The sequence below is a fragment of the Alloscardovia theropitheci genome (assembly GCF_004332295.1).
In the GTDB taxonomy this organism is placed as follows: domain Bacteria; phylum Actinomycetota; class Actinomycetes; order Actinomycetales; family Bifidobacteriaceae; genus Alloscardovia; species Alloscardovia theropitheci.
Genome location: NZ_RXLP01000002.1, coordinates 57,672 through 115,342, shown reverse-complemented (window position 1 = coordinate 115,342; position 57,671 = coordinate 57,672). Strand labels below are relative to the sequence as shown.

The window sequence follows — 57,671 nt, the reverse complement described above, 5'->3', positions numbered from 1 at the left end:
GATACTTTTCCAAATCAGTGTAGGACTTCATATCACCAACAGAATTGCCCATTGCGTGCATGTACTCGCATGAGATATATGGTTTAAGAGGTTCGCCGAGCTCGGAAGTACCAAGGAGATATTTCTCGATATCATCAGCGTGAGCGTACATACGGGACTCTATATCCGTGACAAAATCATTTTCACGAAGCCATGTTGTTCCTTCATAGTGAACCGGGCGAGTGTCGACTTCATGGAAATATTCGGACATTTTAGTGAAGACGTCTCCGCCATACGATTCGTTACCTAACGACCAGATGAGCACACTCGCATGATTGCGATCTCTCATAAACATGGACTGAGCGCGGTCGATGACAGGGTTGAGCCACTCCATTTTTGAGCCCGGAACTGCGCGTTCGGCAGTGACCTTTCCAAATGCGTCAGTCCATGATCCATGTGTTTCGAGATTGGTTTCATCAATGAGATAAATTCCGTACTCATCGCACAACTCATACCAACGAGTCTGGTTTGGATAGTGGCTTGTACGTACTGCATTAATATTGTGTTGCTTGAGGAATTTAATATCCCACAGCATGTGCTCTTCACGTAGCGCTCGGCCACAATCGGATGCGAATTCATGACGGTTAACGCCTTTGAAAACAATGCGCTTACCGTTTAGTTTCATCACATGATCGTGTGGGTCAATTTCGAAATGGCGGAATCCAATTTTTTGTTCAGCGATTTCGACGATATTATGCGAAGAATCTAATAAAGTAACTCGCATAATATAAAGATAAGGGTCTTCTGCGCTCCATGGATGTGCAGAGTTGATATCGTGATGTATCTTTACTGTATCGCTCTCACTTACACTGTATGAATGTGAAACAACGAGATTTTCCGCATTATCAAAGACGTCTAAGCGGGCTGAAATTGCATCCTCACAGTGACGAATGATATGAATATTTCCATCAAGGATGCCAATTTCAGTGAGTGAATCAAAATCAGCGTGTATGTTTATATGCTCTACGTGTGCTGCTGTAATGATATCCATATGCACACTACGGAACAAGCCATGCAAGCGCCAATAATCTTGATCTTCTAACCAATGAGCAGTAGTAAATTCATAGCATGCTACAACGAGGGTATTTGTGCCATCTTCAAGGGCGTTTGTAATATCAAATTCACTCGGAGTAAAAGAATCCTCAGCATAACCAATAAACTGCCCATTAAGCCATACGTAAATTGCTATCGCAGCACCATCAAATGTAAGATGAATACGCTCACTTGAGTTCTCAAGTGCTTGCAATTCTCTACTTGTGAGTTCAAAATCACGTGCATAAATTCCGACGTGATTATTCTGTGGGATTTCGGGAGCGGTAATTCCTTCGTGACCGTCCCAAGGATACTGTTGATTGACATACTGTGGCTTGAGTAATCCATCTAATTGAAGATGTCCTGGAACTCGAACTTTGTGAATGTCTCCGCCTAATTCTTCTAGTGCTTCTTGTGCGCGTTTAGCAGATGCATGGTCGATTCGCTTAAGAAATTCATCATTATGAATTGTCAGGCTTGCCTTCCACGCTCCGTGTGAATCATCGAGACTATGTCGTAAAGGTAGTCCAGAAGGATCATAAATATGATGATCGCTATGAGCTTCTATGCGGTTTACTGCGCACACTGATGGGTCTGTAATCCATGTTGGGTCTGGGGTTTTAGATGCAAGAATATGCGGGGTAGTGAGTGCCATCTTTGTTTCTCCTTATGTACTCCTCATTGAGAGATATTTTCACAGTACTACATGTGATGTGAAAGTGTTAATTAGTAAGGTTTAGTAAATGTCTAAATTTATAGTATCAATGTCTTATGCATCTATATAAAAAACTTGTAAGATTTCTGTTCAAATTTCGTTCGCTCAAGTATGTAAAAACCCCTTGCGCTCACGCTCACTCATACGTTCGGTATCTCACCTATAATAATGAATGTCAAACACATGAATTCTCGTTAAGGAAAGCTCATTTGTGTGATATATCAGATTGTTGGATATATCACGGTTATATGGGTAGAAATATTGCGAGATTACAGTAAAGGATGGGATAATGACTGAACCTACACAGGACGTCATGCCAGAAAGCTTTAGCCTTGATCATACTGCCGTAAAGGCTCCATACGTTCGTCTTATTGATACACAAAGTGGTCCACATGGCGACGTTATTTCCAATTATGATGTGCGTCTCGTTCAGCCAAACGAAAATGCTATTCCTACTGGTGGTCTGCATACTATTGAGCACACAATTGCTGTTACTTTGCGCAGGCGCATTCCTGGTTATATCGATTGCTCTCCATTTGGTTGCCGCACCGGTTTCCATCTTTTAGCATGGGGTGAGCATTCTACTGAGGATATCGCTCGTGCTGTAAAAGAATCTTTGGAATTTATTGCTTTTGAAGCCCAATGGGAAGATGTTCCTGCCACAACTATCGAAACTTGTGGCAATTACAAGGATCATTCGCTTTTTACAGCAAAAGAATGGTGCAAGCTCATTTTGAGCCAAGGCATTAGCTCAGATGCATTTGAACGTAAGGTTGTCGAGTAAGAAACCTCAGTAGAGATATTAAGATATTAAGATATTACGTAAAGATATAAAACGTAATATCACGTGGTGTGTTACTCGCGTTCAGGGGGATCGAGTAACACACCTAAAAAACAAAGCGATAACATTAATAAAAATAAGTTATTTAAGATACAAGTTATTCGAGACGATACATAATGACTCTTACTGCTGTAGACCTTCCACAATTATCCGATGCTGGACAGTCCCTCTATGAGGACGCGCTAAAGCACTATCCTGCGCAAGCGCTTGTGCGATTAGATACTCTTGCTTCAAACATGTCACATATGGTTCATATGACAGCTCAGCGTGCGATGGAAGCAGGTGTGAAGGCTCCAGAAGTTATGGGTGTTGTTAAGGCGGATGCGTACGGCCACGGTTTAGTACCGACAGCACTTGCAGCGCTTGCGGGGGGAGCTACATGGTTAGGAACTGCACAAGCTCGCGAAGCATTGAATCTTCGGCATGCTGGTATTACTCCTGAACGAGCCCATATCCTTGCATGGATGTTTTCTGCAGCCATGTCTCCCTTTGACGAATTGATTCATGAAGATATCGACATAGCTGTAGGCTCACTACGAGATATTGAACGTGTGGCTCTTGCCGCGCACATGGAGCATAAGCGCGCTCGCGTCCATGTACAGTTGGAAACAGGATTTGGACGCAACGGTTTTACACGTGACGATCTTCCATGTGCTATCGAGAAATTAGTTGCTGCACATGAAAATGGTCTTATCGATGTCATTGGTGTGATGAGCCATTTGGCCGTTGCTGATGCACCGAACAGCGAAGAAGCAGTGGATGTGACGAATATGCAAATTGCAAACTTCAATACCATGGTTGAAACTATGCAATCAGCAGGAATTCATCCTGAGGTCCGTCATCTTGCAAATACTGCAGCTACACTGACACGTCCAGAAATTTATTATGATCTTGTGCGTCCGGGAATTGGACTGTACGGATATGAACCGGATACTGCTATGGGCACTCCTGGCGACTACGGTATAACTCCAGCTATGACTTTGCAAGCTCAGCTTGGGACGATTAAGGATTTGCCGGCAGGACATGGCATTTCGTACGGACGTACATATATCACCGAACACGATACAAGTACAGCAGATATGCCTGTGGGGTATGCTGACGGTATTCATCGTAGTGCATCAGGTTTTAACCCATTAGGATCGCAGCGAATCTCACACATGGGCGGACCAGTAAAAGTACGGTTAGGGGATGGAAATTCGAAAATTGTACATATCTCTGGACGTGTCTGCATGGATCAATCGGTTCTCGATCTTCATGGAAATGCCGAGGAGATGGGCATTCACGAAGGTGATACTGTCCTGCTCTTCGGTCCGGGTCGAGGAGCAGTATTTGGAGAGCCTACTGCTGATGATTGGGCGAGAAGCGCTGACACTATCAGCTACGAGATTTTCACTTGCTTGAGAAACCGTATCCCTCGACTCTATTTGGGAGCTCACGAAGTACTCAGCGAGAGTGATATATCCCTTATCGAAAACGTTATACCAGGGAGAGTTCTTTCGTAATGAACACTGAGGCAGGATACACCGACTATGATCAGGAACGCTGGGCAGTAGAAGATTCAAAATCTCGAAATCGCACAGCTTTCGAACGTGACCGAGCACGTGTGGTGCATTCATCTGCCTTGAGACGACTTGGCGCCAAGACACAAGTTCTTGTCGCCGGAACGGATGACTTTGCGCGCACACGTCTTACTCACACGCTGGAAGTAGCACAAATTGGACGTCAAATTGCAGAAATCTTCGGCTGTAATCCTGATGTAGTCGATTGTGCCTGCCTGTCACATGATTTAGGACATCCGCCCTTTGGACATAATGGTGAAACAATCTTGATGAATCTTTCGCGCGAAATCGGAGGATTCGAGGGAAATGCTCAAACCTTTAGACTGCTCACACGGCTTGAGCCAAAAGTTTTTCATCCAAATGGACAGTCGGCTGGAATTAATTTGACTCGTGCTGCACTTGATGCAGCCACAAAATATCCATGGACGCATGAGCAAGGTCTCCATCATCCAGACGGTTCAAAAGGAAATAAATTCTGCGTATACGAGGACGATCTTCCTGTCTTTGAATGGCTAAAGCGCGATAATCATGCCGCCCAATATGCTAAACCTATGGAAGCGCAAATCATGGATTTAGCAGACGATATTGCGTATTCAGTGCATGATTATGAAGACGCTATTGTGGGAATGGCAATTACTGCCGAAGATATTCATGAAGCGGATGTTATTGATGCAATCGTTGAGAGTATCCAACGGTGGTACGGGCCTCAATGGGATGCTGATAAACTTATCGCAGCTTATAAGCGCATGAATTCATCAGGCTTGCTTCCTACCGCATTCAATTCATCCCGACGAGATTTAGCCATGCTTAAGAATGTGACCTCAGGATTAATCGGTCGTTTTGCGGGATCGGTTGAAAGCGTAACACGAGACGTATATGGCAAGGGAGCTCTGACACGATATAGCGCAAATGTTGTTGTTCCTGAAGAAATCTCATATGAAATTACATATCTTAAAGGCATATCGGTATTTTCGGTACAAGAGCCACGCGAGCACGAATCGTTCCGTCATCAGCAGACGAAAATAATTGAAGATCTGATAAATGTATTGATGAGCAGTGGCTCGCATCCAAGTGATCTGCTTGAACCTGTTTTTTGGGACGATTGGATGGAAGCAAGCAATGATGGCGAAAGATTGAGAGTCGCGGTTGATCAAGTTGCAAGTCTTACTGATAATTCGGCTATGAGTTTGCATGCTATTGTCTGCGAGTAAAGTTAACTCAACGAAAAAATCGCTATACATGAGTGTCACGCGCGCTCTTATGCGAGGTCTCAAGCTAGCAGAAAAATGGCATGTATAGACATGTGTGTGCTGTATTCTAGATATACATTTCTAGTTGGGCAAGCGCGGGATTGTAAAGTGAGGGGAAATGCCAGGACGCATTATTAAGGAAGATATCGAGAAGGTTCGAGAAGCAGCAGATCTTTACGATATCGTTTCATCAACCGTCACTTTACAAACTGCTGGAACGAATTCGTATAAGGGATTATGCCCGTTTCACGATGAGAAAACGCCAAGTTTTAATGTCAATACAGTAAATAACCATTGGAAATGCTTCGGTTGTGGTCTTGGTGGCGACGTTTTTGAATTTGTGCAACGTGCAGAAGGAATCGAGTTCCCTGAAGCTGTCCAGTATCTTGCTGACCGTTATCATATTGAATTACATTATGACCAGTCGTCACATATGGCAGAACAACAGCATCGTGGAACCACGCGCTCGCGCTTATTAGAGGCAAATGCAGCCGCTCAAAAATTCTTTATGAGCCAGCTTATGACGAAGGAAGCACTCCCTGCTCGCCAGTTATTAGGTGGTCGTAACTTTACACAGGTCGATTGTGAGCGTTTTGGCTGTGGGTACGCTCCACGTGGGTGGGATGAACTGTCGAGGCATTTGGCATCGCATGGGTTTACTCAGCAAGAGATGATTGATGCGGGACTTGCGCGTCCAAATCAGCGTGGGGGAGTCTACGATTATTTTCGAGGTCGTGCCACGTGGCCGATACGCGATACTACAGGGCAAGTTATTGGATTCGGTGCTCGAAAGCTCTACGATGACGATACTAATCCTGGAAAATATATTAATACGGCTGATACGGCTCTTTACCATAAGAATCGCGTGTTATATGGCATCGATTTAGCTAAAAATACGATTGCAGAAAAACGGCAAGTAGTTGTTGTAGAAGGCTACACTGATGTGATGGCTTGCCATTTAGCTGGAGTGACGAATGCTGTAGCAACATGTGGGACGGCATTTGGTATGGAGCATGCCAAACTAATTCGCCGTCTTATTTCTGACTCTTCTATGGGGGCTCTCAAACTTGTAGGCCCAACTCAAGGTTCAGGAGTTGTTTTTACTTTCGATGGAGATGCTGCTGGACAGAAAGCCGCTTTGCGTGCCTTCCAATTGGATAATGCCTTCTTGTCTCAAACTTTCGTCGCGATTGCAAAGGATAATCTGGATCCATGCGATTTGCGAATTAAATACGGAAACGATGCTATTATTCAGCTCGTTGATTCCAAACAACCGCTGGTTGATTGGGTTATTCATACGGCAATTACCCGATTTGATACTCAATATACCGCGGGACGAGTGGGAGCGATGAAAGCGGTTGCGCCTATTATTGCTCAAATTCGCGATCGTTCACTTCTTGGTGAATATTCGCGTAACGCGGCACGTGAAATTGGTATTGATATCGACACTATGCGTGCAGAAGTTTCGGCAGCACGGCGCTCACTTCGAGTTCGCGATGAAGATGCGTATTCGTATTCTCGCACTGTCGGGAACTCTGGTGCGCAAAATTCACCTGATTTTACTACTTCGCAAGATCGTAAGGCTCTTGAACGGTATAATGTGCAAAATCAAAAGTATTATCGTGTTGATGATACAGTTTTTGCTACTGAACAGCAGATGATGGCAATGCTTGTACAAATGCCATGGGCTCTCGATTCGCGAATTTTTGATCGTATGACCGAATCAACATTTGCGATACCTGTATTTCGAGATCTTTTCCGAGCAATTGTTGTCGCGGGAGGATTGCCAGGTCAAGATATAACTGCCGGATTGTGGATGCATAATTTATCAAAAGCTGCCGGTGATATGCTCAAGCCCGTAATAGATGATTTGGCAGTTATGCAATTGCCAATCCCTGAAGAAGAGAGTTCGATTAGTTCTTCTCGCGCATCTCAAGCGGCTGCAGTTCAGGGTGCACCAGAGCCAAGTCCAGCACAAATTCAGTACGCGACACAAGTATCTGAAAGACTTATTGACGTCGATATTATGCGTGGAATAGCACAGCTACGTCTTCGCATGAATCGAGTAAGTAACGAGGGCGAAAAGCTTGATATTCTCAAACGTATTACAGATTTGGAGAAGCTACGAGCTGACGGCATTCGGCTCAATTAGTACCAAGTAAGTCTCAGAAGTTGCTCATGCATATAAAGAAGGTCTCTTATAAACTCATCGCGGGCTTTTGGGGCTAGATGGCGAGAAATGAATAATTTAAGCGGTTAATCCGACGATAATATGCGCCATCGGAAGTAATACGAGCAAGAACAAAATATTCATTCCTGTGTAAATAGCAAGATACTTACCCTTCTTATGAGGGAATCGAGAAACGATACTGCGGTAAGAGACCAAGGAAGCCATAGATGCAATCAGAGTGCCTAAGCCACCTAAATTCGTTCCAATAATGAGCTCAGTCCATGAATTCGAGAATCCGGCAAGAAGCAGGGTAGCAGGCATATTGGAAATAAATTGAGATGTTAGTACAGAAATATCAAGTGGATCAAATTGCACAAAATGTGCAGCGAGCGAATAAAACTCTGGTACGCGTTTCATATTTCCAATAAAGATGAAGAACATAGCAAAGGTAAGAGGAAGACCCCAGTCAATATTTCTGAAAACGCGAGAATCGGTGAAAATCATCGTAACTACGACAATAGTCATCATAAGCCACAATGGAATGATGTCTCCAACTCCGAGAAGGCAGATAACGAAGAGAGCCAAGTAGACCCATGTGCGCCAACCACCATAACCAGCACCATAACCCATAATGCGAATTTCGTCAGGTTGAGCCTTATCAGGAGAAGGAGCAAGTACCGACTTTTCAAGATCAGAACTTGAAGTGACCTCTTTCATGGATTTACCGTCGAAAGCAATCCAAATAGTAATGATGAGAAGAATTGCAGAAGCTATGGTATAAGGAGCCATGATTGCCATCATGTCAAGCGTTGGCATTTGGATAAGGGCTTTGAGATAGAGATTATGAGCATTTCCGATAGGGGTGAGCATAGCGCCGAGATTTGCCCCAAGAGTCATGAGCGTGACAACTAGCGGAGCCCATTCATCTTTTCCAGCCATAATAAGCACAGAAATCGCAAATGGAACAAAAGTAACGAGAGCGACATCGTTTGTTACGAGCATCCCCGAGAAGAATGTGAGAGAGACAAGTACCAGAATGACCATGCGTGACGTGGACGCTTTTTGCAATAGTTTTGATGCGATGATGCGAAAAACGCCGATACGTTGAAAAGCTGCTACTACAAGCATGAGTGACACAAGCTGTGTGAGCGTATTCCAGTGGACATATTCCGCATACTGAGCATCAGGTCGCACTATAAAGCACGAAACGATTGCCAGAAGTGTAGCGACGATAAGAACTACTTCTTTCTTCGCCCATTCAATTAGCCATTGGCCCATGAAATCTCCTTTATCCTTAGATATTCTACTGTATGTGCGGAATTCGCGCGCGGAAGTAAGCGTTTTCTTTTATTCCGTGGTAAATTTTCTATTAGTTTTGCTAGGATGTAGAGAAAATCAGTGATGATTTGTGAAGCAAAACATGTACACACATCCTGTTGGTGATAGGGGTGAATAATGAGGAGAATTTGTATGACCTAAACTATCGCAACCATAAAAATTGTATGGATTTATAAAACAATATAACTATAAAAAAGATATTTTTTCTTTCGTATAGACATGCTTAATGGAGAGCGTGAGATAGATTAAATACACGTATCATTTGTGTTACTTGAATGATATAGTCGTATTTACATGCGAGAGAAGAGTTGTAAGGAGTTATCATGGCCTCTGCGTTATCTTTGCAGAATCTAACAAAAATTTACGGTAAGAAGGTTGCTGTTAATGGAATCTCTTTGGATATTCCAGCTGGCTCATTCTATGGACTAGTTGGTCCTAATGGTGCTGGTAAAACCACAACTTTACAGATGTGCACTGGAATGTTACTTCCTACGAATGGTTCTGTATCTCTTTTTGATGACGATGTGTGGGCTAACTTAGATAGTGCGCGTGCACGCATGGGAGTAATGCCGCAAGCGGACGAGATCTTTGATCGACTGACCGGTCAGCAACTTTTGGTTTATGCCGGTTTATTGCGTGGTATGGATAAAACCGAAGTAACTCGACGTGCTCAGGATTTGCTTAATGCTTTCGATCTTACAGAAGCTGCGAAGAAACTCGTTTCGGATTATTCAACAGGTATGAAGAAAAAGATATGCCTTGCAAGTGCGATGATTCATTCTCCTCGAATTCTCTTTCTTGACGAGCCTTTTGAAGCAGTTGATCCGGTTTCCTCCGCTAATTTGAAAGATATCTTGAAGGAATACGTTTCAACTGGTGGAACTGTTGTTATCTCATCACATGTGATGAGTTTAGTCGAAAAAATGTGCTCTCATGTAGCAGTCATAGCCAATGGAAATGTTCGCGCTGCAGGCACATTAGAAGAAGTAGCTGCAGGAAGTGATTTGGAAAATCGGTTCCTTGATCTCGTGGGCGGTCGTCATGATGCTGCACGTCTTGATTGGCTCCAGGGTGGTGACAACGAGTGAAAAATACGTTACAAACTTTTTCTGCAGGACGATTAAATGTTCGTGAAATCTGGTCTATCGTAAAATTAAGGTGGGCGTTAACGATTTCTACGATAAATAAGTCCGCTTTTCAAGCAATTCTTTTCGTTCTCGGATGTATATGGAGCGTCGCACTTGTCGTAGGAGTATGGGTAGGTAGTTTTTTCCTAGCGAGAGGCATCGAGCCAACTGACAGTGAATTGTCACAGATAACGTCGGTAATCGCTGGTATCTGGACACTAGGTGTGGTTTTCGTTGTGCTTGGTCAGCTTGTTGCCTTTGGGCAAGGCGGTGTGAGTGCTCGTCAGCTCTATCGAAGTGGAGTACCTCGTGCCAATATCCGCTGGTCGTTAATTGTTTCTCAGATGCTCACACCAAGTGGCGTTGCTATTTATCTCTCCTTGCTGGCTGTTCTTGGATTCCTTAGTCAACGATTTGTCAATGGGATTTTTGCGGGCATAGGGATATGGATTATCTGTGCGATATGCGCTGCACTCACTATATTTTTTGCAGCAGCGCTCTCTCAAACGATAGCTACGCTTGCAATGGTAATAATTCGTAATAAATCTGCTCGTAATGCAGTAACAGTTGTTTTTGTGTTCGCAATCATCATATTGTCTCAATCGAGTAGCTTTATTGGTGGTTATATGGGAAGTCAAGTTGGGGATAGGATTGATAATCCAGGAGCTAACTCTGTTCAAACCATGAATTTTGGGTGGTTTGGGACAGTCGGAGTATTTCTATCATGGCTACCAATAGCAAATATGGTTGCGTTACCATTTAAACTAGTGGTTGCCAACTCAATGAGTGCTCTTTTCGTTGTGATTTCCATTGTAGTTTTTGCAGCTACAGTGGCGCTACTCATGTGGTGCTTTGATTGGGCAATGCATCGCGATATCGTAGCGGGTCCAAATATAGAAGAGACATCAACCGCCAAACCGCGCGGATTGGGAATCTTTAATAGTGCATCTGTACGTAGTCCGTTCAGTGCGATTATTGCGCGAATGGCTACAAGCTGGGTAAGAGATGTGCGTTATTCAATGTCTCTTATCCTGCCAGTGCTCTTTGTTGCAATTTTCGCTTTCCAAGGATTTACCACAGGGGATATGCATGTGATGATTGCCGCGGTTCCGCTCAGCGGTTACTTTATGTGTTTGATGGGTCTTAATATGCTGGCATACGATGGTACGGCGTTTATTATGCATACCTATTCAGGAGTTAAAGGACGTGTTGATTGGTTTGCGCGTAGCACTTTCCAATTATTCGTCGCCCTTGTTATGCAAATCCTTGTCAACGTGATAGTACTTGCTGTGCCAGGAGTAGTGCCGCAGATGGATATTTTCTGGGCTCTGACGGTTTTGTCGGTATGCTTTATCCTTGGTGGCATCGGACTAACTCCTGTATTGTCCTCACTCTTGCTGTATCCGGTGCCTTCGGCTGATCAACCAATCAGAAGTCCTCAGGGGCGTACCGGTGTGCAGATGTTCGTTCCTCTTATACAGATGATTAGTATATTTGTACTTTTTATCCCAGGAGCTCTAACCGTGTGGATATGTATGGCTACGGGGAATTCAGTTCGCATGGTGATAACTACTGCTTTAATTGTGCAGCTTATTGTGTCGGTGCTGTACTTTATCGGTGGAAATATGCTAGGCGGCTACATTCTCGATAAACGACGACTCAAGATTCACACAACTCTGCGCGAATTTGCTCAATTAATGCGTTAGAAAATGATTGAGGTACTGATGGAAGTGACATGCTTGCCATCAGTGCCTTTTTGTATGAGTACAATAAGAAATTAAATAACGTGGCTGTGCAAGAACAGGAGTCTATGTATGTCTGATAATAAAGGATATGCTCCCGAATTAATTGAACTACACAAGCAGTTACTTGAGCACGTATATGTTCAAGGCTTACAAAGCATTTATGATCGAGTAGAAAAGAAATTCAATAAAGATGCGCATAAGCGCGCCCAACAAGCTAAAGGTGATATTAATTCTGATAAGAAACAGATGGATTCAGCAATCGTGGGTGAGTCTTCTCAGGCTATACGCGACTCTATTGATAAGCATGTTACCCAGTATGATTCCATCGGAGAAAAATAGATGGAAAAAATATTTAAATTTGTAAAAAACCATCGAATTGGTTTTATCGCTGTTCTTATCGGAATTGCTGTTTTAGGAGTAGGTGTTATGGTTGCTACACAGCCTATGCGCGATCAAGCGTATATGAATGAGATTGTTACGGGTTCGCAAGGACGAGAACTTATTGAAGCTCGTCTTCGTCATACGGACAAGAATGCCTTGACTTCTTCAGGGAAAATTAAATCGTATAAAATTCTTGAAGATACGATAAAGCACGATCCTATGGGTGGAATTTTTGTGCGAATTGAGTTTAATAATGATCCTGACAATAATGTCACTATGCATTTTTCGAAAGATAATTCGAAAGGCGAACTCATGGTATATGAACAAAGTCTTTCCGCTAAAGCTTATAAAATGTATCAAGAACTTGGTGCTTATACAGGCAAATAAGATGCGGTTTGGATGGAAAACGATTGGGGAAGGCGCATTGAATAGGTTCAAAGCTGTCATAAAGAGACATCGAGTCGGATTTATTGCTGGAATTATCGTTATCATTTTATTAGGAGTAGGTGTTATGGTTGCTACACAGCCTATGCGCGATCAAGCGTATATGAATGAGATTGTTACAGGTCCTCAGGGACGTGAGTTAATTGAAGCACGTTTGCATAGAGCAGATAAGAAAGCCTTGACTCCTTCTGGGAGAATAAAATCATATGAGATAAAAACGGATACAATAAGGCATAATCCTATGGGAGGAATATCTGCTGACATTATTCTTAACAACAACTCAGATTTACGGATAACGTTAAATTTTAATCGTGATAACTCAGCAAGAACTCTTCGTGTGTATGAATTTGATTTTTCGGATCAAGCATACAGCTTATATAAAGAATTAGGTGTAATAAAGGACATAAAATCGGATGAGTAATTCGTATACAGAAGAAGATCGTAAAGAAATCGCGAATATTGAGTATCAAGATTATACAAATAGTGATGCTCGCAATCACCATAACGTAACTTTTGGGGAGAAGAATACTACTTTAGGTACTCTCGATAAGGTAGTTAATGACGAAAAAACGGGCTTAAAAATGTATGTCGTTAAGTCTGATGACCAGCATTATACGGTGTTATATCGTGGTTCTGAGGCGCCACCAAAACATGGATCGTGGGTTGATTGGGTTGATAACGATATACCTATGGCACAGCGTATCATGTCAGGTCAGAAAGGTGTTACTCCACAAATCTCCCAAGCAGCTGATGAGTTGCAAAAGCTGATGAAAGAGCATCCTGATGCGAGTTTCGATGTTTACGGACATTCATTGGGATCGATGTGCGCTCAGTATGCTGCAGCAAAAGTGACCAACCCAAGTCGTATCAATGGCGTTTATGCGTATGAAGGACCAAATATTTATCCAACATTGACTAAAGACGAGAAGCACAACGTGTTGCGTCTTCGTGGGAAAATACATAATTATGTTGATCCTAAGGATGCAGTGCCGCTTGGATATTCAAGTCGTTTGGGCATGGTTGGACGAATGCATAAGGTTAATTCAAAATGGGCGTCTCCTATTGACCAGCACATGTGGGGTGGCTATCAGTGGCAAGATGATGGAGGGCTTGCTGAAACGAAACCTAACCTCAATGAAATGAAGGCAGCATTTTCTTATTACCGCTCTCAACATCCGAAGTTTTCGAAGTCGGCGAGTGGAAAATTAATTCTTGATTATGTTCAAGCACAGTATCTTTCAGATGCTTTGGTTGCTGATGCTAGTTCAGCAGAGACAGATATCGAGAATTTGAGAAATAGGGAACTCAATGATTTAGAGCAGCAGCTTTCTCAAGCGATAGCTACAATAAAGTCAAATCTTTATACTCTCTCATCCGATGAAATCGATGCGGTCATATCTGCTCACGGGTTAACCATTTCGAAGCTAAAGGAAAAGTTGCAATCGACTAGTCAGACGGCTATCGATAAGGCTTCGAGTATTTCTGGGGATTTTGAAGAGCTCAGAGAGACGATTAATACCGGGATGAATAAGGCAATGGAGACCGACTCTAAACTTGCTTCTGGTATGGATGAATTTATGGATAGTTACGATTTGATGATGTTAATGCCTCCCTTGAATTAACTGAATTTGACACAGTGTGAATAGTTTGGTGGCTCCAGTTTATGAAAACTTGAGCCACCAAACTATGTAAAGAGTACACGCGATAGAGATGATATTGGCAGACTAAACGAGCTTGGATTTTATCACCATCAAGTCGCAGTCAACTTCGCCTAATCCTTCTAGATTATGTTCCTCGCCAGGAACCATACGCACGATATCGCCGACAGTTATAGTTCGCGAATTATCATGAGTAGAAAAGCGCACTGTACCCGAAATTGGAACGACAACAACAGTAAAATCTACGCTATGCCACCCCGAACTCTTATCGCGCGCAATATGCAAATGTGTTACCGTTTGCGAATCAGATTCGTATAAGTTTTCAAATAAATCAACGGGAGAACTAGAATAAATACGCATGTTTCCTCCTCCTTGCGCTTATGCTTCATAGCAGATAAGCATTAGCTAGAGTGCCCACGACAGGAGTCGAACCTGCGACACGGAGATTAGAAGTCACCTGCTCTATCCGCTGAGCTACGCGGGCATAAAATTCATTGTATCGCAAGCTAGGACGATAATCTAGATGGTTGCGTTTTTCAAGGTGTGTTCTTTATAAGAAGAGACATGAAGAGATCTGAAAAGAAAGTCTTTCGAGACACCTATCAATTCCGCCCATAACGGTAAAATCAGGTCTATAAAGGCATATTCCATTCGTCGAATTAAGGACACGATATGACTGACACCACGCCTGAAGTTGCAGTAATTATGGGATCGAGTAGTGACTGGGAAACAATGAGTCACGCCTGCGAAATTCTAGATCGCTTCCATGTGCCTTATATGAAGCAAGTGATTTCCGCTCATCGTACCCCAGAGCTCATGGCTGATTTTGCGCATACTGCTCGTGAAAAAGGTATTAAAGTTATCATTGCTGGCGCTGGTGGTGCTGCTCATCTACCTGGCATGACAGCAGCACAGACGACGCTTCCTGTAATTGGAGTTCCTGTTAAGTCGCGCGCATTAAGCGGTGTAGATTCGCTTCTTTCTATCGTGCAAATGCCAGGAGGAATTCCAGTGGCAACCACAGCGATTGGTAATTCTGGCGCTACAAATGCTGGACTTCTTGCGGTAAGTATTTTGTCGACTTCTCATCCTGAACTTGCGCAGGCACTTGACGATTATCGTGCAGAACTTAAAGAGATGGTGGAGGAATCAAATGCCAAGCTTAACTAGTAATTCCACTAGTGTTAACCATTCTGAGCTCACTCGTCTATCACGTGGAGCAACAATTGGCATTATTGGTGGTGGTCAGCTTGGGCAAATGATGGCATTATCCGCTCGATATATGGGTTTCCACACTGTCGTCTTAGATCCAACTGAGGAATGTCCAGCAGCTGGTGCGTGTGATGAGCAGATAGTTGCCGATTATGATGATAAAGAAGCTATTGCCGCCATTGCGAAGCGCAGCGATGTCTTAACATATGAATTCGAAAACGTAGATGCGGATGCTTTAGACTCTGTATCAGACTGCGTACGAATTCCTCAGGGAACTGAGTTACTTCGTGTTACTCAAAACCGAATTGCGGAAAAAACATTTATCAATAACCATGGTGGTATGACAGCTCAATGGGCAGAAGTTACATCTGCAGATTCACTTCGCGAAGCTGTTCAAGAAATTGGCCTTCCTGCCGTATTGAAGACGGCGGAGGGCGGCTATGATGGTCACGGTCAAAAAGTACTGCGTAATGATGACGATGTAGAAGAAGCTATTAAGCTATGGAGTACAAGCGATGATGGAACAGGCTTCCCGCAGTCCATCTTAGAGAAGATGATTGGTTTTGCCTATGAAGCTTCTATTCTTGTATCAGGAAATGGTCTACAGTTTGTTACTTTCCCGGTTGTTAAGAATCATCACGTGCATAATATTTTGCATACCACGGTAGCTCCGGCGTTTGGAGCAGAACCTTCAGATGTTGATAGGCTTGTAGAACAGCGTGCTCAACAGATGGCTCTTGATCTTGCAGCCGGTTTCAATTTGGCTGGAACTTTGGCTTTAGAGTTGTTTGTTATGGATAATGGTGAGGTGCTCGTCAACGAATTGGCTCCACGTCCGCACAATTCTGGTCACTATACGATAGAAGCATGTGACTACGATCAGTTTGATTTGCATATTCGAGGTATCGCTGGCTGGGATATGCCACAGCCACAGCTCTTGAGTCCAGCTGTCATGATTAATGTACTCGGACAACATCTTGATCAGGTGATGGAATATTCTGCTCAGCATGCACACTGGCATGTGCATGATTACGGAAAAGCAGTTTCAAAATTCAACCGTAAGATGGGGCACGTAACAGTTCTCGGGTATGATACGGATACACTACTTCGAGAATTCGAGGAAACTGGCATCTGGCAGTAACTTAAATTACGAATATTGATAGGTGCTTGCCTTTCTTGTCCAAAGAGGACTACGCATGGGAAGGCAAGCACTTTTTCTTACCTAGCGAAGGGGATATTCCATGGGACTGTGCAAGTGGGCGAATTCTGGAAATGAATTGATGCTACGATATCATGATGAAGAGTGGGGAACTCCATGTCACGATAATCGGATGCTTTTTGAATTATTATCCTTAGAAGTAATGCAAAGCGGTTTGAGCTGGCAAACGGTTTTGAATAAGCGTAAGGCTCTCAAGGAAGCGTTCTGCGATTTTGACTATGCGCAAGTTTCTTCCATGAACCCACTGTCACCGGATTTGCTTGAGAATTCAGCGATTATTCGTAATAAGCGCAAGATAGCAGCGATTATTCACAACGCTCGGGTAGTGTACGATATGCAACAACGTGGTATTTCGTTCGACGACTACTTATGGAAATTTGTGGATTTTAAGCCAATTGATCATCGGATAAAATCGTCAGATGAACTCCCAGCCACGGATGAGCTCGCGGTTAACATTAGCAAAAGTATGAAGTCTGACGGTTTTTCGTTCGTCGGCCCAGTGGTTGTATATTCTTTTCTAGAGGGAACAGGTGTAGTGAATGATCATGAAGTGAATTGCTTTAGATACCTCGAAATTATGGGATTGCTTAATTGCAAGTAAGATTTTCGTATCAGTGGATACAGTTGTACTCTAAGGGCTACTACGTGGAGATGTAAGAGAATATACTTATCATGTTCAATAAAGGTGCATGGAGGCAATGCTCGCGCTTCAACGTTGATAGGTCATGACATGAATATGGGATGAATCTGGACAAACATGTGCAGATAAAATATGTAAAACAACAGTAGAACGAATATAGATAGAGGTATGGGATTATGCTTGAACGAGCACGATCCCATACCTCTTATGAATTGAAACTATTACTGCTTAATTATGCGAGTGCTTTATTTCCGATATCATGGCGATAGAACATTCCAGTTGTATCAGTATTATCCAAGATATCGTAAATAATTTGTCGAGCCTCTTGAAGAGTATCAGCTGTGGTTTGCACAAGCAAGACGCGGCCGGATGAAGCAATCAGTCCATCTTCGGCATCGTTTTCTGTCACACCTGCATAATACACATGCGTCCCATGAGAATCAGCAGTAGCGCTGCAGTCGAAGTTATGAATAGCAGCACCAGTTTTTGTATTATCTGGATATCCATCACTTGCAACGACAACTCCTAGAGTGGTACGCTCATTATCCCACTCAAATACTGGCTCAGATCCATCGAGAATCGCCTCAATGCCAGCACCTAAATCGCTTGTAAGCTTAGGCAAAACTACTTCAGTCTCAGGGTCTCCAAAGCGAGCATTAAATTCAATAACCTTTGGCCCATCAGCTGTCGCAATCAAACCAGCATAGAGGATTCCGTTAAATGGAGTTCCTTCATCGACCATGCCAGCAGTGACAGGGCGTACGATAGTTTCGATTGCTTCATCGACAACCGTTTGAGGAATCTGAGGGACAGGGGAGTAAGCTCCCATGCCACCCGTATTAGGTCCCTCATCATTGTCATAAGCACGTTTGTGATCTTGGGAAATAGGCATTGTCCAAAACTCGTCGCCACGTACAAAACTCATTAAAGAAAACTCTTGGCCTTCAAGGAATTCTTCAATGACAACGCTTGATCCAGCGGAACCAAAACGATTATCCACAAAGATATCCGCCAAAGCCTGTACAGCGGTCTCCTCGTCCATTGCTACAGTAACGCCCTTGCCTGCGGCTAAACCATCAGCTTTAATAACAATTGGTGCACCTTGCTCGCGTACATAAGCAACAGAATCCTCATAGTTATCAAAGCTTGCATAAGCAGCAGTTGGAACGTTTAAACGAGCCATTAGTTCCTTAGCAAAAGTTTTTGAGCCTTCTATCTGAGCTGCAGCACGTGTAGGACCGAATGCTCGAATGCCAGCAACTTCAAAATCGTCAACCATACCTTCAATAAGAGGATTTTCTGGACCGACAAAGACCCAATTAATTCCCTTATCTTGAGCAAAATCAATAAGAGCGCTGTGATTTGAAACGCTCAAGTCGACAGTAATAATACCGTCATCCTTCATGCCTGGATTTCCAGGGGCACAATATACTTCGTCAACGCTTTGTCCACGAAGTAGCGCGTGAGCGATGGCATGTTCGCGGCCGCCTGAACCGATAACTAAAACTCGTGTCATGATTTTTCCTATGTTTTCTCAAATCTCACAAATATGAATAAAACGTCGATGTAAGTGGCCTAATCGTGAAGCTCTACGCGCTCGCCATTATCCTTGACAATGCGACCAACTGTGTAATGCTTCTCACCGTTCTCGTCAAGGATGCGCTCAACCTCAGCGACATTTTCAGGGGATACCATCAGAACCATGCCGATACCCATGTTGAAAATGTTATACATTTCCTTGTGGTCGACATGACCATACTTCTCCAGAACTTGGAAGATAGGCGGTACATCCCAAGACGTGATATCGAAGGAAGCGGCCAAACCTTCAGGAATGATGCGTGGAACCTTTTCTACAAAAGCACCACCGGTAATATGTGCTATACCATTAAGGATCTGCTTGTTGCCCTTGCCCTTGGTAAACAATGGCTTAAGAGCTTGTGCATAGATACGAGTTGGTGCAAGAAGTACGTCACCGAGTTTTTGACCGTCAAGCTCTTCAAGTTCGGAATCAACGGTGAGACCACCATCCTTGAAAAGAGCCTTACGAACAAGAGAAAAACCGTTAGAATGTACGCCTGATGATGGCAGGCCAATCATGATGTCACCCTCACGAATTGCAGATCCATCGATGATTGTGCTCTTTTCCACAACGCCTACAGTAAAACCGGCGAGATCATACTCATCTTCATCATACATATCAGGCATCTCCGCAGTCTCGCCGCCGACCAAAGCAGCCCTCGCTTGGACGCATCCATCAGTAACACCTTTAACTACCTGCTCGAGGAGAATAGGGTCATTCTTACCGCAAGCGATGTAATCGAGGAAGAAGAGTGGCTCAGCGCCCTGTGCCAAGATGTCATTGACACACATCGCTACGCAGTCGATGCCGATAGAGTCATGCTTATTTGCTGCTTTTGCGACAAGAAGTTTAGTGCCTACACCATCAGTGCCGGAGACAAGAACTGGTTCATCATATCCAAGGATGGACAAATCAAAGAGTCCACCAAAACCACCAATTCCACCGGCTCCTGGGCGAGCAGTACGTGCTACATGCTGCTGGATACGACGTACTACTTCGTAACCTGCTTCTACGCTAACGCCAGCATTTTCGTATGCAGATGGCATGTTATTCTCCTTCTTTCAGTGTTTGGTTAGGATCATTGAGAGTCATTTCAATTTCTTCAGTAGATTCTAAAGTTTCTATTTTTTCAGTATGAGAGGAATATTGTGTATATTCATTGCCGAAATATTGACTTGAATCTTATGCAAAACGAGTCAGGCGTTCCTTATCTTCAGGTGTGATGGATTCAAGGAATTCTTTTTCGTAATCGCCCAAACTAGTAGGATAATCGCCGTTGAAGTACGCAACGCATAGTCCGCCATATGGCGCATCTTCTTGTAATCCAACAGTTTCGACAAGACCATCAATGGATAAGTATGCAAGAGAATCCGCGCCGATAAATTCGCAGATCTCTTGAACGCTTTTATGTGCAGCGATGAGTTCACTAGTACGGGAAATATCAATTCCGTAATAGCAAGGGTAGCGAAGAGGTGGGGAAGCGATACGCATATGAACTTCTGCTGCTCCTGCCTCTTTGAGAAGCTGAACGATACGTCTGCTAGTGGTTCCACGCACGATAGAATCATCGATAACGATTACGCGTTTTCCTTCGACAACACCACGAACTGCTGAAAGCTTCATGCGAACGCCTTGCTCTCGAAGCTCTTGAGTAGGTTGAATGAAGGTACGTGCAACATACTGATTCTTAACCAAACCCATTTCGTTAGGAAGTCCACTTGCTTCTGCATAACCGGCTGCGGCAGATAAGGAAGAATTTGGTACGCCTATAACCATATCTGCTTCAACAGGTGACTCTTGGGCAAGACGAGCACCTGCACGTTTTCGTGCTGAATGAACATTGACGCCGTAAATATTTGAATCAGGACGAGCGAAATAGATAAACTCCATCGAGCAGATAGCTTTTTGAGTATTATCGGCATACTTTTCGATGGTGTATCCATCATCATTAATGATGATAAGTTCACCAGGTTGAATATCGCGAATAAAACGAGCACTAACGATATCCAACGCGCATGTTTCAGAAGCGAGCACATATGCTCCGTTGGTCATTTGACCAAGTGAGAGAGGCCTAAAACCATTAGGGTCAAGTGCACCAATCATGCAGTCGTTCTTCATGAGCATGTAAGCAAAGCCGCCATGAACCGTATTTAGTGCTTCTTTGAGCTGCTCGATGAAAGTTCGCTTCGAACTACGACGAATAAGATGCATCAAAACTTCGGTATCAGAATTAGAATGATAAATTCCACCAGTCTCTTCTAATACACGACGAAGTTGGCGACCATTGGTGAGATTGCCATTATGAGCAAGTGCAAAGTCACCGTCATAGAATCTGAAAAGAAATGGTTGGATATTATCAACCGTTCCTGAACCACTCGTCGCATAACGGACGTGCCCGATAGCTGCGTTACCTTTGAGTCGTTCAATTTGGCTATTATCATTAAACACTTGTGACAGTAGGCCAAGACCACGGTAACCGTGCAGTTCACCGTTGTCATTGCTGACGATTCCAGCACCTTCCTGGCCACGATGTTGCAAAGCGTGCAGGCCGAAGTACGTCAGACGTGCAGCATCTGGATGTCCCCAAACGCCGAAGATGCCACACTCTTCGTGTAAGCCTTCAAGTTCTGCAGACATATAAACTCCTGTTTTCTAAACTCGTTTTCGCTTCTCGTTTACTTCGTTTACTAGCGTTTAAGTGCTCGTGAGCTTTTTAATGGATATGTGAGTTTATCTATCAAAAAGCCGCTACTTAGCAAAGTGGTTACTGTGGTTACTCAGTAAAGTAGCTAACACCGCCCTCGATAAGTGGTTGGAATGTATTTCCTGGAACATTCTTATAGACACCGTAACCATTGCGCTCAGTATGTCCCATCTTTCCTAGTACTCGACCATCAGGGCTTGTAATACCTTCAATAGAGAGCACAGAACCGTTTGGATTAACTGATAGGTCAAGGCTTGGAACGCCTTCTTCATCTACGTATTGCGTGGCAATTTGACCATTCAATTTAAGTGTTTCGAGCATCTCAGGAGAAGCAACGAAACGTCCCTCTCCGTGGCTGATAGCGATAGTATGAATATCGCCTACTTCGGTCTTAGAAAGCCAAGGACTCTTAGTGCTTGAAACTCGCGTACGAACAAGACGACTTTGGTGACGGCCAATTGTATTGAAAGTCAATGTAGGGCATGTATCATCCATTGGCACGATGTCGCCAAATGGCACAAGTCCAAGCTTAATAAGAGCTTGGAAGCCGTTGCAAATACCAAGCATGAGTCCATCTCGGTTATTGAGCAAATCGCGCACAGCATCCGTAACTTCTGGAGATCGGAAGAATGCTGCGATGAACTTGGCAGATCCATCTGGCTCATCGCCACCTGAGAAGCCACCAGGAATCATCACAATTTGAGAATTACGAATAGACTGAGCAAGTTCATGAGTGCTTTCAGCTACTGCCTGAGGTGTTAAATTATTGATAATTAATGTCTCAGGTTGGGCGCCTGCACGGCGGAAAGCGCGCAGAGTGTCATACTCACAGTTATTTCCAGGGAAGACTGGGATAATGACGCGAGGCTTAGCGAGTGATGTCTTAGCATGGTTGAGAACTGGTGTGCCACTGTATGAAATAGTTTCAACTGTTTGTGCCGTGTTCTTCTCGCTGCGATAAGGGAAAACGGATTCCATGGCGGATTCCCATTCCTCTTGAATTTCAGCTAAATTAACTGTTTCATGTGCAGTACGCAGTACGAATTGCGAAGAAGTCGTTCCTAGTTCCTCAATGGTATACAATTCGTTCTCTGGCAAGGTTGCGCCTTCTGAAAGCTCAATGATAAAGCTTCCGTAAGCGTAATCGAAGAGATCATCAATCTGTATATCGTCAGAAAGCTCGATGCCTAGACTGTTTCCGATGCTCATAGCAAAGAGTGAACCAATCGTAGCACTGTATCCAGGTGTAGAGATAGCAAGAGCGCTATGGTTATGTGCTAAGTTCTCTACTGCTTGTAATACAGCTTTCAAGCTTTCACACTGTGGTGTAATGCTGTCGCTATTATAATGTGGAAGAATTCGAATAACACGGCTTCCAGCGTTCTTAAATTCTGGCGAAATCGCATAGTCAACGTGTCCGGTTGAAACGGCGAAGCTAACCAAAGTAGGAGGCACATCAAGATCTTCGAAGCTTCCGCTCATAGAATCTTTGCCACCGATAGCCGCCACATCTAAGTCGATTTGAGCCATCAAAGCACCGAGTACTGCAGCGGTAGGCTTGCCCCAACGATTAGGACAATCACGAAGTTTCTCAAAGTACTCTTGGAAGCTTAAATAAGCTTTTTCACGGGTGAATCCAGCAGCAATTAACTTTGCGATAGATTCAACGACTGATAGATATGCTCCGGTAAATTGATTCTTCTCCATAATGAATGGATTAAAGCCCCATGCCATAGCGGATGCAGTAGTGGTCTCGCCATCGACTGGGAACTTCGCGACCATAGCACTCGAAGGAGTTAACTGGTTCTTACCGCCAAATGGCATCAACACTGTCGAGGCGCCAATAGTAGAATCGAAGCGCTCGGACAAGCCCTTATTTGATGCTACGTTAATATCGCGTACAACATGTGTGAGACGCTGTGCAAGCGTCATATCGCCTGACGTATTGAGAGCCCATGGCGACTCAATAGCCTGCGCTGCTACCACATGAACATCTTGATGCTTAGCAGCTCCGTTAGAAGACAAGAATTCTCGGCTGACATTAACGATAGTGTCGCCATTGAACTCCATAACAACGCGTGCATCCTCGGTAACATCGGCAACTGGTACAGCTTCAAGGTTTTCCTCGACAGCATAGCCAAGGAACTCATCCACATCTTTGGCATCAAGTACTACAGCCATACGCTCTTGGCTTTCAGAAATAGCAAGCTCAGTTCCATCTAAGCCCTCATATTTCTTCGGAACAGCGTTGAGATTAACGTGTACACCATCGGCAAGCTCACCGATAGCCACAGAGACACCACCAGCGCCGAAATCATTGCAACGCTTGATAAGCTTGCAAGCATCGTTTCGGCGGAAGAGACGCTGGAGCTTGCGCTCTACAGGAGCATTACCCTTTTGAACTTCCGCACCGTCTTTTTCGATAGATTCAACGTTATGTGACTTAGAAGAGCCTGTTGCGCCGCCGATTCCATCGCGGCCGGTACGACCGCCAAGTAGCACGATGACATCACCCGGGGCAGGTACTTCACGGCGCACATTTTCCTGTGGTGCTGCGCCAACCACCGCGCCAATTTCCATGCGCTTTGCTACGTAGCCAGGGTGGTAGAGTTCGTGGACTTGGCCGGTTGCCAGACCGATCTGGTTACCATACGACGAGTAGCCTGCAGCTGCGGTTGTGACAATCTTACGCTGAGGAAGTTTTCCCTGAAGAGTTTGAGAAACTGGAACTCGTGGATCTCCAGCGCCGGTCACTCGCATAGCTTGGTATACATATGAGCGACCGGAAAGAGGATCGCGGATAGCGCCACCTACACATGTTGCTGCACCGCCAAAAGGCTCGATTTCTGTAGGATGGTTATGGGTTTCATTCTTAAAGAGGAAAAGCCAATCTTGATTTTCTCCATCCACGTCAACAGTTACTTTCACTGTGCATGCATTAATTTCTTCGGATTCATCGAGATTCTTTAAAATGCCTTGTGACTTGAGATATCGCCCGCCGATAGTACCCATATCCATCAAAGAAATAGGTTTAGAATCACGGCCTAGTTCATGACGCATCTGTAAGTAACGATCGAAAGCAGCTTTAACAACTGCATCATCAATTTCGATGCTATCAAGTTCAGTATTGAAAGTGGTGTGACGGCAATGGTCTGACCAATAAGTGTCGATAACACGAATTTCAGTAATCGATGGGTCGCGTTTTTCTTCATTGATGAAGTAGTTCTGACAAAACTCGATATCCGCCAAATCCATAGCTAAACCACGATCGCTGATAAAGTCAGCGAGTTGGGCAGAAGTAAATTCGCGGAAACCTTCAATAATTTCTACTGGATCTGGCTGAGGGATATCAACTGTTAATGTCTCAGGAAGTTCGAGACTTGCCTCTCGAGCTTCAACAGGATTAATAACGTATGAGCGAACAGCATCAACGTCTGTATTCGTTAATTGGGAGCCATAGAGGGCGTATACAGTTGAGGAACGAACTGTCGGACGTTCGCCTTGTGTAATAAGCTGAATGCACTCACTTGCAGAAGCTGCGCGCTGATCAAATTGCCCTGGAAGGAATTCAACAGCAAATACTGCATAAGCATTATGCGCGGCATCATCAGGCAATTCGTTGTACACGTTATCTGACTGTGGTTCGCTAAAAACAGTCGAAATAGACTGCTCAAAAAGGTCTTCACTCAAACCTTCAACGTCGTAACGATTAAAAATGCGCAGACCTGAAAGATTAGTAACTGCAACAGTATGTTTGAGCTCATTTAGCAATTGCTGCTCATGAATATCAAAACCAGGCTTTTTCTCTACGAGAACACGATAAACCATGCTAGTCCTTCGAATCGTTAGATGTTGAATAATAGTTGAGAATGTACTAAGTGTTGCGGGCAGTATTTATTTATTATTTATTAATTATTTAGTTTTGAAGTTTTAAGTTATAAAGATGAAATATGCCGGCATAAGAGTGCCGGCATAAAGTATTAATCAGTAAGTGTATGAGAAGCGTTCAGCTTTTCCAAGCGTGCAAGAATTTCCTCATAAGCAGGAATAATGCTTCCCAAATCGCGACGGAAGAGATCCTTATCAAGATGCTCGATATGGTCAGCGCTGGTCTTCGCTTTATCCCACAAACGGCATGTATCAGGGGTAACCTCGTCCGCAAGCATGATAGTACCGTCAGCTGTAGTTCCCATTTCAATCTTGAAATCAACGAGAGTTACATCAATATCGGCAAACATTGCAGTTAATGCGTGATTGATTTCACGAGCTTTCGCACGAATCAAATCAAGCTGATCGGATGTAGCGATATTCAGCGCAATCAAATCGTCAGAATTAATGAATGGATCACCCAGAGCATCATCTTTCAAGCAGAACTCTACGACAGGACGACTGAGAACGGTTCCTTCTTCAATACCGTAACGCTTAGCAAAAGAACCAGCAGCGATATTGCGGCAAATAATTTCGAGCGGGAACATAGTCAGGTGACGATTGAGCTGCTCAGTCTCGCTAATTTGCTTCACAAAATGGCTCGAAATTCCACGGTAATGCAGTTCATTAAAAATAACCGAAGTAATGCGATTATTGAGACGGCCCTTACCCTCAATTTGTTCTTTCTTTGCACCATTACCAGCGGTGGCTTGGTTCATATATTCAACCCAGAGGATATCTGGATTATCAGTCGCGTATAATTTCTTTGCTTTGCCTTCATAGAGCTTTTCGCGCTTTTCCATGGCTGGCCTTTCTTTGCGAATGCAAGTGCAATAGTGCGCTGTAATACTTTTACCGTAGCAAGTGGTTGCTACAAAACGACATGAAAATTGGGTAAATTATCGAACTGTGAAACGCATATCTCGAATCATATTTTCGGTGAGTGCGCGTGCATGATTGATATCGTTAGCAGCTCCAAGTAAAACAGCCATTCTTCGGTGTCCGTGAACTTCCGGTTTCCCAAAAAGTCGTATATCAGTGTGAGGGGATGCAAGCGTAGAGGACAGATGTGAGAATATTACTTCGCCGTTGCCTTCAATAACGACTGCTCTGCTCGCATATGCTGTATCATTTCGACGAAGACAGACAGATTCTTGATATACAGGAATTCCTAAAATCGCTCGTGCATGGAGTGCAAATTCACTTAAATCCTGAGAAATCATGGTAACCATACCGGTATCATGCGGTCGTGGAGAGACCTCGTTGAAGAGTACCTGTCCATCTGTAAGAACAAAGAGCTCAACCCCAAAAACTCCCCATCCTTTTTCACCAGATTCTTGTGCGTCGGATACGAGGGTTTCTACAACTGTTCGAGCGATATCATGGCATCTCATCAAGATATCATCGGGTACGTGAGCTGGTTGCCAGGATTCTCGATAGTCTCCGTCTTTTTGGACATGCCCGATAGGAGTGCATGTCACCACTCCCGTACTAGAAGAAACAGTTAAAATAGTGAGCTCGTAGTCGAGTGGAGCAAGAGCTTCTACAATGACACGGGATATATGTCCGTCATTTGCTGTGCGACGATCTTGCTGAGCTACTCGCCAAGAGTGAGTGATATCGTCCTCGCTGCGGGCAATAGACTGTCCATGACCAGAAGAGGACAAAATAGGTTTTACGATACACGGGAAACCAACTTCACGAGCTCCTGTAAGAAGTTCTTCCTCGCTTTGAGCGAATCGATATGGGGTAGTAGGTACGTGACATTGCTCAGCAGCTAAGACACGTAATTTCTCTCGATTCATGCAAATTTGGGCGATAGATACGCTAGGAACGACTTGCGATCCTATGTGTTTTGCATGAAGAAGGGAGGATGTCGCTATCGCTTCAACTTCTGGGACAATGATATCTGGGTGAACTTCATCAATTAAATGAGTCAATGTTTCTTCGTCGCTCATATCAATGACGCGAGCCTCGTGAGCAATATGCTGTGCAGGAGCGTGCTCATAGGAATCCACAGCAATGACATAAGCGCCTAATCTCATTGCTTCTATCGCAATCTCTTTTCCGAGTTCACCCGAGCCCAAAAGCATAACTCGAGTTGTATATTCGTCAGAAGAATATGGTGAACCTAGCATGCGAGATTCGGTCGATGATTCTGATAAATCCACGAAACCTGCTGATTGCGATGACTCATTGGATATAGCTGAAGATACGTGAGAACTCATACTTTTATTGTGTCATGCCCAGCGTACTATGACAGTGCGTTATAGTGTATAGGAAGTAATCTTTATCTAGTCTTATCTCGTTGTGACTGATCCGCAGTCTTCGACAAGATATGAGTTACGGGTGAATCGTGAGCATGTTCCCTCGGCCAGAACTTCTCGCATGCTTGGGGTCTATGCCACTATTGCAATTTCGATCGTACGACCTTGATATTTACAGCCTTGATCACATTTGAGTATGCAACCAAGTGCGACTTGAAACGTGATAACTGTGAAGCATGATGAATGCGTTTCTGATATATAAATTTATTAAAATGAAAGTATGGATACTCTTACAATTGCCTTGGTCGTTGATACTTTAGGAAATGCGGGCAACGGTACATCAAACTCTGCTGCTCAATTTGCTAAAGAACTTGAAGCAGAAGGAGTGCATGTACGCCTTGTCGGCGTGGGAGCGCCTGACAAACGTTTTCGCGCTCGCGAACAATATATACCTATTGTTTCAGAATTTGCACGACCTCATCAAGTGGTATTCGCTAAGCCTGACGAGGAGCTTTTTAAACGTGCTTTTGACGGGGTCGATGCTATTCATATTTATATGCCTTTTCCGTTTGGGCGAGCAGCATTGAAATATTGTCTATCTCATAATGTTCCTGTTACTGCTGGCTTTCATGTTCAGTCGGAAAATATTATTTCAAATGCTCCATTTCTTGGCCTAGTGCCGCATATGGTTGAGAGAATCTATCGATGGATGAAGAAGGGGTTTTATGATTTAATCGACCATATCCATGTGCCTACACATATGGAGGAGGGGCAATTAGTCGCACATGGTTTTCACCAGAAACTGCATGTTTTTTCCAATGGTTATGATGATGCATTATTTGCTGAACGAGATGAGGAACCTCGGTGGGCAACTCCAGAACGTAAACGCTTTGTTATCGTCGCGTCAGGCCGTTTAAGTGAAGAAAAATCTCATGAAACACTTATTCGTGCTATTAATTTAAGCCAACACAAGCATGATATAGAGTTAAGAATTGCTGGAGCTGGCCCACGCGAAAAGCAACTTCGTGCACTAGCTTCGCAAAATTTGGATGACGGCTCATGGTCTATTCAGTTTGTATCACACGAAAAAATGCCAGACTTTCTTGCCAATGCTAATCTTTTTGTTCACTGTTCAAAAGCAGATATAGAAGGGATTTCCGTTATAGAGGCAATGGCGGTCGGGGTAGTACCGGTAATTGCTTCCGCACATTTGAGTGCTGCGCGAGACTTTGCTTTATGCAATGAATCCCTTTTTCAAGTGGGGGATGCGCGTGAATTGGCATCATTAATTGATTATTGGATAGATAATCCTTCGCAGCGTGCTCAATGGGGGCAAACGTATGCGCAACATACTCGCAAGACTTACAGCATTAAGCAGTCCATACATAAATTTATCGAGATGGAACGTGAAGCTATCGGCATATAAACTTTAGGGGAAGATTCCAGCTATGCCAGTTATGTAGCTGGAATCTACCCCCTAAAATATCTACCATCGAAAACATGTATGTTGCATATTAACTACGTATGTAATGATATGTATCACATAAAATAGTAATTTAAACTAATCGGTTGTGTCATAATCCAGTAGGGCTTTTCCATCTTTTACGTGGAAAGGCGTTCTGAAAGAAGAGTTCCCACTTTCTTTACCATCGAAATATATAGCGTATTCTCCGTTTGGCAAAGCATGCGCATCAAGCTTGTCAACCATGCTGTATACATCTTTTTGTAGCTGATCATACCCCTTGTTGGAAGTAATATCGATACTGATACTGACGATATTTTTCTCGAAAAGAGTTTGATAAGGTATCTCAAAATACCCGGCGAAATCAGTTTTCCCCTGTTGTAGATTCTCTCGCGCTATCTCTTTGACTGTTGAGTAACTGTCAGTTTTGGTTAGGATGTTAACGTCTGTAACCTCAACGCCTAATTGTTGTTGCTGTATATTTTTCTTAAGGTTGTCTTCATAATCTTTCACAGACTTCTGTTTCATATAACTGTCTGTGTAATGCGGCAGACAGGTCTTATCTACGTCCGTCCAATTTTTCTCAATTCGACATTGTGCATCCAAAGTAAGAGTTTGTCCGTCATAGGTTTTCTCGGTATAGGTAAATTCTGTTATATAACCAGGCGTTTCTAACGTCTGCCATCGGATATTCGTAATTTTAAGTGTGCCGTGTAAGTGGTTTTGTTTTAATTCTTGAGAGATAAGATTGTATGCTTTGGAATAATCTTCGGAATTTACTTTCCGGCATGAGCATAGACTAAAGCACACTATTAGTGCAAGGATGCATAATAATACGCGAGAAATTTTTCCTCTTAAATGCATGATTACTCCTTGAAACTTTCTGTGTAAATATGCAGACTAAAATACGCAGATTAATTAGTTTTTTCTTTGAACAGTCTCTTCATGATATAGTTTTTGGTTTGGCTATAACTTGCCTCGTCGCCATCTCCTTGTAACAGACCGTCTAATACAAATTATAGCCTAGGAATGCAGAGTCATTTCGTAATCTCGTTGGTGTTTTACTTTCGCTTCTTATAAAAGTTTTTTCTTTTCTTCGCCGTGTCGTAGAAAAGAATGATGTAAACTCTCCTATGTTGCACTGAGAAAGTGTAAACGTGGTGGCTGTAGCTCAGTCGGTAGTAGCACCTGATTGTGGTTCAGGAGGTCGCGAGTTCAAGTCTCGTCAGCCACCCTCTGTTGTGTAGTCTATTTTTGTAAATTCTTTTGTTTTCCTCGATACGTATTTTGCGATATACTTAATACTTCTATTGTGAGGATTTTCTCAGTGCGAAATGAGAAGAGGAGGGCGACGATGATGCGCCGTTATAGGGAAATATCTACCTATAAGACACTTTTGAACTATTACACTAGTGTCTCTGATTCTGTACTGCTTTAAGGAGATCAAGCTCTTAAAAATTGGCAAGAAAAGCATTCGTATTTCCAGGACAGAGCTGACTTTTTGGGTTGTATGGCGGCTGTAGGGTTTCTCCTTGGAAGTAACCTCGTGGCTGCTGGAAAGATCCTAAAAATTAAGCGTCACGTCAGTAAACTTGGAGGAGTGTGGAGAGTAATTCAAATCATGGCTGGAGCCTCATTTAATTTTGAAAAAATAATGGCACTAGGAGGTGCGATTACTGAATTGGCTTCCGAATTCTTAGGGATAACGGAGATACGCGAGAAATGCTTCGGTTGATGAAATTGACACTGCGTATTGTTAGTTTTCTGTGCGCAATCGCTGCTACAGTTCTTGCAGTTACGTATTTTAACGGTAATGATAGGGTGGCGGCTGCTACTGTATTGTTGCTAGCGCTTCATCTAATTTCGCGTGGAATTGCGGAATGGATAAATCTTCTCACTCAAGATGACAAGTAGCGTATGAGAAGCGCAGGTTTCGATGCTCCTACGCTCATAGGCGGTGCTTGCTATAGCGAAGGGTATTGATCTTGTGCTTCGACAAACCATTTGCATGTGTCAGCGAATTATTCGCACTTGGCGTCTAATTTTTTTGAGTAGCGAAATATGCTTATGCGTTTTCCTTATTGAATTGTTGTGTACGCTACATTTTCTGCTATTAGTACTTAATCGTCTAGGGTATTGTATGCTCTAAAAGACTTATTAATTACGCGGTTGGGAAGTCTCTTAGAATACACAGCCTAAACCGAAGACAGAAGCGCAGATGGCATGAATATCACTTACAGCCAGAACGGCGATTATCTTATCCTGAACATCATTATCTACAAGACCAAGCACCTCGGACACTACGGCAGACTCGCAAGGCGTATCTGGAAATGCGCTGCTCGATACTGTTTAATGAGCTGGTGCCATCCGACAAGTTCTTTGAGTATTACGCCAAGATTGATGAAGCGGCAGGAAGCCGCATAGAGTTGATCGTGCGGTCACTGGCAGAGCGAAACGGCGTGGACGAATAACTGAAAGTTGAAAATCAAATGGAATGGGTGCGGCGGATGAACGCTTACAAGGCACAGGTAGAAGAGATTGTGAAAGCGGAATTGATTTATAGTTGAACGAGGAGGTTCGGGCAGAAAACTGTTCAGGCTTTTCTCATATAGTCCAAAGTTGCAGTGTAATTGTTTACAACTTTTATGGTATGGTTTTGCATTTAATTGTGCAACAAATCGAAATTTATAAGCAAGATCATAAGGCTTGATACTAAGCTAAGTATTACTTGGTTGTGTATTTTTCAGCCCAATCTGTTATAGAGTTTAATATGGGAAGAAAGTCTTTTCCCATATCTGTAAGAGAATATTCTACCTTTGGTGGAACTACAGGATATACTTCCCTGTGAATTACACCATATGCTTCAAGCATTCGTAGATCCTTTGTAAGATTTACCTCGGTTATATGTGGCAATTTATGATGGATTTCACTGAAACGCAAAGTGCCCTCAGAAAGAACATATATAATTACCATAGACCATTTTCCCTGCAACACTTTTGAGATTCGGGAGATTGGACAGTTTTCAGCATCAAATGTTAATTCCTTCATAGAATCTTCCCATACTATCAAAAGAGATAGTACCTATAAAAAAATATCGTACTTACAAAACAGAACTATATCAGATACAATCAATACTCACAATAGAAAATGGATACCGCAAAAATATGATTAGGAGAAATGCAGAAATGAAAAAGATTCTTATGTATGAATACGGTGATATTGATGTATTGAAGGAGGAAAACACAGAAATTCCATCGCCTACAGCAGGTACACTTCAGATTAAGATAGTATCCACGAGCGTAAATGATCCCGATATTGCAATCCGTAAATTCGGTCCGTTCCCAACCATGCCAAAAGAAATGCGCCCAGTTCTGCCGCATATGGCAGGAGAGGATTTTGCGGGAATCGTTACCGCAGTTGGTGATGGTGTGCAGCATTATCAGGTCGGTGATCATGCTATGGGCATTACTCTATCCGGAACTACGGCAGAATATATTATTTTACCAGAAATGGCCCTGCTTTATAAAGTGCCTGATGAGCTTGAGCTTAAAGCAGTCGGTGCACTTGGCGTAGCGGTCTCAACTGCATGGGCAGCAGTAAAAAATGTGCAGCTTCATAAAGGACAAACCGTGCTTATCCATGGCGGTGCTGGTGGCGTCGGAAGCTATGCGATTCAATTTGCAAAGAATGCAGGTGCCTATGTGATTACAACAGCGGGCAGTAATTCGAGAGAATATCTGACAGAGCTTGGTGCTGACGAAGTGATTGATTATAAGACAGAGGATTTCACACGGAAGGTCAAAGAGGTAGATGCTGTCATTAACCTGACAGGGCAGGATACGCTTGACCGAAGCTATCAGATTGTTAAGAATGGCGGATTCCTTACTTCCACAAATGGTATTCCAGATCAGGAAAAGGCCCTCTCTTGCAACATCAACGCAAATTATACAATTGGAATGGTGTCCCCTGAAGACATGGCAAAGGTTTTTGCTATGGTTAAGGAGGGTTCTCTGAAAATCAACATTAACAAAATCTATCCGTTTACACTGGATGCCGTGAAACAAGCACAACTTGATTTTGAGCAAGGACCGAATAGAGGCAAGCGCCTGATCGTTATGGAGTCATAACACAGAAGCAAAGCAATTGAATGAATGGAAATGATTGATCAGCTCAAGCAGAAAGCAGAAGAAACCTGTTATAAGGCTAATGCTGATTATGTGAGATTTCTCAATGAGAACTCGCCCGCAAAATTCATTGAGGTAGATGGTGGGATTGAAATGAATCTTTTTTGGGGAAGTCTGCTCCTGTCCTCTTGCAAAGGAACTGGTTCGCAGTCGGGAAGGTTTATGCTTTTGCACGCAGGGTGAAGACCGAATCCTTTGGAGTCGTCTCTTTGCTAAGCCTGTCGACATAGAAATTGTAGAGAGCTGTCTGCGCGGTGGCAAAGATTGTTTGATAAAAATCGGTTGTTGATTTATTACGCCACAGTATTAAGTGCGACGATTCCAGTTTGTCGAACTGATAAATCCCTCTAAGAAATAAAGGGCGCGCTTCTATACTCTCATACTGAGAGTATAGAAGCGGCGCCCTGCGGAACTTCATTACCGGTCGACAGAAGAAAACTGCCAGACGGAGAGTTTTCGTCACTTCGTTCCGTTAAGGTGGCTACACCCTTTGTGCAGCTTATGTGGCTATCCAATGATTTTGTCAAGGAGTTTTACGGCAAGTCTTTTCCTGAAACCGTTCAAGTGCTGACCGGCGAAAGCGGCGAGGGATAGATCGAAGCCGTCACAGTACCGCCCACAGTGTTCCGCTTGCCTTTGCATAACAGAATAGCCGACAGAGCAATTCAATATCTTTGCGAAAACTGAGGTCTTAATCCGAAACTGGTTGAGGCTTTTCTTATTTCTAGGGATATTTATGAGGACGCAAAGCGTCACAATGTTGTGTTTGTCGGCAGAGATCGAAGCGGTACGACGAAATACGCCCATGCGAGGAACAGCAGATCAGCTCAGACAGTCCTAGCAGTTTCGATACGAGGGCAACGGCAATTGGCTCTTTGTCTTTGAAGTGCCGATTGACCTGTTATCGTTCATCTGCCTTTATCCTCAGGACTGGCAGACCTGAAGCTATCTTGCTCTGGGTGGTGTTTTGGGCAAAGCCCTTGAGCGTTTCTTTATGAACGCAAGGCCCAAAAAGTATTCCTCTGCCTTGACAGCGACACCGCAGGAATGAGAGCAAGACAGCACAGGCGCAAATGCTCATTCTGGAACGGCTTGCGGACGGAAAGTGTATGCCGAGTGCAGAGCTGGAAGAGGCGGTCGGTGAGCGTGGTATTTCCTCACGTACTATGAGAACGGCAAAGATTCGTATCGGGAACAGGCTTGTGACCGAGAAAGACGGTATGACATGGGTCTGCTATCTCCTAAAATGTAAACAGGAACACGTCAAGCGTGGCAAAGTCGGCAGAGTTTTATAGACATCTTAAGGTTGCCGCCTTGCCTTGTTCCCTCTACTCGACACCGCCTGATGACGAACAGGTACTGGGCATCTTTCAATTGTAGGAGGATTTTGAAGGAACAATACCGCAACCAATAGCACCCCTTGCCCGACTGTCAGAAAGCAGATTGACAAGACTGCCTATATCGCCGTGTGTATTTCAGCCAGGCCGCAAAAGAGACAATGGAAGACAAAATCAAGCATCTGTCCGTGAAGGGGCCCGCGAAATGTAACTTCTTTTAGAATTTGATGAAAAAGCCCTTGACTTTTCGTCTCCGGGAAAACAAAATAACAATTATCTTAACTAATAAATATAAGAGTTGGTAAGTAGCGTAATTAATAACTTAGTGCTGATATTCTGTATTCTTGCGAGATGATTTGTGGCGCACAATTACTGCGCCATAATAAGAAGAAAAATAGTAATCTCGATGATACTCAAGATAAGCGTAATGCTGTTAATTGTGCTAGCTTTGCCCTCGTCTCCGCCACATAATCCCGTATAGGCTGGTGCAATTACGCTCAGCGGAGCAAATGCGACGACAACAAGAGCTTGACGGATAACAAGTTCCCATGGAAGAACAAAATAACAGAATGCTGCCAAAATGATTGAGAAAATGTGGCGTAATCCTACGATAGTAAGAATGTCATAAATATATTCGCGTCTAAAGTCAATGCGAATCATGGTGCCAATCATTAACATAGCAATGAAAATATTTGCCTGACTTATAGGGGAAATAAGAGTAATGAGACTATGGGGTAGGTGTAATCCACACACCGTGAGAGTGAACATAAAACAATATGTCATCAATGGAGTGCTGGTGAGTAGTCGATGAATGAAGTCTTTGGTATTGAAACCGCCAAGTAAATTTGTAGATTTTGCGGTGTGCGCTTTAGCTGAAACATATTGTGAGGTAAATGCATAGGTGCCGCCCGTGCACGCTATGCTATTTCCCACGTCAAACATGCATGCAGTAACTGTTCCGAGAGCGGGTAAAAATGATTGAACAAATGGAATGCAAAATGCGCCAATGTTCATCGAGGGCATGCACAGCATGTATAGGGCTTGTCGTTGTGTCGATGAGCGACGAGTAAGAATCATGGCCAAGATAATCATGATAATATTTGCGGCTAATCCAATCGCTGCTAGTAAAAGCATGATACTTCCAGAGGATAAGGAATTTTTGGCAAAATTGACTATGATAGCTGATGGCAGAGTGAGGTTTATGAGTATCTTTTTAAGGACGGCAGAACTTGATTCTGGGAGGAATTTTAAACGACGTAGTGTGTATCCAATGCAAATGATCATGACGAATGACATAGCATTGAGTAAAACATTAAGCATATCTTTCCTCTCACATTAGAATCGCTAATTGTCAGTATAGGCACAGCCGAAAAATTTAAAAAATCACACATATGAGTGATATAGAATGTGCCAATTGTTTGCTAACCTAACAATTATCGCAAATGAAGCATGAATATAAAAGTATCACCCGGATATTCATGCTTATGGAACATTGTGATAAGGTCGCTTGGCGATACGCGATGAAGCTGTGTCGCCAGGTTACTTTATTGGTCGCACCTTCGTGTATACTGGTAATTCGTGTGTGCCGCTGGTATGCCTATGTAAAGGTGTGCAGCAGCGGGATATCCCAGAATCGATGATGGCTTGCAGTAATGCAAGACCTGAGATGAAGGGCCATCGGGCCGGTGGACTGTGGCTGTTTTAGTTTTTTTAAGAGGTGACTCTTAGATTCTTTAACGTGCGTGCAGTGTAGCGGTCGCACTAAATGTAAACAAGAATCGGAGAAACAGTTGCCTACAATTGAACAGCTGGTCCGTAAGGGACGTAAGCCAAAGCCAAAGAAGTCCAAGACTTTGGCACTTAAGGGTAGCCCACTGCGTCGCGGTGTGTGCACTCGTGTTTATACAACAACTCCAAAGAAGCCAAACTCTGCACTTCGTAAGGTTGCACGTGTTCGTCTTTCTTCTGGTGTTGAAGTAACCGCCTATATTCCAGGTGAAGGCCACAACTTGCAGGAGCACTCTATCGTGCTCGTTCGCGGTGGTCGTGTTAAGGATCTTCCTGGTGTTCGTTATCACATCATTCGCGGTGCTCTCGATACTCAGGGTGTTAAGGACCGTAAGCAGGGTCGTTCCCTCTACGGCGCAAAGAAGGCTAAGTAATTATGTCACGTAAGGGACCAGCAAAAAAGCATCAGCTCCTGCCAGATCCAATTTACGGTTCGACAGTAGTAGCTCAGCTCATTAATAAGATTCTCCTTGATGGTAAGAAGTCTATTGCAGAAGACATCGTTTATTCTGCTCTTGACATCGTTAAGGAAAAGACCGAACAAGAACCAGTAGCAGTTCTCAAGCGCGCTTTGGACAACATTCGTCCAAGCCTTGAAGTTCGTTCCCGCCGCGTCGGTGGTGCTACATACCAGGTTCCTGTAGAAGTAAAGCCAGCTCGCGCAAACACTTTGACTTTGCGCTGGCTCACTGACTTCTCCCGTCAGCGTCGCGAGAAGACCATGGCAGAACGTCTTGCAAACGAGATTCTCGATGCAGCAAACGGCCTCGGTGCTTCCGTAAAGCGTCGTGAGGACACCCACAAGATGGCTGAGGCTAACAAGGCCTTCGCACATTATCGTTGGTAATTTCGTTCCCACACGAGGAAAGTTAGGTAAAAAAATATGGCACAAGATGTGCTTAAGGACCTCAAGTATGTTCGTAATATCGGCATCATGGCTCACATCGATGCTGGTAAGACCACAACTACTGAGCGTATTCTTTACTACACCGGTGTGAACTACAAGATCGGTGAAACCCATGATGGTGCTTCCACCATGGACTGGATGGAGCAGGAAAAGGAACGTGGTATTACCATTACTTCTGCTGCTACCACCTGCTTCTGGAACCGTCAGTCTCACGATACCAAGCAAAAGTATCAGATCAACATCATTGATACTCCAGGTCACGTGGACTTTACTGCTGAAGTAGAGCGCTCTTTGCGCGTACTCGACGGTGCAGTTGCTGTATTCGATGGCAAGGAAGGCGTGGAGCCACAGTCTGAAACCGTATGGCGTCAGGCAGATAAGTACAACGTTCCACGTATTTGCTTCATCAACAAGATGGACAAGCTCGGTGCAAACTTCTACTATTCTGTAGATACTATTCGCGAAAAGCTTGGTGCTAAGCCAATCGTTATGCAGATTCCTATCGGATCTGAAAACGACTTTATGGGCGTTATTGACCTCGTACGCATGGTTGCATACGTATGGGATGATGATGCTGATAAGGGCGCATCTTACAAGACTACTGAGATTCCTGCTGACTTGCAGGAGCGTGCAGAAGAGTATCGCCAGCAGCTTCTTGAAACTGTTGCAGAAACTGACGAAGACTTGATGAACAAGTTCTTCGAAGGTGAGGAGATCACTGAGGAAGAAATCCGCAATGCAGTTCGTAAGCTCACTATTAGCTCTGAAGCATACCCAGTATACTGTGGTTCTGCATTCAAGGATAAGGGCGTTCAGCCAATGCTCGATGCTGTGGTTGACTTCCTCCCATCCCCAGATGACATCCCAGCTATCGTAGGCTATGATCCTTCTGACGAATCTATCGAAATTGATCGTCACCCATCAGCAGATGAACCATTCTCTGCTCTTGCATTCAAGATTGCTGCTCATCCATTCTATGGAAAGCTCGTTTACGTTCGCGTTTACTCTGGTTCTGTAGCACAAGGTGATACAATCCTGAACGCAAATAAGGGTAAGAAGGAGCGCGTAGGTAAGCTCTTCCAGATGCACGCTGATAAGGAAAATCCAGTTGAGCATGCATCTGCAGGTAACATCTATGCATTCGTTGGCCTGAAGAACATCACTACTGGTGATACTTTGTGCGATGAAAAGAACCCTGTTGTTCTTGAATCCATGAGCTTCCCAGAGCCAGTTATTCAGGTTGCTGTAGAACCTAAGACTAAGGCTGATCAGGAAAAGATGGGCATTGCATTGCAGCGCCTTTCTGATGAAGATCCTACCTTCCAGGTAACTACAGACGAAGAGTCTGGACAGACTCTTATCGCAGGTATGGGTGAACTCCAGCTTGATATTTTGGTTGATCGTATGCGCCGCGAATTCCACGTGGAGTGCAACGTAGGTAACCCACAGGTTTCCTACCGTGAAACCATCAAGAAGCCTGTAATGAATCAGGAATACACTCACAAGAAGCAGACCGGTGGTTCTGGTCAGTTCGCAAAGGTTTTGATGAACTTCGAACCACTCGATACCACATCTGGTGAAGTATATGAGTTCGATAACCAGGTTACTGGTGGACACATTACTAAGGAATTTATCCCATCTATTGATGCTGGTGTTCAGGAAGCAATGCAGTCTGGTGTACTCGCAGGATTCCCAGTAGTAGGTGTTAAGGCAACTGTTACTGACGGTCAGGTTCACGACGTTGATTCCTCTGAAATGGCGTTCAAGATTGCTGGTTCTATGGCATTCAAGGAAGCTGCTCCAAAGGCTAACCCAGTAATCCTCGAGCCTATTATGGCTGTTGAGGTTCGTACTCCAGAAGAGTACATGGGTGACGTTATGGGTGATATCAACTCTCGTCGTGGTGCAATCCAGTCTATGGAAGATGCAACTGGTGTAAAGGTTATTAAGGCTAAGGTTCCATTGGCTGAAATGTTCGGCTACATTGGTGATCTTCGTTCCCGTACACAGGGTCGTGCAGTTTACTCCATGACCATGGATTCTTATGCAGAAGTTCCACGTAGCGTTGCAGAAGAAATCATCAAGGCACAGCGTGGCGAGTAATCGCTAAACTGAGCTTAGGTAAGACTAAAATGGAGGAGTGTGATGCACTCATGCTTCTCCATTTATAAGATTGACAGCTATCGAGTCGTTAGCCGCAGCGTTTATGTGGTTAACACGCGGTAGAAGTTAATCCCAAAAAGTAGTAAAATCTAACGAGTGTCTTGTGTCCGCAAGACATAAGACGAAACTCTAGAGACGTCCAGGAGGACACAATATGGCAAAGGCAAAGTTCGAACGTACTAAGCCTCACGTTAACATTGGTACCATTGGTCACGTTGATCACGGTAAGACCACCCTCACTGCAGCTATTTCTAAGACTCTGCATGAGATGTACCCAGATCTGAACCCTGCATATGACTTCGATCAGATCGATTCCGCTCCTGAAGAAAAGGAACGCGGTATTACCATTAACATCGCTCACATTGAGTATGAAACCGACAAGCGTCACTATGCACACGTAGATGCACCAGGCCACGCTGATTATGTTAAGAACATGATTACCGGTGCTGCTCAGATGGATGGCGCTATCCTCGTAGTAGCTGCTACCGACGGTCCTATGGCTCAGACCCGCGAGCACGTATTGCTTGCTAAGCAGGTTGGTGTGCCAAAGCTTCTCGTAGCTTTGAACAAGTGCGATATGGTTGAAGACGAAGAACTCATCGAGCTCGTTGAAGAAGAAGTTCGCGATTTGCTCGACGAAAACGGCTTCGATCGCGATTGCCCAGTAATCCGTACTTCTGCTTACGGTGCACTTCACGATGACGCTCCAGATCACGACAAGTGGGCTGAGACCGTTCGTGAACTCATGAACGCAGTTGATGAGTACATTCCAACTCCAGTACACGATCTCGATAAGCCATTCTTGATGCCTATCGAAGACGTATTCACCATTTCTGGTCGTGGTACTGTAGTAACCGGTCGTGTAGAGCGCGGTCGTCTTGCTATTAACTCCCCAGTAGAAATCGTTGGTCTTCGTCCAACAACTTCTACCACCTGCACCTCCATCGAGACCTTCCACAAGCAGATGGACGAAGCAGAAGCTGGTGACAACACCGGTCTTCTCCTCCGTGGTGTTGGCCGTGAAGATGTAGAACGTGGTCAGGTTGTTGCTGCACCAGGTTCCATCACTCCTCACACCAAGTTCGAGGCTGAGGTATACGTATTGACTAAGGATGAAGGTGGTCGTCACTCGCCATTCTTCTCCAACTATCGTCCACAGTTCTACCTCCGTACCACTGACGTAACTGGCGTTATCACCTTGCCAGAAGGCGTTGAAATGGTACAGCCTGGCGATCACGCAACCTTCGGCGTTGAGCTCATCCAGCCAATCGCTATGGAAGAGGGCTTGACCTTCGCAGTTCGTGAAGGTGGCCGCACCGTAGGTTCTGGTCGTATCACCAAGATCGTAGAGTAGTTGAAACTTAGGTTAAGTTACTTAAGATAAGGTAAGACTGATAGGGTTCTAGGATTTCCTAGAACCCTTTTTTGTATGTCGTATTCTTTTATCCTAAATAAATGCGACATGATTCATTACTCGGGCAATACTTAAGGGTGGAATAACTCTTTTGCAGGTGAGTGCTATTTTTATACACAGATAATCTCTCATATCAGTAAAAATGGTACTCACTTGCAAAAAAGTTAATTAAATGCGAACGCAGTTCTACTCAACCCATTAATTTCTATAAATGGGCGAGTTATATCAAAAAGATTTCTAATGAGCTATAAGCAATTTATGGGCTAAATTATAAAATAAAATCAGAGTAGTTCTATAAATGTCTATGTCATGAGAGTAGATAAGTAATGGCGCCGCTTCAGATAAACCAGACTTTCTCCGACGAAACCAAGACCTATTCTCTCATCCTAATAGCGTAAATACACTGTGGATACTCGGGGTGCCCCTTCTCGAAGAGCGTATATAAAATGCACTCGAATCCATGACGCAACAGCACGTAGTTGTAAGTTACTATCGGATGATGCGCTCTTTGTGGTGTTCAGATTAGTACGGGCGTTATCTAAGGATTGTAATTCTTCGAGAGCTGTGTCCAGTTCAATCGACGCAGATAATGGCATAGATATATGAGTTGAGTAGTTAACACCACTGTAGTCAATCAGTTGCTTTGTATCATATACGCGCTGACGCGTATCTATATAATTTGTTGGCGTCAGCAATCGGGCTTGGGAAGCGAAGAGTTGGCTCGCCAATTTCCCAAGCGTAGCTCTGTCTTGCAAATCTGCTGTTGAATAATCTCGAGTAGCTAGAACTTCATATGCAAATCGTGAGCGATCTTCAGCTACGGAAATGGATTGAAGAGAATCGGATGCCAGATACTTCGTAGAAGAATCGGTATTGGAGAATGAAGACTCGAGTAAAGCATAAGCATCTTGCTGCGTGACTGGGTAGCTACCATCAATATCGAAAGAAGTTGCATTTGTACCGTAATCTATCCACGATGAATGCACTGCCGCAAGAGCACTCATAATTATGCCTTCACTAATACGATTTGGGCATACAGACGCGACGTCCATCCAAGACCGAGCTGATAAATTGGACGATACGGAAGAAATCGGACTAATGGAAGAAGGGAAAATTTGCGAGAAAGAGCTCAATGATTGAGCGTTCACATATGCTTCATCGCATGTTATGGAAATGCTTTTCGCCTTCGATTGCGAGGCATATGCGATAGAAGGCGAGGTAAAAAATGACGCAATAGTAATGATGACAAGAATAAACGAAATAGGTGAAAGAGCAGCGCGAATATAAGATAACGGATTCTTAGGAATGGAGCAATTTATTGAGACGTGTGCTTTATTAAATGGCGCGCTCAGACGATTGTAGATTCGAGAAAGAAAATATAAAGATGCGCGCAAAATCATAAAAGTTACTCTATCAGGAAAAGTTTACAAAGTCTTTATCGCTCGCTAAAATAATACTTCACTTAGACCACTCACGCATGAACACATGCGTCTCATAACTTCATATAGGAGGTCTCCACTATGGAACTTGACTTGTCGCAATTGCACCAGATAGCAGCAGAACAGGGCATAGAAGCGGAAACCTTAGACGAAGCGCTTTCTCAGGCGCTTAAACTTGCGTATTCTAAGACGCCTAATGCTTCAAAGCACGCACGTGTAGAGCTTGATGAACGTGCTGGAACTTTCACGATTTGGGCTCAAGATGAAATTCCTGTTGAGCCTACAGAAGATAATCCTCATCCACGTCCAGAATTAGGCGAACCATATGACGATACACCTCACGATTTTGGTCGTGTCGCAGCGGCTACAGCTTCTCAGGTAATTTCAGGGCTTTTCCGTAAAGCAGCTGATGATAAGATATTTGGCGCATTCTCGGGACAAAAAGGTCAGATTATCAACGGTATCATTCAGCAGAATTCCCGTGATCCGCAAAATATTCATGTTGCTGTCGGTGATGTTGAGGCTATTTTGCCACGTCGCGAACAGGTTCCGGGTGAAGTATATCGCCACGGTGAACGCATTCGCGTGTATGTTGTAAACGTTGCACGTGGTTTGCGTGGTCCGGAAATCATCGTTTCTCGATCTCACCCTGAGCTTGTACGCCGCTTGTTCGAGCGTGAAGTTCCTGAATTAACCTCAGGGGCTGTATCCATTATGTCTATCGCTCGAGAAGCTGGGGCGCGTACTAAGATTGCTGTTCGTGCCAATACTCCGGGTATCAATCCAAAGGGATCCCTCATTGGACCAAGTGGTAATCGTGTTCGCGCGGTAATGGAAAACCTGGGGGATGAGAAGATCGACATTGTTGATTGGTCGAATGATCCAGCGAAATTTGTAGCTGCTGCATTATCTCCAGCGCATGCTGTTGAAGTTCGAGTTGTCAGCGAGAAGAATCAAACGGCAATTGCTCTTATTAAGGAAGATCAGCTTTCCTTGGCAATCGGTAAAGAGGGCCAGAATGCTCGACTAGCAGCAAAACTTACTGGTTGGAAGATTGGAATTGAATCAGTTGAATCCCAAGCTCGAAAGAATGAAGTTTCTTCTGAACAACCGGTAGAAGATGGCGAAGAATAAATAGTTCCGTCATTGGATTAATACACGACTAATACACGCAAGAAGCAGTGATTTTCATCCACCTCTTTCAGTATTATAGAAGAGTTTGTGATAAGGAATCACTGCTTTTTGAGATGAGGTAATACGATCATGGTCACGTTACGATGAGACAGGATACGTTAACCCTACGTAAATAAGCGCTACGCAAGAAGGATACGTGGCGCTAGTAAAGGAGAAATTGTGCCAAAAGCACGCGTATACGAACTTGCAAAGCAATTCGGTGTAGACAGCAAGACCGTTCTTGCGAAGCTCAAAGATATGGGCGAATTCGTAAAGTCTGCATCCTCTACAGTTGAAGCACCAGTTGTGCGTAAACTGACAGCTGCGTTTGGTTCCTCACAAGAATCTACAACAGCGCCAAAAGCTGCAACGAAGAACTCTGAAGCGGCATCTAAAAATTCTGGTAGTTCCAAGACTGCTTCAAAGACAACTCGAGCAGCAGCTGAAACTACTAAGTCTGAGACTTCATCAAATGCATCTGAAGACGCTCAAACACGTAAGTCAACCAAGCCTTCTACACAAGCACCATCTCCACGTGCTGCTGTAGCTCGTGCTGCAATGTCGTCAGTTAATCCTGCAGCTAATAAAGCAGCAGCTGAAGGGGAGAAGGCAGCTACTCGAAAGCCTAAAGCAAAGCCAGCAAAGAAAGCAGCTGAATCTAATAAGTCAGCTGAATCTACTACGACAGCTGCAGCAGCTACTCCAACTCAAGCTTCTCATAATGCTACGCCAGGTATCCCGAAGCCACGTAGTCGAGCAAATGGAACGCCACGTCCAGGAAATAATCCATTTATGAGTAAGCAACGGATGGGTTCAGCGCCAACGCCTGGTGATATTCCTCGTCCACACCCAATGAGCCGTCCGGGTGCAAAGTCTTCCGATGGGGCTCAGGGCGGTAATGGTGAACGTCGCGGTCGCGGTGGACGCCCAGGACAAGAACAACGTGGCGGCAATCGTTCGAATCGAGGAGGTCGTGGCGGACGCGGTGGTAATGCAGGCGCATCACGTTCCTCTGCTCCACGTCCAGGACAGAACCATAGCTCTAATCGTGGTGGTAATAACGAATCCCGTTGGGGTAACCGTCCAGGAGCAAATGCAGGTGCACCAGCAGGTAACAATGGTTCACGTGGCGGTAATCGCTTCGGCGGTGGAGCTCCTAACGGTAGTATGCCATCTAATGGCCCATCTCGCGGTGGACGTGGCGGCCGTGGTGGTGCTGCGGGCGCATTCGGTCGCCAAGGTGCAAAGTCATCGAAGTCGCGTAAGGCAGCTCTGCGCAATAAGCGCCAAGAGTTCGAAGAGTTAAAAGCGCCAGTTATTGGCGGTGTTCGTATCCCATCTGGCAATGGTCAGACAGTTCAGCTACCACAGGGTGCTACACTTTCGGATCTTGGCGAAAAGATTAATGTAAGCGCAGCAAGCTTGGTTACAGTTCTCTTCCACCTCGGTGAGATGGCTACAGCGACCCAGTCTTTGGACGCTGAAACATTTGCTGTACTCGGTGAAGAAATTGGTTGGAACATTAAGATCGTTTCTGCTGAAGAAGAAGATAAAGCTCTCTTGCAGCAGTTCGATATTAATCTTGACGAGCCAGAAGACGAAGATAAGCTCGTTCCACGTCCGCCAGTTGTTACAGTAATGGGTCACGTTGATCACGGTAAGACTCGACTGCTTGACACCATTCGTCAGACTAATGTTATTAAGTCAGAAGCCGGCGGTATTACCCAGCGTATCGGTGCATACCAGATTCATGTCACGCTCAATGACATTGATCGTCGTATCACCTTCTTGGATACTCCAGGTCACGAAGCATTTACCGCTATGCGTGCGCGTGGTGCTGAACTTACTGACGTTGCGATACTTGTTGTCGCTGCTGACGATGGCGTGATGCCACAGACTGTAGAAGCTATTAACCATGCTCAGGCAGCCAACGTTCCAGTCGTTGTCGCAGTTAATAAGATTGATGTTGATGGAGCTAACCCTGAAAAGGTCCGTGGTCAGCTCACTGAGTTCGGCTTGGTACCTGAAGAATATGGTGGCGACACTATGTTCGTCGACATCTCTGCAAAGCAGGGCACCAATATCGATAAGTTGCTTGAAGCAGTTCTTTTGACAGCAGATGCGACACTTGATTTGCGTGCAAATCCTGAAGCTGATGCTCGTGGTGCAACAGTTGAAGCACGACTTGATAAGGGACGCGGTTCTGTTGCTACGGTACTCGTTCAGCAAGGTACCTTGCGCGTTGGTGACGCAATCGTTGCTGGTACGTCTTATGGTCGCGTTCGTGCACTTCTTGATGAGAATGGAAATAACCTTAAGGAAGCTGGTCCGTCACGACCAGTTGCTGTGCTTGGTTTGACTTCTGTCCCAACTGCAGGTGACCTCTTCTTGGTAGCTGCTGATGACCGTACTGCTCGTCAGATTGCTGAGAAGCGCGAAGCTTCGGAGCGCGCTGCACAGCTTGCACGTCGTCATAAGGTTGTCTCTCTTGAGAATCTCAAAGAGCAGTTCGCTAAGTCTGAAGTTGACATGCTCAATGTCATCATTAAGGGCGATTCTTCTGGTTCTGTAGAAGCACTTGAAGAATCCTTGATGAAGATTGAAGTAAGCGATGAGGTAGGCATCCAGGTAATTCACCGTGGTGTCGGTGCAATTACACAAAATGATGTCAATCTCGCAACCGTTGATAAGGCTGTGATTATTGGCTTTAATGTTCGTCCATCTCGTCAGGTTGCTGATTTGGCAGAGCGTGAAGGCGTTGACGTACGCTACTACTCGGTTATCTACAAGGCTATCGAAGAGATCGAGTCCTCTCTTAAGGGCATGCTCAAGCCAGAGTATGAAGAAGTGGTTACTTCTCATTCTGAGATTCGTGAAATCTTCCGCTCGTCCAAGTTTGGTAATATCGCGGGTGTTAAGGTCGACGATGGTACCGTTAAGCGCGGTACAAAGGCTCGCATCATGCGAGACGGAGTCGTTACCTTCAACGACCTTGAAATCTCGACATTGCGTCGCTTCAAGGACGATGTTACAGAAGTTACGGAAGGATACGAAGCTGGTATTAATCTCGGAAACTTCAACGATATCCAGATTGGCGATATTATCGAGACATTCGAGATGCGAGAAATTGCTCGAAGCTAACGGAGTATCACGTTTGCTCGAATGTGTGGCATAGATTAATAATAAGAGGCAGCCAGCAATATAGTTATATTGTGACTGCCTCTTATATCGTTGATTAGGATTACAATGTCGGTTATTATATGCGTGGCATGTTTTTCTAACAGACGATTAGCGACATAGCTTATACGAACCGCACTGGTATGAAATAACAGGCTTTTAGAGAGCCTTTAACAGACTGCAGTAGATTTAAGGAAATATAATGGCAGGAACAAATCCTCGAGCAGTTCGAATTGCAGGACTCATTCAGCGAGTTGTAGCAACTGCTTTAGAAAAGGATATTCATGATCCTCGTTTACGTAATGTAACAATTACTGAGGTACGTGTAACCAATGATATGCAGCAAGCTCGTATCTTCTGGACAATTTATGCGCATAATGGTCATGAAGAAGGTCAGAAGAAGCGCGCTGCACAGGCTTTGAGACAAGCTCAAGGGCATTTGCGCACAATGGTCGGGCGCAAAGCTGGACTTCGCTTAACTCCTCAGCTTATTTTTGTCTTCGATGCCCTGCAAGGATCGGCAGCACAAGTAGATGATGTCCTCGTCGTTGCTCGAAAGCGCGATGAAGAGCTAGCTAAGATGCGTGAGAATGCGCAGTATGCCGGAGAAGAAGATCCATATAAGCACAAAGATGAAGATGAGCAAGAAGATGAAATAGCTGACATCGAATTCGACGATTATGATGACGAATATAATGATGAATCTGATGCTGTTTCAGATGACGACGATTTCGATGATCTTGATGATTTTGATATCGATATCATTATCGATGACGAAATTGAAGCAAATGAAGCAACCGATATCGACACGGATAAGAAGAATTAGTCTGAAAGTTAGTCTGAGAAATGCTCACAAGCGGAATTATCGTTGTAGACAAGCCACAAGGTGTAACAAGCCATGATGTGGTAGCTGCATGTCGTGGACTCTTGCATACCTCAAAAGTTGGTCATGCGGGGACTTTGGACCCTATGGCGACTGGGGTTCTTGTTATCGGATTTGGCAGTGCAACGCGTCTTCTTAATTCGATAGTCGGCAAAGATAAAACGTACGATACAACGATACGACTTGGTGCTAATACGACTACTGATGATGCTGACGGGGATATTATTCCTTACTCCGAACACGAGCAGGAAAAAATAATTACCCGTCTAGCACAGCTTAGTGAAGACGATATAAAATTAGCTATTAGTCGCAATCTCACTGGGTATATTAGTCAAATTCCGTCAACATTTTCTGCTAAAAAAGTCGATGGACAGCGTGCATATGATTTAGCGAGACGCGGTGAAAAAGTCGAGCTTAAGCCTAATGCAATAACCGTGAATGAGTTTATCGTGCGCAATATTGTACGAAGCGACGATGGCTTGTTCGTTGATGTTGATGCTACGATTACGTGTTCTTCAGGAACGTATATACGCGCTCTAGGCAGAGATTTGGGTAGTCTACTCAACGTTGGCGGACATCTGACGATGCTTCGAAGGACGCGTGTAGGAAAGTTTAGTGTTAACGATGAGAAGGTTATCCCTTTTTCTGCCGTCGAGCATAGCTTTACCAACAAAGATGGTCTAACAATCACGCGTCTTAAGGCAGTTGCTCCACAATCGTTAGCCACACGGTCACTAACCACACAGTCGTTAACCCCGCAGTCAACGACCACACAGTCAACGCATGGACATGAAAATTTAGAGGAATTAGAAAAGCATGTCTGGACGCCTCGGGAAGCTGCACAGATAATTTTGCCAACTATGGAATTAACGCCACATCAAGCGATCGATATAAGCTTTGGAAGGCCTTTGAAGGTAGACATCCACGATGTTACCGCAGCCATTTATCAAAATGATCTTATGGCGTTACTCGAACCATGGCGCAAGCATATGGCAAAACCATCAACCGTTTTTATCACCCCAGCCGAACTAACTACACTGGTAGAAAATCTATAGGAGAAACATGGAAATTATTCGTTTGATCCCTAACGAACAGGGAGTAGTTGACTGGCCGACACTTAGTGATGATAAAAGGGCAGTAGTAACCATCGGCAATTTTGATGGAGTTCATCGTGGTCACCAAGCAGTATTAGAGAAAACTCTTGATTTAGCTAAGAAGCATGATGTCCCAAGTGTAGTTATAACTTTCGATCCTCAGCCTGGTCTTGTTCATCGTTATGCCTCTGCTCATGAGGGACAAGAATTGCCAGATGAAAAGGCGCTTGATAATCCATATGAGCTGATGGGATTGAATCAGAAACTGTCGATAATTGAAAAAATGGGTTTTGATTACGCCATTGTAGTTAGATATACACTGGCTTTTGCCGCACGTACATATATCTTCTTCCTTGGTCAGCTTGTGGGGAAATTAGGGATGCGAACTCTCGTCCTTGGTAGTGATGCCACAATGGGCAAGGGACGTGAGGGAGATATCAAATCTATTACTAAATTATCGCAAGCTACAGGTGTCTTTGAATTGATCGTCGTCGATGACTTTGGACCAAGTGGTATTTATGTACCCCGTGAGGTCACTTATGTGGTTCCAGAAATTTCTGGTGAACCTGTCAATCCGCTCAAAGCGATGACTAAAGCTGAGCTTCGTGCGTGGAGTAAAAAGAATCGTAGCGTACCAACGCGAGAGTATAGCTCATCTATGGTTCGTTTTTTGCTTGCTCGCGGATGTGTGAAGGACGCTGGCGAAATATTAGGTCGTGCACATAATATCGAAGCTGTTATCGTGCATGGACAGGCACGTGGACGAGAATTGGGCTTCCCAACGGCAAATTGTGGTCAGATTCAAGGGTTTGCGCCAGTCGATGGCGTATATGCCGGGCATTTGACTGTAACTGAAACTGGAGAACAATATAGCGCTGCGATTTCCGTGGGTACGAATGAAACATTTGACGGAACAGAGAGAACTGTTGAAGCTTACTGCATTGATGCTCCAGAAAATTTGAACATATATGGTCAGAAAGTGCGTATCGAATTTACGCATTATTTGCGACCGATGATTAAGTTTAAATCTGTGGACGAATTGATTGAGCAGATGAAGAAGGATGTTGACGAAGTCCAAGTAACAAACACTCGATGAGAGTTTTCTTGTCGAGAAACTATAGATTTTTCATAATCAGAGCTTAGCGTGTTTTCATATGGAGAAGATGAAGACGCGCTAAATTAGTTTATCAATACATTAAGCACTTTATAATGTTAGTTGTAACCCGACGATGGGACTACAAATTTTCCAAAGGAGGAAAAATGAGGGTTAATGGACAAAATGTGGGTCTTATGATTGTGTGTGGGCGTGTTATGTGTGTTTAGTGGTTTCTTCCTGCCCATCCGCGATGGATAGAAAATCCTACTACAATACCAGCATTGTTTACCCCGATGATGTAAACCCTTTCTTACGCATAGGATTGTTACACAGAGGACATAACCGTGCACGTGGTGATGTAGTTCTCATAGTCTGATTACACCATGCACAAAACCACACAAAAGTCAAACGAACCCACCTTTTAACAAAAAATCATTAAAAATACCCTCACACGCCTACAAAATACTAACCCCACAAACAGTTTAAGACCCACATTATGTCCATTAACCCAAAAATGAAGAGGGAGTTTGTGTACGCAAAACATGTAATCGTTATTTTTATCCTAAGTATGTTGAGCAGTTCATTAGCGTTAGTGCCTGAAATCGCCGTTGCTCAAGAGATGGTTGACACTAGCTACCAATCAACAGTATCGCGTCTGCGTAAATCACCTGGTTATGTTTATCCATATAGCATTCGTGATTCCTCCTTAACTCAAGCATATCTGACGGTTGAAGCTCGATGAGGTAGCGTCATGTGCAGAAAACGATGGAGTACTCTCGGGATAATTTTTACTCTCACATCTTTCATACTCGCAGGATGCAATGTTCCGCTAGGAGGATATTCACATACCCAAACGAATCAACTTTTCCAGCCATATCGCGGTAAAGATGTAAAGGAACTTAATGGTAAACACATTGATCTTTCGCATGTGATTCTCATTATTCCGTTATATGAGTTTGCTGATTCGACTTCAATCCCGGAAGATCGTTCACAGATAGTTTTTATTCATGATGACGGTACCTACGAGATTCAAGATAATCATTATATGTTTTCGAAGACCGTTGCTTGGACGGATAGAGGTGTATTTTATTCCGACTGGAAGTACGATTATTTCATAGATATGAAAACTGAAATAATGCATGTCACGCCGCATGAGAAAACAGAATTTGAATATACTACATATGAGATTGATGATAGCCATGTTGCAACAATGTATAACAAGGGAATAGGGCTAAAGGATAATGGTCTTCTCAGCGTTTCATCAGCAGATGATCCTCATACATATGAAGAATTGACGTACACAGTGGGTGATGAATTTACCTTGGGATCGAATGTGGGGGCATGCGCAAATGGCAACACGTATGAAATAGGTGTGGCTGGAGTTGGTTCTGCAGAACCGACCAATGTTATGTATCAGTTATCGGAAAAAGATAAACCCGTATATAAAAAAGTACATTCTATAAAGGCAACGAACGTGAATTACTTTGATGATTTTTCAGAAATTCATCAATATACGGGTAATCAAACGACCGTGGCGTTTGGGAGCGGATTTGGATACCCTTCTACTGTTTGTTCTGATAATTGGATATACGGTTTAGTAGATATCGGCAAAAGTTTAGATGGATATGGAGAGGAAAATCCTAAGGGATATATTAAAGCGCTGATGAAATGGAATGTGATTTCAGGTGAGAATTCTTTTCTTCCTTTAAGAGATGAACATAATAAGATCATGTATTCTCCGTATGGGGATAAATGGAACACTATACAGTACACAAATAATTCTTTGGAGAGTAATCAATTCATAATGTCCAGTATGGATACAGGAGCGATAGCTGCTGTCGATATGGAAACCGGAATTGTCACTCAGATTGCGCCGCCACTAGTGTCATCAGACAAATGGCCTATAGGAAATGTAAAGATAAATTGTTCTCGAGCTTATATCTATCAAACATGGATACCAATGAACGATGATCTTGGAAAGCATTCATATATCAATGTGTATTCGAGAGAAACATATAAATTAATTAACACGATTAAAATTGATGACTCTTTTACTCAGTATGAGCAAAATAATTCAGTTCAATCAGGTTTCCCAGTATTTAATCCCGATTATCTCAAGAAGCAGGAGGTTGTGCAAAAGAGAAACTAGAGGCGTCTATATATCTAACTTTTGTATCGCATACGAAGGTTGAAATTCTTTTGGTTTTGCGTTTAACCAAAATTCGCGATATTCTAGTGGAGTCTTGATTTTCGACGGGGAATAATGTGCTCCTACGCTTAAAGCGAGAAGTGAGATTCTCAATCGACTATGATAAAGGAGATTTCACGTGAGTGAATTGAAAGAGACGAAGACTCTTGATGAAGGCGGTAAGTCTATCGTTGCATTGATGACAGCATTGCTAGTCGCTATTTTCGCGTTCCAACTTAATGCTTCTATGCTTTCACCAGCATTGACAACGATGGAACATGAGCTTGGAGCTACAGCAGCTCAAATCGCACTAACGCAGACGGTGTTCTTTACTGCTGCTGCGCTATTCTCGCTCTTCCTTCCTCGACTTGCTGATTTAGCTGGACGCAAGAAGGTTCTGCTTGGTATTTTGATTGCGACTACAGTTGGATGTGTTATTTCTGCACTAGCACCAAATGTGACAGTCCTCATGATTGGTCGTATTCTGCAGGGTGCTGCAGGTCCGGTAGTTCCAATGTGCTTGATTATGCTTCACGCTCGCGTTACCGAGGAGAAGCGCTATACACGACTTATGGCTATTTTGACATCAGTGAATGGTGGTATTGCAGGTGTTGATGCACTTCTTGGTGGCTGGCTTGCAGGCACGTGGGGCTTCCGTGCAGTATTTTGGGCAATGACTATTATCGCTGCAATCGCTATCGTACTCGTATTCTTCTTCGCTGATGAAAGCAAAGCTTCTGAGACTTCCGCGATGGACTGGCTTGGCGTGTTCTTCCTCGTCGTAGCTATGGGAGCGTTAATTACTGCAATCAATGAAATGCAAAAACTTGCGGGTGCTAATTGGCTTTTTGCCGGAATTCTTGTAGTAGTTGCTATAGCTGGATTTGTCGCATTCTGGGAAACTGAAAAGCGTAAGAAGAACCCAATGGTATCGACTCATTACATGAAGCAGCGTCGTACATGGGGCCTTTTGCTCACTACTTTGCTCACCATGACAGGTGTATTTGCTGTGATGAATGGTATTATCCCAGCAATCGCACAAGATCCAAAGTTCGGTACAGGAATGGGTGCAAACGTTGTATCATTTGCTACCTTGACGCCATATGCTTTGATTGGTCTTGCATTCGGCCCAGTAGCTGGAATTTTGGCATCGCGTTTTGGCTATCGTAACGTCTTACGTGTAGGACAGCTCGTTACCTTGCTTGGTGTCGCATTAGCAATTTATGTAGCTGCTCATCCAACAATTATTGGATTGGTTCTTGTTTCCGTCATCTTAGGTTTCAGCTACGCAGGAACAGCAAATATTATGCTTAACGGTTTGGGCATCGTATTGTCTCCAGCCGATAATCCAGGTTACTTGCCAGGCCTGAATGCAGGAGCATTTAATTTGGGTGCTGGCTTGAGCTACGTTGCTCTGTATGCTGCGCAGAATATGATTATCGGAAATGTAACACTCGGATATGAGGCAGCCTTGATTACAGGACTTGTTCTTGTAGTCCTCGCACTTGCTTCTTCCTTCTTGATTCCGCAACCAGGAAACGACGAATAAACTTTCTCGATATACGGGAATATAGTTTTGGGTCTCAGCTAATTTTGAACTGAGACCCAAAACTATATGTGAATTAAATGCGTACAGTTTACAAATTTCTAAAATAGCTGAAGAACTCTTGCGTTTCAGGATTCGTTGATTCATCCATTACTTCAGTTGGCGTACCATTTTCAATAATATGTCCGCTACGCAGAAGAACAATCCGATCAGCCGCCTGATGCGCAAATGTCATTTCGTGTGTAGCCATCAAAATAGTCGTACCCTGTTCTTTGAGTTCCAAAACCATTTCAAGGACCTCTCCGACAAGCATTGGGTCAAGCGCAGAAGTAATTTCATCGAGTAATAACAACTCTGGATCCGTCATCAAAGCACGCACAATTGCTACTCGTTGTTGCTGTCCACCGGATAAACGATCAGGATAAGAATTCGCCTTGTCAGCCATTCCAATGCGCTCTAACAACGCCATCGCTTTATCGCGGCTCTCAGTTTTGTCTCGATGCAAAACATGAGTAGAAGCGAGGATAATGTTATCCATAACGGACATATGAGGGAAAAGGTTAAATTGCTGGAAAACTACACCAATGCGAGATCTAATTGCATTCTCGTTGATTCGAGGATCAGTGATATCTGTATCGCCCAGCCAAATTTGTCCGTCATTGACTCGCTCTAATAAATTAACGCAGCGCATAAGTGTTGATTTACCTGAACCGGATGGGCCAAGTAACGCAACTACTTCGTGTTCATGAACATCAAAACTGATATGATCCAAAATGAGATTTGAACCATATGCTTTTGTTACATTATCAAGACGTAATACGGCACGTGTATCTTGAGCAGTCATTAAACAATACCTCCATTGAGCTCACGCTTGCGAAGTCGAGCAGCATACCAATCATTGAGCAAAATAAATGGAACGCTCATACAAATAAAAGCAACGGATGCTGTGATATAAGGCGTGAAATTATACGTATTTGCTTGCATAATCTGTGCCGAGCGAATCGCATCAACCGCTCCTAAAGTAGAAATCAATCCCACATCTTTTTGCATAGAAATGAAATCATTCATTAATGCTGGTGCGACTTTACGCAACGCCTGAGGGATAACAATCATGCGGATAGTTTGCAAATTCGTAAGTCCCAAGGAACGAGCGGCAGCGCGCTGTGAAGGATGAACGTCGTTAAAACCAGCACGAAGTACTTCAGCGATATAAGCAGAATAGCTCAAGATAACTGCAACTGTACCAAGTAATACTGGGGAGATGCGATTTGTTACCAAACCAGGTACGCCAAAACCAATGAGATAGAGAACAACGAGGATTGGTATACCGCGCATAATAGTTGTATATGCGGCAGCAATCCAACGAAGTGGAAGCATAATAGCACTACGACTTGTACGCAGCAATGCAAGAAGCGTTCCAAGAATTGCGACTCCGATAACAGCGAAGAAAAGAACTTGGATATTCAGGAGCAATCCTCTGCCAACTGCTGGCAAAGATTGGACGAAGATATCCCAATTGAAGAATGTGAACTTAACACGTTCCCATCCTGGAGAATTGTGGAGAGCAGTCGCAATAACAGCAACGAGCACAATAGCGCTGACAAGACTCGTAATTACTGACTTCAAGCTCTCTTTTTTGCGGTATTTTTCACGGTCGCGCTCTACAGCGCTTACTGTGGAAGGATCGAATGTAGCCATTGGTAAACTCTTTAAATTAATGGTCCTAAATTGTGATTTGGCGTAGTAGGGGTGATGTACTGATGCAGTAATGCACTGTATATGGTGGTTCATCACTACATGGTGTTTTCTAGTATATCTAAGGCACTGAAATTCTTATGTACCTGCAGTTTCTGTGCGGGTATTCCTTGGCGTCATGGACAGATGATGTGAATGAAGTTAGGCAAATCTTCCATAAAACCATGCTTAACCAAAATCCTGACAGAAGACAAAAATATAGGCGGTATAACCTAGAAGCTATACCGCCTATATATAAGACTTACTTCAGTACTGGCAAATTAGTATACGAAGACAACCACTTATCCTGCAGTTCCTTCAAGGTACCGTTTTGCTTCAAAGTATTCACAGCCTTAGTTACCTTTTCAGTAAGCTTGGAACCCTTTGGCAATACGATACCGGTTCCTTCCTTGTCTTCAGAATTTGCAATCTGCCCAAGAACTTTACCATTGCTTCCAGCCTGACCGGATTCAACCATATTTACAGAAGTTGGAGCATCAACAACGAGCACGTCAATCTGACCAGAGGCCAAAGCTGCAACAGCGTCATCATTATTATTGAACAATGTGATATCGTTCTTAATCTTTTCGCTTGCCTGCTGGTATGAAGTTGTACCGGACATTGCGCCGATAACAGCATCCTTGAGCTCAGCTAAGGTAGTAGCATTAGCAAACTTATTGTCAGACTTAACGACGAGAGCTTGAGTGCTGTTGTAGTAGCTAGGGGAGAAGTCTACCGCCTGCTTACGCTGCTCAGTAATAGAGAACTGCTGGATATTCATATCCCAGTCCTTCGCACCTGGAGCAATCGCAGAATCGAAAGTAGAACGGGTCCACTTTACATCCTTTGCATCATAGCCCATTTCTTTTGCAACTGCATAAGCAACCGCTGCCTCATATCCTTCACCGGACTGTGGCTTATTATTAAGAACCCAAGGGGAATAAGCTGGTTCACCAGTCGCGATCGTGAGCTTACCCTCAGTAACGGTTTCAGAATTGCTATTTGAATTTGTAGAACCACATGCAGCAGTAAAAGCAAGCAAAGCTGCTGTAGCGCCGGCAAGAATGGTACGACCAAAATTCTTCTTGTTAATCATGCAGAACTCTCCCAATTTCTCTAAAATAAATCTGCTCTTAAATCGTAACTAATGCCCTAGTACAAGCAGAGGTAAATTTAATCTTTTTGGATTGTTATTATCCACAAAATGAGAAATTATTTCGCTTACACAGATGAGAAAGAGGTAAGAAAGCGTTGAGAATAAAGCTATTGACACCACTTGTGTGAGTATGGATATTTAGGCTATATATTTTTCTTATAATGCATACAATATTAAATATGACTACTATTTCGAATATTGAACACGAAGATGAAGTAAAGAATAGCCCATTTGGCTTTGGCGAATTTAATGAAGCATATGCCCAATATTTTACGGGTGCATCGTTTCTAAAAGGGCTAGTCAATCCTGAGGATAATATTGAATGGCATATGGCACAGGTGAGCTTTGAGCCGGGATGTATTAACCATTGGCATGCTCATACAACTGGATACCAGGTGCTTTTGTGCACTGCTGGCGAAGGATGGGTACAAGAAGAAGGCAAAGAAGCTGTCCGCTTGAAAGTCGGTGATGTATACGTGGTTCGTAAAGGCGTCAAGCATTGGCATGGGGCAGCGAAGAACAGTTGGTTCTCTCACATCGCTATTACAGCCGGTCAGACCCAATGGTTTGAACCAGTTAATCAAGGCGATTATGAAGCGCTTGATAAGTAAGATGTAGCTACCTACACTAGGAATATTGCTTGATAATTTAAGGAGAAAAATGCGTGATATAAAGCAGACAGCAGGACGAGATAATCTTGGAGAGTTTGCTCCGACTTTTGCACAGATAAATGATGATGTGCTCTTCGGTCAAATTTGGGCCGATGAAACTCTTGATTTGAAAACTCGCAGCACTATCGTAATTTCAGTATTCATGGGGCGTGGGCTAGTAGACAGCTCATTACGTCACCATTTAGAGCTTGCAAAGAAAAATGGGATTACACGTGAGGAAATTTCTGCAATCATTTCGCAGGCTGCATTTTATGCCGGGTGGCCGATGGGCTGGGCTGTGTTTAATATGGCGAAAGAAGTGTGGGCGGAAGAATAAAATTTTGTGAGATATAGGATTTGTATGGTGCTATATCTCGCTGAGGTGCTTGTTTTATTTTATTTAAATACTATTTTGCAAGTGAGTGCCATTTTT

The 57,671-nt window shown here is 43.9% G+C and carries 48 protein-coding genes, 2 tRNA genes and 3 pseudogenes (1 of these 53 only partly in view); 36 read left to right on the top strand and 17 right to left on the bottom strand.

The annotated features are described in order from the left end of the window. On the bottom strand, nucleotides 1-1,726 hold the 5' portion of the coding sequence (lacZ, locus tag EJ419_RS00860) for a beta-galactosidase, LacZ type (RefSeq protein WP_131283032.1). Its footprint begins 1,433 nt before the window's first position; the window shows 1,726 of its 3,159 coding nt (coding positions 1-1,726); it begins with the start codon at nucleotides 1,724-1,726; its stop codon lies off the left edge, out of view. A 349-nt stretch (nucleotides 1,727-2,075) separates the two neighbouring features. Between lacZ and EJ419_RS00855 the strand changes: the two genes are divergently transcribed. The 4 genes from EJ419_RS00855 (at nucleotide 2,076) to dnaG (ending at nucleotide 7,588) form a co-directional block, all read left to right on the top strand. Continuing rightward, the gene (locus EJ419_RS00855) at nucleotides 2,076-2,570 is read left to right on the top strand and encodes an S-ribosylhomocysteine lyase (protein ID WP_131283031.1); all 495 of its coding nucleotides are present in this window, start codon (nucleotides 2,076-2,078) and stop codon (nucleotides 2,568-2,570) included. Between the two features lie 173 nt (nucleotides 2,571-2,743). Further along, nucleotides 2,744-4,129, top strand: a complete 1,386-nt coding sequence (gene alr, locus EJ419_RS00850; protein ID WP_131283030.1) for an alanine racemase — start codon at nucleotides 2,744-2,746, stop codon at nucleotides 4,127-4,129. Next, complete coding sequence (locus EJ419_RS00845; protein ID WP_131283029.1) at nucleotides 4,129-5,397, top strand: deoxyguanosinetriphosphate triphosphohydrolase; 1,269 nt, start codon at nucleotides 4,129-4,131, stop codon at nucleotides 5,395-5,397. The genes alr and EJ419_RS00845 overlap by 1 nt, the downstream gene beginning before the upstream one ends. A 157-nt stretch (nucleotides 5,398-5,554) precedes the next feature. Further along, nucleotides 5,555-7,588, top strand: coding sequence for a DNA primase (gene dnaG, locus EJ419_RS00840; RefSeq protein ID WP_131283028.1), 2,034 nt, complete (start codon nucleotides 5,555-5,557; stop codon nucleotides 7,586-7,588). Nucleotides 7,589-7,684: 96 nt separating this feature from the next. Here the strand turns inward: dnaG and EJ419_RS00835 are convergent, their stop codons facing one another. After that, on the bottom strand, nucleotides 7,685-8,884 hold the full coding sequence (locus EJ419_RS00835; RefSeq protein ID WP_131283027.1) for an SLC13 family permease: 1,200 nt from the start codon (nucleotides 8,882-8,884) through the stop codon (nucleotides 7,685-7,687). A 383-nt stretch (nucleotides 8,885-9,267) separates the two neighbouring features. Here EJ419_RS00835 and EJ419_RS00830 point away from each other — a divergent pair, with 383 nt between their 5' ends. The 6 genes from EJ419_RS00830 to EJ419_RS00805 all read left to right on the top strand — a co-directional run bounded on the left by EJ419_RS00830 (nucleotide 9,268) and on the right by EJ419_RS00805 (nucleotide 14,263). Further along, entirely contained in the window at nucleotides 9,268-10,032 is a 765-nt protein-coding gene (locus EJ419_RS00830; RefSeq protein ID WP_131283026.1) for an ABC transporter ATP-binding protein, read from the top strand. Further along, a complete protein-coding gene (locus EJ419_RS00825) occupies nucleotides 10,029-11,777 on the top strand; it encodes a hypothetical protein (protein WP_131283025.1) in 1,749 nt (582 codons plus the stop codon). Before EJ419_RS00830 ends, EJ419_RS00825 begins: the two co-directional genes overlap by 4 nt. A gap of 108 nt (nucleotides 11,778-11,885) precedes the next feature. Further along, complete coding sequence (locus EJ419_RS00820; protein WP_131283024.1) at nucleotides 11,886-12,155, top strand: hypothetical protein; 270 nt, start codon at nucleotides 11,886-11,888, stop codon at nucleotides 12,153-12,155. Then, nucleotides 12,156-12,584, top strand: coding sequence for a DUF1310 family protein (locus tag EJ419_RS00815; protein WP_131283023.1), 429 nt, complete (start codon nucleotides 12,156-12,158; stop codon nucleotides 12,582-12,584). It abuts the gene before it with no gap. Continuing rightward, the gene (locus tag EJ419_RS00810) at nucleotides 12,466-13,062 is read left to right on the top strand and encodes a DUF1310 family protein (RefSeq protein WP_338068208.1); all 597 of its coding nucleotides are present in this window, start codon (nucleotides 12,466-12,468) and stop codon (nucleotides 13,060-13,062) included. The genes EJ419_RS00815 and EJ419_RS00810 overlap by 119 nt, the downstream gene beginning before the upstream one ends. Then, on the top strand, nucleotides 13,055-14,263 hold the full coding sequence (locus tag EJ419_RS00805; protein WP_131283021.1) for an Mbeg1-like protein: 1,209 nt from the start codon (nucleotides 13,055-13,057) through the stop codon (nucleotides 14,261-14,263). Before EJ419_RS00810 ends, EJ419_RS00805 begins: the two co-directional genes overlap by 8 nt. Nucleotides 14,264-14,365: 102 nt before the next feature. Here the strand turns inward: EJ419_RS00805 and EJ419_RS00800 are convergent, their stop codons facing one another. Both EJ419_RS00800 and EJ419_RS00795 read right to left on the bottom strand, forming a co-directional pair. Beyond that, the gene (locus EJ419_RS00800; RefSeq protein WP_131283020.1) at nucleotides 14,366-14,659 is read right to left on the bottom strand and encodes a cupin domain-containing protein; all 294 of its coding nucleotides are present in this window, start codon (nucleotides 14,657-14,659) and stop codon (nucleotides 14,366-14,368) included. A 51-nt stretch (nucleotides 14,660-14,710) separates the two neighbouring features. Continuing rightward, nucleotides 14,711-14,783 (bottom strand) — tRNA-Arg (locus tag EJ419_RS00795). A gap of 188 nt (nucleotides 14,784-14,971) precedes the next feature. Here EJ419_RS00795 and purE point away from each other — a divergent pair. The 3 genes from purE to EJ419_RS00780 all read left to right on the top strand — a co-directional run bounded on the left by purE (nucleotide 14,972) and on the right by EJ419_RS00780 (nucleotide 17,331). Further along, nucleotides 14,972-15,469, top strand: a complete 498-nt coding sequence (purE, locus tag EJ419_RS00790; protein WP_131283019.1) for a 5-(carboxyamino)imidazole ribonucleotide mutase — start codon at nucleotides 14,972-14,974, stop codon at nucleotides 15,467-15,469. Further along, complete coding sequence (gene purK, locus EJ419_RS00785; RefSeq protein ID WP_131283018.1) at nucleotides 15,453-16,652, top strand: 5-(carboxyamino)imidazole ribonucleotide synthase; 1,200 nt, start codon at nucleotides 15,453-15,455, stop codon at nucleotides 16,650-16,652. The genes purE and purK overlap by 17 nt, the downstream gene beginning before the upstream one ends. A 100-nt stretch (nucleotides 16,653-16,752) precedes the next feature. Beyond that, nucleotides 16,753-17,331, top strand: a complete 579-nt coding sequence (locus EJ419_RS00780) for a DNA-3-methyladenine glycosylase I (protein ID WP_131283017.1) — start codon at nucleotides 16,753-16,755, stop codon at nucleotides 17,329-17,331. A 271-nt stretch (nucleotides 17,332-17,602) separates the two neighbouring features. Here EJ419_RS00780 and purD read toward each other — a convergent pair whose 3' ends face one another. From purD to purT, 6 genes are all read right to left on the bottom strand, one after another. Continuing rightward, a complete protein-coding gene (purD, locus tag EJ419_RS00775) occupies nucleotides 17,603-18,886 on the bottom strand; it encodes a phosphoribosylamine--glycine ligase (protein WP_420836903.1) in 1,284 nt (427 codons plus the stop codon). Between the two features lie 59 nt (nucleotides 18,887-18,945). Continuing rightward, complete coding sequence (purM, locus tag EJ419_RS00770; RefSeq protein ID WP_131283015.1) at nucleotides 18,946-19,995, bottom strand: phosphoribosylformylglycinamidine cyclo-ligase; 1,050 nt, start codon at nucleotides 19,993-19,995, stop codon at nucleotides 18,946-18,948. Between the two features lie 136 nt (nucleotides 19,996-20,131). After that, nucleotides 20,132-21,586, bottom strand: a complete 1,455-nt coding sequence (gene purF, locus EJ419_RS00765; protein ID WP_131283014.1) for an amidophosphoribosyltransferase — start codon at nucleotides 21,584-21,586, stop codon at nucleotides 20,132-20,134. A 136-nt stretch (nucleotides 21,587-21,722) separates the two neighbouring features. After that, the gene (locus tag EJ419_RS00760; RefSeq protein WP_131283013.1) at nucleotides 21,723-25,481 is read right to left on the bottom strand and encodes a phosphoribosylformylglycinamidine synthase; all 3,759 of its coding nucleotides are present in this window, start codon (nucleotides 25,479-25,481) and stop codon (nucleotides 21,723-21,725) included. Nucleotides 25,482-25,633: 152 nt separating this feature from the next. Next, a complete protein-coding gene (gene purC, locus EJ419_RS00755) occupies nucleotides 25,634-26,383 on the bottom strand; it encodes a phosphoribosylaminoimidazolesuccinocarboxamide synthase (RefSeq protein ID WP_131283012.1) in 750 nt (249 codons plus the stop codon). 96 nt (nucleotides 26,384-26,479) lie between these two features. Beyond that, a complete protein-coding gene (gene purT / locus EJ419_RS00750) occupies nucleotides 26,480-27,718 on the bottom strand; it encodes a formate-dependent phosphoribosylglycinamide formyltransferase (RefSeq protein ID WP_240680290.1) in 1,239 nt (412 codons plus the stop codon). Nucleotides 27,719-28,127: 409 nt separating this feature from the next. On the opposite strand from purT, the gene EJ419_RS00745 reads away from it, so the two are divergent. After that, entirely contained in the window at nucleotides 28,128-29,273 is a 1,146-nt protein-coding gene (locus EJ419_RS00745; RefSeq protein WP_131283010.1) for a glycosyltransferase, read from the top strand. Between the two features lie 135 nt (nucleotides 29,274-29,408). Here the strand turns inward: EJ419_RS00745 and EJ419_RS00740 are convergent, their stop codons facing one another. After that, nucleotides 29,409-30,173, bottom strand: coding sequence for a hypothetical protein (locus EJ419_RS00740; RefSeq protein WP_131283009.1), 765 nt, complete (start codon nucleotides 30,171-30,173; stop codon nucleotides 29,409-29,411). Between the two features lie 296 nt (nucleotides 30,174-30,469). Between EJ419_RS00740 and EJ419_RS00735 the strand changes: the two genes are divergently transcribed. From EJ419_RS00735 to EJ419_RS08445, 3 genes and pseudogenes are all read left to right on the top strand, one after another. Next, nucleotides 30,470-30,543 (top strand) — tRNA-His (locus EJ419_RS00735). Between the two features lie 500 nt (nucleotides 30,544-31,043). Beyond that, nucleotides 31,044-31,223, top strand: a complete 180-nt coding sequence (locus EJ419_RS00730) for a hypothetical protein (RefSeq protein WP_131283008.1) — start codon at nucleotides 31,044-31,046, stop codon at nucleotides 31,221-31,223. Nucleotides 31,224-31,627: 404 nt separating this feature from the next. Further along, nucleotides 31,628-31,876, top strand: a pseudogene (locus EJ419_RS08445) (TnpV protein); the annotation flags it as partial. A gap of 157 nt (nucleotides 31,877-32,033) precedes the next feature. Here EJ419_RS08445 and EJ419_RS00720 read toward each other — a convergent pair. After that, a complete protein-coding gene (locus EJ419_RS00720) occupies nucleotides 32,034-32,357 on the bottom strand; it encodes a winged helix-turn-helix transcriptional regulator (RefSeq protein WP_131283007.1) in 324 nt (107 codons plus the stop codon). A 137-nt stretch (nucleotides 32,358-32,494) separates the two neighbouring features. On the opposite strand from EJ419_RS00720, the gene EJ419_RS00715 reads away from it, so the two are divergent. The 5 genes and pseudogenes from EJ419_RS00715 to EJ419_RS08570 all read left to right on the top strand — a co-directional run. Continuing rightward, on the top strand, nucleotides 32,495-33,436 hold the full coding sequence (locus EJ419_RS00715) for an NADP-dependent oxidoreductase (RefSeq protein WP_131283006.1): 942 nt from the start codon (nucleotides 32,495-32,497) through the stop codon (nucleotides 33,434-33,436). 30 nt (nucleotides 33,437-33,466) lie between these two features. Continuing rightward, the gene (locus EJ419_RS08285; protein ID WP_165496181.1) at nucleotides 33,467-33,676 is read left to right on the top strand and encodes a hypothetical protein; all 210 of its coding nucleotides are present in this window, start codon (nucleotides 33,467-33,469) and stop codon (nucleotides 33,674-33,676) included. Then, the gene (locus EJ419_RS08540; protein ID WP_420836904.1) at nucleotides 33,591-33,782 is read left to right on the top strand and encodes a DUF6144 family protein; all 192 of its coding nucleotides are present in this window, start codon (nucleotides 33,591-33,593) and stop codon (nucleotides 33,780-33,782) included. Before EJ419_RS08285 ends, EJ419_RS08540 begins: the two co-directional genes overlap by 86 nt. Nucleotides 33,783-34,192: 410 nt before the next feature. Continuing rightward, nucleotides 34,193-34,378: pseudogene (locus EJ419_RS08575) on the top strand (hypothetical protein); the annotation flags it as partial. Nucleotides 34,379-34,958: 580 nt separating this feature from the next. Next, nucleotides 34,959-35,051: pseudogene (locus tag EJ419_RS08570) on the top strand (hypothetical protein); the annotation flags it as partial. Between the two features lie 148 nt (nucleotides 35,052-35,199). Here EJ419_RS08570 and EJ419_RS00700 read toward each other — a convergent pair. Next, complete coding sequence (locus EJ419_RS00700; RefSeq protein ID WP_131283005.1) at nucleotides 35,200-36,150, bottom strand: AEC family transporter; 951 nt, start codon at nucleotides 36,148-36,150, stop codon at nucleotides 35,200-35,202. 470 nt (nucleotides 36,151-36,620) lie between these two features. Between EJ419_RS00700 and rpsL the strand changes: the two genes are divergently transcribed. From rpsL to tuf, 4 genes are all read left to right on the top strand, one after another. Continuing rightward, nucleotides 36,621-36,992, top strand: coding sequence for a 30S ribosomal protein S12 (rpsL, locus tag EJ419_RS00695; protein WP_131283004.1), 372 nt, complete (start codon nucleotides 36,621-36,623; stop codon nucleotides 36,990-36,992). 2 nt (nucleotides 36,993-36,994) lie between these two features. Continuing rightward, a complete protein-coding gene (gene rpsG, locus EJ419_RS00690) occupies nucleotides 36,995-37,465 on the top strand; it encodes a 30S ribosomal protein S7 (RefSeq protein ID WP_086106067.1) in 471 nt (156 codons plus the stop codon). A gap of 36 nt (nucleotides 37,466-37,501) precedes the next feature. Beyond that, a complete protein-coding gene (gene fusA / locus EJ419_RS00685) occupies nucleotides 37,502-39,628 on the top strand; it encodes an elongation factor G (RefSeq protein ID WP_131283003.1) in 2,127 nt (708 codons plus the stop codon). A 214-nt stretch (nucleotides 39,629-39,842) separates the two neighbouring features. Next, on the top strand, nucleotides 39,843-41,042 hold the full coding sequence (tuf, locus tag EJ419_RS00680) for an elongation factor Tu (protein WP_131283002.1): 1,200 nt from the start codon (nucleotides 39,843-39,845) through the stop codon (nucleotides 41,040-41,042). A gap of 446 nt (nucleotides 41,043-41,488) precedes the next feature. Here the strand turns inward: tuf and EJ419_RS00675 are convergent, their stop codons facing one another. Continuing rightward, nucleotides 41,489-42,502 carry a hypothetical protein gene (locus EJ419_RS00675; protein ID WP_131283001.1) on the bottom strand — a complete coding sequence of 338 codons (1,014 nt, stop codon included), beginning with the start codon at nucleotides 42,500-42,502 and terminating at the stop codon, nucleotides 41,489-41,491. A 120-nt stretch (nucleotides 42,503-42,622) separates the two neighbouring features. Here EJ419_RS00675 and nusA point away from each other — a divergent pair, with 120 nt between their 5' ends. The 8 genes from nusA (at nucleotide 42,623) to uriT (ending at nucleotide 53,701) form a co-directional block, all read left to right on the top strand. Next, entirely contained in the window at nucleotides 42,623-43,675 is a 1,053-nt protein-coding gene (gene nusA / locus EJ419_RS00670; RefSeq protein ID WP_131283000.1) for a transcription termination factor NusA, read from the top strand. Between the two features lie 219 nt (nucleotides 43,676-43,894). Next, entirely contained in the window at nucleotides 43,895-46,855 is a 2,961-nt protein-coding gene (gene infB, locus EJ419_RS00665) for a translation initiation factor IF-2 (RefSeq protein ID WP_131282999.1), read from the top strand. A 238-nt stretch (nucleotides 46,856-47,093) separates the two neighbouring features. Further along, nucleotides 47,094-47,717 (top strand): 30S ribosome-binding factor RbfA, encoded by a 624-nt coding sequence (rbfA, locus tag EJ419_RS00660; RefSeq protein ID WP_131282998.1) that lies wholly within the window; start codon nucleotides 47,094-47,096, stop codon nucleotides 47,715-47,717. A 20-nt stretch (nucleotides 47,718-47,737) separates the two neighbouring features. Then, the gene (gene truB, locus EJ419_RS00655; protein ID WP_131282997.1) at nucleotides 47,738-48,829 is read left to right on the top strand and encodes a tRNA pseudouridine(55) synthase TruB; all 1,092 of its coding nucleotides are present in this window, start codon (nucleotides 47,738-47,740) and stop codon (nucleotides 48,827-48,829) included. A 7-nt stretch (nucleotides 48,830-48,836) separates the two neighbouring features. Then, nucleotides 48,837-49,964: a bifunctional riboflavin kinase/FMN adenylyltransferase gene (gene ribF / locus EJ419_RS00650; RefSeq protein ID WP_131282996.1), complete on the top strand. Its 1,128-nt coding sequence runs from the start codon at nucleotides 48,837-48,839 to the stop codon at nucleotides 49,962-49,964. Nucleotides 49,965-50,493: 529 nt separating this feature from the next. Next, nucleotides 50,494-50,706: a hypothetical protein gene (locus EJ419_RS00645; RefSeq protein ID WP_131282995.1), complete on the top strand. Its 213-nt coding sequence runs from the start codon at nucleotides 50,494-50,496 to the stop codon at nucleotides 50,704-50,706. Nucleotides 50,707-50,715: 9 nt separating this feature from the next. After that, the gene (locus EJ419_RS00640; RefSeq protein ID WP_131282994.1) at nucleotides 50,716-52,113 is read left to right on the top strand and encodes a hypothetical protein; all 1,398 of its coding nucleotides are present in this window, start codon (nucleotides 50,716-50,718) and stop codon (nucleotides 52,111-52,113) included. A 178-nt stretch (nucleotides 52,114-52,291) separates the two neighbouring features. After that, nucleotides 52,292-53,701, top strand: a complete 1,410-nt coding sequence (gene uriT, locus EJ419_RS00635; protein ID WP_476726852.1) for a uridine transporter UriT — start codon at nucleotides 52,292-52,294, stop codon at nucleotides 53,699-53,701. Nucleotides 53,702-53,789: 88 nt separating this feature from the next. On the opposite strand, the gene EJ419_RS00630 is transcribed toward uriT, so the two are convergent. From EJ419_RS00630 to EJ419_RS00620, 3 genes are all read right to left on the bottom strand, one after another. Next, nucleotides 53,790-54,542: an amino acid ABC transporter ATP-binding protein gene (locus EJ419_RS00630; protein ID WP_131282993.1), complete on the bottom strand. Its 753-nt coding sequence runs from the start codon at nucleotides 54,540-54,542 to the stop codon at nucleotides 53,790-53,792. Continuing rightward, nucleotides 54,542-55,396, bottom strand: coding sequence for an amino acid ABC transporter permease (locus EJ419_RS00625; RefSeq protein ID WP_131282992.1), 855 nt, complete (start codon nucleotides 55,394-55,396; stop codon nucleotides 54,542-54,544). Before EJ419_RS00625 ends, EJ419_RS00630 begins: the two co-directional genes overlap by 1 nt. A 298-nt stretch (nucleotides 55,397-55,694) precedes the next feature. Next, complete coding sequence (locus EJ419_RS00620; protein WP_131282991.1) at nucleotides 55,695-56,528, bottom strand: ABC transporter substrate-binding protein; 834 nt, start codon at nucleotides 56,526-56,528, stop codon at nucleotides 55,695-55,697. A 239-nt stretch (nucleotides 56,529-56,767) separates the two neighbouring features. On the opposite strand from EJ419_RS00620, the gene EJ419_RS00615 reads away from it, so the two are divergent. Together EJ419_RS00615 and EJ419_RS00610 are read left to right on the top strand one after the other, a co-directional pair. Next, nucleotides 56,768-57,199, top strand: a complete 432-nt coding sequence (locus EJ419_RS00615; protein WP_131282990.1) for a cupin domain-containing protein — start codon at nucleotides 56,768-56,770, stop codon at nucleotides 57,197-57,199. Nucleotides 57,200-57,248: 49 nt separating this feature from the next. Next, nucleotides 57,249-57,575: a carboxymuconolactone decarboxylase family protein gene (locus tag EJ419_RS00610; protein WP_131282989.1), complete on the top strand. Its 327-nt coding sequence runs from the start codon at nucleotides 57,249-57,251 to the stop codon at nucleotides 57,573-57,575. Nucleotides 57,576-57,671: the final 96 nt, after the last annotated feature.

Bases quoted from the DNA above. Each gene is read 5' to 3' on its own strand.
- EJ419_RS00855 (WP_131283031.1), top strand. From the start codon at position 2,076: ATGACTGAACCTACACAGGACGTCATGCCAGAAAGCTTTAGCCTTGAT.
- alr (WP_131283030.1), top strand. From the start codon at position 2,744: ATGACTCTTACTGCTGTAGACCTTCCACAATTATCCGATGCTGGACAG.
- EJ419_RS00845 (WP_131283029.1), top strand. From the start codon at position 4,129: ATGAACACTGAGGCAGGATACACCGACTATGATCAGGAACGCTGGGCA.
- dnaG (WP_131283028.1), top strand. From the start codon at position 5,555: ATGCCAGGACGCATTATTAAGGAAGATATCGAGAAGGTTCGAGAAGCA.
- EJ419_RS00835 (WP_131283027.1), bottom strand. From the start codon at position 8,884: ATGGGCCAATGGCTAATTGAATGGGCGAAGAAAGAAGTAGTTCTTATC.
- EJ419_RS00830 (WP_131283026.1), top strand. From the start codon at position 9,268: ATGGCCTCTGCGTTATCTTTGCAGAATCTAACAAAAATTTACGGTAAG.
- EJ419_RS00820 (WP_131283024.1), top strand. From the start codon at position 11,886: ATGTCTGATAATAAAGGATATGCTCCCGAATTAATTGAACTACACAAG.
- EJ419_RS00815 (WP_131283023.1), top strand. From the start codon at position 12,156: ATGGAAAAAATATTTAAATTTGTAAAAAACCATCGAATTGGTTTTATC.
- EJ419_RS00810 (WP_338068208.1), top strand. From the start codon at position 12,466: ATGTCACTATGCATTTTTCGAAAGATAATTCGAAAGGCGAACTCATGG.
- EJ419_RS00805 (WP_131283021.1), top strand. From the start codon at position 13,055: ATGAGTAATTCGTATACAGAAGAAGATCGTAAAGAAATCGCGAATATT.
- EJ419_RS00800 (WP_131283020.1), bottom strand. From the start codon at position 14,659: ATGCGTATTTATTCTAGTTCTCCCGTTGATTTATTTGAAAACTTATAC.
- purE (WP_131283019.1), top strand. From the start codon at position 14,972: ATGACTGACACCACGCCTGAAGTTGCAGTAATTATGGGATCGAGTAGT.
- purK (WP_131283018.1), top strand. From the start codon at position 15,453: ATGCCAAGCTTAACTAGTAATTCCACTAGTGTTAACCATTCTGAGCTC.
- EJ419_RS00780 (WP_131283017.1), top strand. From the start codon at position 16,753: ATGGGACTGTGCAAGTGGGCGAATTCTGGAAATGAATTGATGCTACGA.
- purD (WP_420836903.1), bottom strand. From the start codon at position 18,886: ATGACACGAGTTTTAGTTATCGGTTCAGGCGGCCGCGAACATGCCATC.
- purM (WP_131283015.1), bottom strand. From the start codon at position 19,995: ATGCCATCTGCATACGAAAATGCTGGCGTTAGCGTAGAAGCAGGTTAC.
- purF (WP_131283014.1), bottom strand. From the start codon at position 21,586: ATGTCTGCAGAACTTGAAGGCTTACACGAAGAGTGTGGCATCTTCGGC.
- EJ419_RS00760 (WP_131283013.1), bottom strand. From the start codon at position 25,481: ATGGTTTATCGTGTTCTCGTAGAGAAAAAGCCTGGTTTTGATATTCAT.
- purC (WP_131283012.1), bottom strand. From the start codon at position 26,383: ATGGAAAAGCGCGAAAAGCTCTATGAAGGCAAAGCAAAGAAATTATAC.
- purT (WP_240680290.1), bottom strand. From the start codon at position 27,718: ATGCTAGGTTCACCATATTCTTCTGACGAATATACAACTCGAGTTATG.
- EJ419_RS00745 (WP_131283010.1), top strand. From the start codon at position 28,128: ATGGATACTCTTACAATTGCCTTGGTCGTTGATACTTTAGGAAATGCG.
- EJ419_RS00740 (WP_131283009.1), bottom strand. From the start codon at position 30,173: ATGCATTTAAGAGGAAAAATTTCTCGCGTATTATTATGCATCCTTGCA.
- EJ419_RS00730 (WP_131283008.1), top strand. From the start codon at position 31,044: ATGAAATTGACACTGCGTATTGTTAGTTTTCTGTGCGCAATCGCTGCT.
- EJ419_RS00720 (WP_131283007.1), bottom strand. From the start codon at position 32,357: ATGAAGGAATTAACATTTGATGCTGAAAACTGTCCAATCTCCCGAATC.
- EJ419_RS00715 (WP_131283006.1), top strand. From the start codon at position 32,495: ATGAAAAAGATTCTTATGTATGAATACGGTGATATTGATGTATTGAAG.
- EJ419_RS08285 (WP_165496181.1), top strand. From the start codon at position 33,467: ATGATTGATCAGCTCAAGCAGAAAGCAGAAGAAACCTGTTATAAGGCT.
- EJ419_RS00700 (WP_131283005.1), bottom strand. From the start codon at position 36,150: ATGCTTAATGTTTTACTCAATGCTATGTCATTCGTCATGATCATTTGC.
- rpsG (WP_086106067.1), top strand. From the start codon at position 36,995: ATGTCACGTAAGGGACCAGCAAAAAAGCATCAGCTCCTGCCAGATCCA.
- fusA (WP_131283003.1), top strand. From the start codon at position 37,502: ATGGCACAAGATGTGCTTAAGGACCTCAAGTATGTTCGTAATATCGGC.
- tuf (WP_131283002.1), top strand. From the start codon at position 39,843: ATGGCAAAGGCAAAGTTCGAACGTACTAAGCCTCACGTTAACATTGGT.
- EJ419_RS00675 (WP_131283001.1), bottom strand. From the start codon at position 42,502: ATGATTTTGCGCGCATCTTTATATTTTCTTTCTCGAATCTACAATCGT.
- nusA (WP_131283000.1), top strand. From the start codon at position 42,623: ATGGAACTTGACTTGTCGCAATTGCACCAGATAGCAGCAGAACAGGGC.
- rbfA (WP_131282998.1), top strand. From the start codon at position 47,094: ATGGCAGGAACAAATCCTCGAGCAGTTCGAATTGCAGGACTCATTCAG.
- truB (WP_131282997.1), top strand. From the start codon at position 47,738: ATGCTCACAAGCGGAATTATCGTTGTAGACAAGCCACAAGGTGTAACA.
- ribF (WP_131282996.1), top strand. From the start codon at position 48,837: ATGGAAATTATTCGTTTGATCCCTAACGAACAGGGAGTAGTTGACTGG.
- EJ419_RS00640 (WP_131282994.1), top strand. From the start codon at position 50,716: ATGTGCAGAAAACGATGGAGTACTCTCGGGATAATTTTTACTCTCACA.
- EJ419_RS00630 (WP_131282993.1), bottom strand. From the start codon at position 54,542: ATGACTGCTCAAGATACACGTGCCGTATTACGTCTTGATAATGTAACA.
- EJ419_RS00625 (WP_131282992.1), bottom strand. From the start codon at position 55,396: ATGGCTACATTCGATCCTTCCACAGTAAGCGCTGTAGAGCGCGACCGT.
- EJ419_RS00620 (WP_131282991.1), bottom strand. From the start codon at position 56,528: ATGATTAACAAGAAGAATTTTGGTCGTACCATTCTTGCCGGCGCTACA.
- EJ419_RS00615 (WP_131282990.1), top strand. From the start codon at position 56,768: ATGACTACTATTTCGAATATTGAACACGAAGATGAAGTAAAGAATAGC.
- EJ419_RS00610 (WP_131282989.1), top strand. From the start codon at position 57,249: ATGCGTGATATAAAGCAGACAGCAGGACGAGATAATCTTGGAGAGTTT.